The following is a 57671-nucleotide window of genomic DNA, read 5'->3' on the forward strand; positions in this document are numbered from 1 at the left end:
GTGGAACCCGATCGTGGTCATGGCGATCCTTCCTACCCGGCGCGCGGGCATCGCGCGCGGCGAGCGGGTAGGCGGCCGAGGGGTCGCGCGGCCCGCTCGCGTCGTCGTGGCGCAGGGCGCACGATGCTTGCCAGGCCGCCGCGCGGCGGCCCCGGGGAGGTGGGCGATGGCGACCGTCACGCGTCGGATGCGCTGCGAGCCGCACGACGTGCTCGAGTTGCTCGCCGACGGCTGGAGCTACGCCGCGTGGGTGGTCGGCACCGCCCGGATCCGCTCGGTCGACGACGAGTGGCCCGCGCCCGGTTCGCGCATCGCGCACTCCGTGGGCCTGTGGCCCGCCCTGCTCGACGACACGACGAGCGTCGTGTCCTGGGACCCGGCGGGACGCCTCGAGCTGCGCGCGCGGGCCTGGCCCGCGGGGGAGGCGCAGATCCTGCTCGAGGTGCGTCCGCACCCGGACGGCGGCACGTGGGTGCGCATGGTCGAGGACGCGGTCCGGGGGGTCGGCACGCTCGTGCCCCGACCGCTGCGCTCGGCGGCACTCGTCCCGCGCAACGTCGAGACCCTGCGGCGCCTCGCCTACATCGCGGAGGACCGCTCGACCCGCTGAGCCTCGCCCGCGCGCCCTCGTCGGGCCTCTTCTGCGACGAACGGCCCGTGCCGGCCTCGTCGGCTGCCTGTAGACCGACACGAACCGTCTCGCCCGTTGATACGCCCGCCCGGCTGCGACGCGCGTGACCAGGCGAGTTCCGGAACACTCGCACCATTCGGGTGTGGCGGCGGGAGGACCAGGCATGAGCGTGCTGCGGACCAAGACGATCGAGCAGTCCCTGGCCGACGCCGACGAGCCGGAGTACCAGCTCAAGAAGTCGCTGTCGGCGCTCGACCTCGTGGTCTTCGGGGTCGGCGTCGTGATCGGCGCGGGGATCTTCACGCTGACCGGGCGCGCGGCGCACGAGGTCGCCGGACCCGCGATCGTCCTGTCCTTCGTCGTCGCGGCGTTCTGCTGCGCGCTCGCGGCCATGTGCTACGCGGAGTTCGCCTCGACCGTGCCGGTCTCGGGGTCCGCGTACACGTTCAGCTACGCGAGCATGGGCGAGCTGATCGCGTGGATCGTCGGGTGGGACCTGCTGCTCGAGATGTTCCTCGGCGCGAGCGTCGTCGCCCAGGGGTGGAGCGCGTACCTCGGGACGTTCCTGGAGAACCTCGGCTGGGTCCTGCCGGAGTCGATCGCGTACGGCGGTGTCGTCGACCTGCCGGCCGTCCTGCTGATCGTGTTCCTCGGTGTGCTGATCTCGTTGGGCATCAAGGAGTCGATGCGCGTCAACCTGGTGCTCGTCGGGATCAAGCTGTTCATCGTCCTGTTCGTGATCGTCGCGGGCATCCAGTTCATCTCCGCCGCGAACTACGACCCCTTCATCCCGGCGCAGCAGGTCACGGAGGCGAAGTCGGGCATGACGCAGCCTTTGCTGCAGGCGCTCGCCGGGATCGAGCCGTCGGCGTTCGGGGTGACGGGCATCTTCGCCGGGGCGTCGCTGGTGTTCTTCGCCTACATCGGGTTCGACGTGGTCGCGACCACCGCCGAGGAGACCAAGAACCCGAAGCGCGACCTGCCGATCGGGATCATCGGCTCGCTCATCATCTGCACCGTCCTGTACTGCGCGGTCGCGCTCGTCGTGACCGGGATGGTCAGCTACGACGAGCTCGACCCGGCCGCCGCGCTGGCCAACGCGTTCGAGGTGCACGGCCAGGACTGGATGGCCACGGTGATCTCGGCCGGAGCGGTCGCCGGCCTCACGACCGTGGTGCTCACGCTCATGATCGGCGCGTCGCGCGTGATGTTCGCGATGAGCCGGGACCACCTCCTGCCGCCGCGGCTCGCCAAGGTGCACTCGCGCTACCGCACGCCGTGGGTCATCACGGCCGTCGTCACCGGCGTGTGCGCGCTCGTCGCCGGGTTCACGCCGGTGGGCGTGCTCGAGGAGATGGTCAACATCGGGACGCTCTCGGCGTTCGTGCTGGTCAGCGTCGGGGTGATCGTCCTGCGACGGACGCGTCCCGACCTGCCGCGATCCTTCCGGGTGCCGTGGGTGCCGTGGCTGCCCGCCGTGTCCGCGGCCGTGTGCCTGTACCTCATGCTCAACCTGCCCGTGGAGACGTGGCTGCGGTTCCTCGTGTGGCTCGTGATCGGCTTCGGGATCTACTTCGGGTACTCCCGCAAGCGGTCGCGCGTGGGCCTCGAGGCCGCGCTGCGCGACGCCGACCGCGTGTGACCTCGTCGTTTGATGGGATGAATCTTCCGGGTTACCGTGTTGGAGCCGGAGACCGCCGCACGACGGCGTCCCGCGTCCCCCTCCCGAGGAGCTGCCCCGCTGTGAGCACGATCCTGACCGAGCGCCGAGCTGTCGACCTGTCCCGGGTCTCCAGCGCGCTCTGTCGTGCCACCCCCCGGGGCTGTTGACCCCTTCTCGCAGCGCGCGCTGAGCCTCGGCCGCCGCTGACCCGCCGCGCCTGAGCGCGGCCTCCGGCCCTCGTCGGGCCCTCCCTGTCGCACCACCGCGCCGTTCGCCGTGCGTGCCGACGTCACCCTCCCGCGCCGCGGCGCCCTCGTCGCGCGCCCTTGAAAGGTCACCCGTGTCCGACACGTCCCCCCAGCGCAGCAGGCTGCGCTTCCCCTCGTTCAGCGTCCAGGTGATCCTGGGCCTCGCGCTCGGCCTCCTGCTCGGCTGGGTCGCGCTGCAGATGGGGCCCGTCGCCGACGGCTCCGCGAACTGGCTCACGACGACGCTCGACACCATCGGCTCGTCGTTCGTCACGCTCCTCAAGGCGATCGTCCCGCCGCTGGTGTTCCTCGCGATCGTCGCGTCGATCGCCAACCTGCGGCACGTCACCAACGCCGCACGGCTCGCCGGCCAGACCCTGCTGTGGTTCGCGATCACCGCCGCGATCGCCGTCGCCGTGGGCATCGGCCTCGGCCTGCTCTTCCAGCCGGGCGCGAGCTCGACGCTCGACCCCGCCGCCGGCTCCGAGCCCGGCAGGACCGGGAGCTGGATCGACTTCCTCAACGGGCTGATCCCCGGCAACTTCCTGGGCCTGGGCGCCTCGACCCAGCTCGCCGAGGACGGCACCGCGTCCACGTCGATCTCGTTCAACGTGCTGCAGATCGTCGTCGTCGCGCTCGTCGTCGGGATCGCCGCCCTGCGCTCCGGGAAGGCCGCTGAGCCGTTCCTCGCGTTCAACCGCTCGGCGCTCGCCGTCGTCCAGAAGGTGCTGTGGTGGGTCATCCGCCTCGCGCCGCTCGGCACGCTCGGGCTCATCGGCAAGGCCGTCGCGACCTACGGCTGGGACCTGCTCTCGCCGCTCGCCACGTTCGCCATCGCGATCTACGTGGGCCTGGCGATCGTGCTGTTCGTCGTCTACCCGGTGATCCTCAAGGCGCACGGGCTGCGTATCCGCTCGTTCTTCCGCGGTGCCTGGCCGGCGATCCAGCTCGCATTCGTGTCGCGCTCGTCCATCGGGACGCTGCCCGTCACGCAGCGGGTGACCGAGCGCAACCTCGGCGTCCCGTCGTCCTACGCGTCGTTCGCGGTGCCACTGGGCGCGACGACGAAGATGGACGGTTGCGCCTCGATCTACCCCGCGATCTCCGCGATCTTCGTCGCGCAGATCTTCGGCGTGGACCTGTCCCTGACCGACTACCTGCTCATCGCGTTCGTCTCCGTCGTCGGGTCTGCCGCGACCGCGGGGCTGACCGGCGCGGTCGTCATGCTCACGCTGACGCTGTCCACGCTGGGCCTGCCGCTCGCGGGCGTCGGGCTGCTGCTCGCGATCGACCCGATCCTGGACATGGGCCGTACCGCCGTGAACGTCGCGGGTCAGGCGCTGGTCCCGACCGTGGTCGCCAAGCGTGAGGGTCTGCTCGACGTCGCCCGGTACGAGTCGTCGTCCGCTGCGGACCTGTTCAGCGACGACGCGGCGGTTCCGTCCGACGGGGCTGCGGCGTCCGACGAGGGTGTGGCGGCCGACGAGCACGCGGCCGACGAGGCTGATGACCGTCAGCCTGTGTCCGTGGCCTGATCGGCCGAGACCGGCGCGCACGCGCCGGTGAGGGACCGCACTCCTGTCACGTGCAGGGCGAGGCCCCGACTGCGGACCCATGCAGTCGGGGCCTCGTCGTCGTGTGGGCCCCGGTGCTGGGCCGTCGCGTGGGCCCGCGGTGCTCGGCCGCCGTGCGCTGCGACGCCGGCTCGGGTGGCGTGCTTCGGGACGGCGGCGCGCCGATCGCCCGTTCTCGAGCGGCGGTCGACGTCTGTGCGCCGCGTGATCCGTCGATCCGTCGGTGCGTCGGCCCCTGGTGACGTCCCTGCGCGGTCGTGTGCGGGACGAGCGATGCCCGCGAGGAGGACCGCAGAGCGCCGACGGCAGGCTGCGGATGCAGCCGAACCGCGCCTGTGGATGGGGCGGGTGCGTGTCAGCGGCCTATGGAACACTTGTTCGAATCGAGGGGGCGTCCTGCTGGATCGCACGGGGGTGAGTGATGACGGCGCTGCAGGAACGCGCGCGGCGGGATGTCATCGCACTGCGCGAGCCTCCGAGCACCGACGCGAGCGCGGAACCCAGCGACGCGAGCCGACTGGTGGTCGATGCCCTCGCGCCCGGGCGTGAGGTCGGGTCGCCTGGGAGGGCTCACCTCTCCGGCGCCGATCGCGTGCCGCCCGCCGATCGGCCCGCCGTGGTGACTCCTGCGTGCCGGCCGGAGCCCACGGCATCGCGAGCCACCGGTCGCACAGGCGGGAGACCGTTGGCGCACTGGCCGGTGCACGCGGAGCAGTTCCCTGTGCCTGGCATCGGTGCTGCCGCGCTCGCCGGCCGGCTCGAGTCCGCGGTCGTCGCGGATGCGGACGACGTCGAGCTCCTGGGCCTGGTGGTCGGCTGGCAGCAGCTGATCGGGCTCGCGGTGGCGGCGCAGGCCTCTGTCGTGCGCGAGCTTCTCGCCCGTGGGCACGGGCTGTGGGGCGACCTGCCGCAGGAGGTGGCGGCGGCACTCGCCTGGACCCGGACCGCGGCGCAGATGATGGTCGCGCGCGCGGGGTCGCTGGGGGACCATCCCGCGCTCGACGAGGCGCTGCGCTCGGGTGCGATGGACGTCCGCAAGGTCGACCTGGTCCTCGACGAGGTCGCCGCACTCGTGGTGGGCACGGACGAGCTGCCGGACCGTGACTCGGTCGGGCGGGCGACCGAGCAGGTGGTCGCGATGGCGGCCGAGTCCGCGAGCGACCTCACGCCCACGCAGCTGCGCCGCACGGTGCGACGCGAGGTGCTCGCGGTCGACCCTGCCGCGACGCGCGCCCGCGCCGCGCAGGCCCGGGCTCGCCGGTGCGTGCGGGTCGACTGGGCGCCCGACGGCATGGCCTGGGTGTCCGCGTTCCTGACCGCGCCGGACGCGATGGTCGTGCGCACCGTGCTCGACGCCGCGACGGACGTGACCGACCTCGTCGACGACCGGACCCGTGACCAGCGCCGGGCGGACCTGTTCGTCGCGCTGTTCCGGGACATCGCCGACTCCGGGGTGCTGCCGTGCGGAGAGCGGCTCCCCACTCGCCAGCGCACGCGACCCCACATCCAGGTCACCGTCGCCGCCACGACGCTCCTCGGTCTCGACGACAACCCCGCCGAGCTCGCGGGTCACGGACCGATCCCCGCCGAGACTGCGCGACTCATCGCCTCCGACGGCACGTGGCGTCGGCTCCTGACGGATCCAGCCGACGGCACCCTGCTCGAGCGGAGCAGCCGCGCGTACCGCCCCGGCGCTGTCCTCGGCGCGCACGTGATCGCGCGCGACGTCACGTGCACGTTCCCCGGCTGCGTGCGCCCCGCCGGGACGTCCGAGCTCGACCACATCGCTCCGTACCGGGCCACGGCCACCGGCGGCGACGTCGGCCCGCCCCAGACGACGGCGAGCAACCTGCACGCGGTCTGCAAGCGCCACCACGACCTCAAGACGCAAGGGCTCTGGAAGGTGACTCGCGACCTGCCCGGCGGTGGAACGGCCTGGACCTCGCAGCTCGGGATCACGTACGTCACGCATCCCCAACCGGTCCTCGCCACACCCCGCGCCTGGCAGCACGCCCCCCGCACCCACCACCCACCCGACGACGCGCCACCACCCTTCTAGCCCTACCGACCCGCAGAGCGACTGACCCGGCCGATCGGTCAGACGCCGTGCACGTTCCGTGGTCGGAGGTGCGCGCGGCTCTGACGGCGCCGCGCGCGCCTCCGGCACACCTGAACGTCGTGGCGCTCGGTCGGCGACGTCCGCGGCGTGGACCGCCGCACTGACGAAGTGGTGCCTGACGCTGACGAGTGGTGCCTGACGCTGACGAAGTGGTGCCTGACGCTGACGAGTGGTGCCTGACGCTGACGAGTGGTGCCTGACGCTGCTCAGTGGGTGAAGGACTCCCACCGGTGCGCAAGGAGGTCGCGGTCGGGATGGTCGGCCGGTCTGCGCGGCAGGGTGAGGGTACGGCCGTGCATCTCCTGCAGGCCGTGGCGGAGCATCGGGCCGTCGATCTCGTCCATGAGCTCGCGGTCGATGTGGACGACGTAGTCGGGCGTGACGCCGAGCATCTGCTGGTCGAACGCGGCGTGGTGGATCTTGCACAGCGCGAGGCCGTTCGGCGTCGTGGGTACGCCGAGCTCAGACGCGTCGGGCGCGATGTGTGCGGCGTCGAGCAGCGATCCATGACGCAAGGTGCAGACGGCGCACCGCGTCTCGTAGGCGAGCAGCACGCGCGTGCGGAAGGCGGGCTGATGGAGCCGCTGCTTCGCGAGCCTCAGGGCGTAGGCCCGTTGGGGCTCGCTGAGGTGGCGGACGTCGGGCATGTACCGGAACGACTCGTCGAGGGCGATGAGGAAGCAGCTGTCCTCCGGCACGTCGTCGACGACGTACACGGGAGCGATCGGCGTGTAGAAGTTCGCGGTCTCCTTGCGGAAGAGGATCAGGGGCATCCCGGTCTCGATGGCGGCGCGCAGCTTACGGTTGTCGCCGCCGAAGGGGTCCCCGCTGCGGTAGGCGTAGTGCAGGAGGCCGTCGGTCGGGTCCTCGACGTCGTCGTAAGGGCCGTGCGCCGACTGCACGATTGCCAACGTCGACGCGAAGTCCGCGGGGTTCCGGATGCCGCGCGAGTAGTCGATCAGCGGCAGGTCCCGGCCGCCGGCTCGGAACGCGAGCAGCTCGTGCCGGTGGAGGTACCCGCCGTTCGCCTGCGCCCGGTGCTGGACCCACTCGATGATCTCGGCGCGCAACGCTGCTTCGACTGCGGTGTCCACGCTGGGAGCTCACCACGCCGACGTGCTGCTGGCAAGGATGAGCGGAAACCGGCGATTCGGGCGGAACCGGTGAGTAGCGTCGGGCGTTGTCCCGGTGGTGGATGAGCGCCGAGAGGCGCGCGGGGCCGGTGCCGCGTGGCGGGTGTGGGTGGCGCCGCGTACGGTCTCGTCGGTCGGTCGTGACGGAGCAACGGTGTACCAGCGAGGAGGCAAGGGTGGACGTTGCGGGGGAGATCCGGGTCGAGGTGGAACCGGGCAGCACGGTCGTACGCATGATCGGCGAGATCGACGTCGCGCTGCGGGAGCAGGCGAGCGAGTCGATGGTCGCGGCGATGACCAGTGACGGCGCGATCGTCGTCGACGCCTCCGCGGTGACGTTCATCGACTCCTCCGGCGTCGCGTTCGTCCTCCAGCTCTTGCACGCCGCTCGGGAGGCAGGGCTGGCCGTCTCACTGCACGATCCGGACCGGACGGTGCGCAGCGTGCTGGAGATCGTCGGCGCAGGTTCGCTCCTGCCGCCCGAGCCCGCGGTCGTGTCGGCGGGCAGTGGACCCGCGCTCCTCGGAGACGGAGCCGTCGCGACCTCGATCGGCTGACGCGCGACCAGGGCTCAGCAGGACGCCAGGCAGCGTCGGGCAATGGTGGGCCAAGCGCTACCCACGGGTCGGTCAGCGTTGTGCCACTGGTAGATCGCCGAGTGCGCCCGTGTGAGTGAACCGACTATTCGGTGTGCTTCGGGACCGGAAATACCTGCAGGTCAATGGCGATCGTAACGATACGATTCTGGCCGGCGCATCGAACCGAGACACCCCGGCCGGACGCCGCAGCACCCTGCCCGCCCGCCCGCGCACGACCTCTCGGAGCCGTTCACATGGCCAAGGTCCTCACGACCGGCCGCCCCTGGCGCGTCATCCTCGTCTTCGCCGTCCCGCTGCTCGTCGGCAGCATCGTCCAGCAGCTCTACCAGGTCGCCGACGCCTTCGTCGTCGGCCGCACCCTCGGCGTGACCTCGCTCGCCGCCGTCGGCGTCGTCGGGGCGCTGCTGTTCCTGCTGCTCGGTGCCGCGTGGGGTATGACGTCCGGGTTCGCCATCCCGACGGCTCAGGCCTTCGGTGCCGGCGACCTCCGCGGGGTGCGCCGGTCGGTGGCGACGGGCACGATCCTGGCGGCGATCGCGAGCGTGGTGCTGACGGTTGTCGCGATGGCGCTCGTGGACCCGGCGCTGGGCTGGCTGCACACGCCCGCCGAGCTGGTGCCCGAAGCCCGGACGTTCGCGCTCGTCAGCTTCGCAGGCTCGGCCGTCACGATGTTCTACAACTACCTCGCGGCGATCATCCGGGCGATCGGCGACTCCCGCACGCCGCTCGTCTTCCTCACCGTGAGCTGCCTGCTCAACGTCGTCCTCGTGATCGGCCTGGTCAGAGGGCTCGGGACGGGGGTCGGGGGAGCCGCGCTCGCGACGGTCGTGTCCCAGGCCGTCTCGGTGCTGCTCTGCCTCGCGTACGTGCGGCGCCGCGTCCCGGTCCTGCACGTGCGGCGCGAGGACTGGCGGATCGACCGCGGCGACGTGTGGCGGCACCTGCGACTCGGCCTGCCCATGGGCTTCCAGTCGTCGATCATCGCGATCGGCACGCTCGCGGTGCAGCTGCGGCTCAACGAGCTCGGCCCCGACGCAGTCGCGGCGTACACGACCGCCGCTCGCGTCGACGGTCTCGCCGTCGCGCTGCTCGCCTCGCTCGGCCTCGCGGTCTCGACGTTCGTCGCCCAGAACCACGGCGGCGGCCGCCCGGACCGGATCCGGCGCGGCGTGCTCCAGGCCATCGGCATGTCGCTGATCGGCGCGCTCCTGCTCGCCGCCGTCCTCATCACGAGCGGCGCGCACCTGGTCGAGCTGTTCGTGGGGCCGGGCGAGGAGCGCGTGGTCGAGATGGCGGCGCTGTTCCTCACCGTCAACGGTGCGATGTACGTGGTGCTGGGGGCGCTGTTCGTGCTGCGTGGTGCGCTGCAGGGGCTCGGGCAGTCGTTCGTCCCGACGATGACGGGCGTGCTCGAGCTCGCGATGCGCGTCGGTGCGGCGGTCGTGCTCGGCGCCGCGTTCGGCTACACCGGCGTGGTGTGGAGCAACCCGCTCGCGTGGATCGGCGCGATCGTGCTGCTCGTGCCCGCCTACGCCCGCGCGCACCGGATCCTGGGTGCACGACAGGACGCCGCCGCGGTCGCGGCGAGCCCGACCACGACGAGCCCGACCACGACGAGCCCGACCACCGGGACACCCGTGGAACCGGGAGACGTCGGGGCGCCCGAGGTCGTCGTGCCGCAGCCGCGCGACGGCGCTCACGACGACGCGCACGACGAGCCGCGCGTCGACGGTCGGATGGCGCTGCCGACCTCCTGAGGCACCGCGCCCGACGACGCCCCGCCCGCCCGCGTCGCACTGCGACGACGGCGGGCGCGGCGGCGAGCGGTGGCGGTCCCAGGCCCCGGCGCGGAGGCTCAGGGCCCGGCCGCTCGTCGTGCGCCTCGCGTGTCAGGGCGAGGGCTCCACCTCGCGCAGGTCGCCTGTGCGGTCCAGCTCGAGCATGCGGTCGAGGGCGAGGCGCGCCAGGAAGGCGTCGTCGTGGCTCACGACGAGGAGCGCGCCGCGGTAGGCCGCCAGCGCTGCGACGAGCTGGTCGACCGTGGTCAGGTCGAGGTCGTTCGTCGGCTCGTCGAGCACCAGGAGCTGCGGCGGAGGGTCGGCGAGCAGCAGCCGCGCGAGCGCCACGCGGAAGCGCTCGCCGCCCGAGAGCGTCCGCACCGGGCGGTGCACCGTGTCGCCGCGCAGCAGCAGGCGCGCCAGTCGGTTGCGCAGGTCCCGGGTCGGGACAGACGGGGCCGCGGCGCCGACGAGCTCGAGCGCGCTCGCGTCGTCGTCCAGGTGCCACGACCGCTGCGGGAGGTACCCGACGCGATCGGTCAGCAGGCGCACGCGCGACGCGTCGATCGGCAGCTCGCGAGCGTCGTCGCCGCCCGGCGTCCCGTGCACGAGCAGCTCGAGCAGCGTCGTCTTGCCCACACCGTTGGCCCCGACCAGCGCGACCCGCTCCGGACCCTGGAGAACGATCGTCGTGGCCGCGTCTCCCGACGAGCCCGGCAGCTCCGCGATCCGGCGGCCGCGCGGCACGTCGGGGTCGCCGAGCTCGAGGTGCACCGACTCGTCGTCGCGCACCCGCGCGGCCGCAGCCTGCGCGGCGGCGCGCGCGGAGGCGACCTTGTCGTCCATCGCGCGACGGTGCCGGCCCGCGGTCGCCTCGGCCTTCGACGCCCAGGCGTTCAGCACGATCGGCGCTGCCTTGGCGTTGAGCGCCATGGTGCGGCCCTGCCGGGCACGCCGTGCGAGCTTGGTCTCGGCCTCGATCCGCTGCCTGCGCTCGACCTTCACCTGCTGCTCGGCGGTGCGAGCGGCCTGCGCCGCCGCGTGCTGCTCGGTCTCGAGCTGCGCTCGCCACGACGTGTACGGCAGTCCGTGGACCGACAGGCGGCTCGCGTACAGCTCCGCGGTCTCGTCCATCTCGTCCAGGAGTGCCGTGTCGTGCGAGACGACGACGAGCGCGCCCGGCCAGGTGCGTACCAGCTCGCGCAGCGCGGCGCGCGCGGCTCGGTCGAGGTTGTTCGTCGGCTCGTCGAGCAGCGTGACGGCCGCGCGCCGCAGCCGGAGCCCGGCGACGGCGACGAGCATCGTCTCGCCCCCGGACAGCGTCGCGACCGGGCGGTCGAGGTCGTCGGCGCCCAGACCGAGGGGGTGCAGCGCGTCGGCGGCGCGGGCCTCGACGTCCCAGTCGTCGCCGACGACCTCGAAGTGCTGCTCGGCGACGTCGCCGGACTCGATGGCGCGCAACGCAGCGAGCGTCGCGCCGACGCCCAGCAGGTCGGCGACCGTCGCGACGGCGTCGAGCGTCACGTGCTGCGGCAGGTGGGCGACGTCGCCGGCGACGACGACCGAGCCGGACGTGGGCGTCAGCAGACCCGCAGCGAGCCGCAGCAGCGTCGACTTGCCCGAGCCGTTCGCACCGACCAGACCGGTACGGCTTGGCCCGAACGAGCCGGTGACGTCGGTCAGGGTGACGGTCCCGTCGTCACGGACGAGCGTGACGTCCGCGAAGGTGACCGAGGGGCGCGCCGACGTGCGCGCAGGGGAGGGCGAAGAGGGGGTGAACATACGGGCTCCGGGGGTTCGGCGGGTGCGCTGAACCTCGCCCGCGCCTCACGGGGCGGCGGGGGATGTGGTCAGCGCGGCTGGCGCGGCGCGAACCGGGTGCCCGTCATGATCACGACCTTCGTTCGACGACAAGGACGCCGTACGGTCACACGACCTCGCAGGCGCCGGCAACGGAATATGGGTGCCTCTCGGCCGGTGTGGAACGCGGCTGCGCCGCTGAGCGAGGACTGCCTGCGAGCCACGACGCGCGGTGAGCGTGCACGACGGCGGGGCTCGGATGCGCCTGTGCCGTTCGCTGACGGCTCCGGCGGCGCGGGTCTGTCGTCCTGGGTGCTGGCGGCACCCCGGCCCGGGTCAGATCGAGGTCTTGCGTGCGGTGCGAGGCCGCGCCGCGGCGGAGGGTCTCCCGGACGTGGGCGTGGCGGTGACGGACGTGGCAGGTGCGGGTGTCGTCGCCGGCGCCGTTCCCGGAGGGTCCGCGGGGGTCGTCGAGGTCTGTCCGGCGGGTGCCGTCGCGGGTGGCTGCGCCGCCGTCCCCTCGGTGTCCGCCGCGGTCGTCGGGGTCTGCGGTCCCTTGGCCGGGGGAAGCAGGACGGCCCCGCTCGGCGGGAGCCCTTCCTGCGCGCGCTGCTCCGCGCGTGCCGTCGTGACGGTGTTCGACCCGAAGTAGAAGGCCGCCACCGCGGTGACGAGCGTCGCGACCGTCGTCACGAGCTGCTTGGCGAGGTCGTCGGACGTGCGGGTGGCGGTGGGCGGCGGGTAGAGCACGACGTCGTAGACGGTGGTGCCGTCCTGCAGGCGTTGCGTCGAGGTCTGCACCTGCTCGATCGGGATCTGGGCGAGCTGCGCCGTGCTCAGCCCCTCGAGCGAGCGGAACGAGGCCGGGTCGCTCGACACGCGGTTGCGCGTCGCGTCGAACAGGAACATCGCGCTGATGAAGAACAACATGATCAGCAGCAGCGCGATGACGGCGCGCACGCTCCCGGTCGGCAGGCCCATCGCCTCGTGCCCGTTGTCCAGGCGCAGCCGCTTGAGGATCACGCTGAGCGCGCCGACGACGAGGATCAGCACGACGGCCGCCGCCACGAACACGAGTGACAGGGCGGCCGTCGGCTGATCGGTGTTGAGCCGCTGGAGCAGGAGGACGATCGCCGCGAGGACGCCGACCGACACGAACGCCGAGATCACGAGCGCCGTGACGGCCGACCACCGGTTGCTCTCCATCTCGCGCGCGGCCGGGCCAGGTGTGGACTCGGCGTCCTCACCCTGTGCGGAGCGGCGGATCTGGCGCCACATGCTGCGCACGCCCATGACGCCAGGGTGATCGTCCGGACAGACCGGGCACAGACCTGTTGTGGGTGATCTTCACCCGAGAGGGTGACAGGCCCTGGCGCGAGCGACGGTCACTGGGCCAGCGAGGGGTGGTCGCGCCAGGCCGGCATGGTCGCCATGTAGGCGCGGGTCTGCGCCTCCACCTCGGCGCGCGTCGCGCCCGGGCTGCGGCGCTCCTGCCACGAGACCATGCGCTCGAACCGCTCGTCGAACGACTGCAGCGCACCGGTCTCGTCAGTGCAGTACTGGCAGTACCGGCCCGACTCGATCGGCATGCCACAGCTCTCGCACGCGGCGGCGTGGACGTGGTCGTTCTGCGTGGTGGTGCTCATCGTGCTTCTCCTTCGTGGGGGTGGTGCAGGTCGGTGGCGGTGCTCGTAGCCGCGGGGGGTGACGCGCGAGGGCCAGCGTCGTGGGCGCCCAGGGCCGCGGTCTGAGCCGCGTCGTCGGCCGCGAGCAGGTCGCGCAGGTCGGCGAGCAGGCGGTCGCGCTGCTCGCGGGGCAGGAGCGCGGCGGCGCGGCCGACGAGTGCGGGGGACAGGACGCGGCGGTCGGCGGCGAGGCGGTCGAAACCCTCGCCGGTGAGCCACACGAGCGTGCGGCGACGATCGGCGGGGTCGCGCTCGCGGGTGAGCAGTCCGTCGCGCTCGAGGTGCGTGACGATCTCGCTCACGACGGACTGCGCGCGGCCGAGGTGGCGAGCGGCCTCGCCGACCGTCAACGGGCCGGACATCGCCAGGTGCTGGAGCACGGCGCGCGAGGCTCCCGCGAGCTCGGAGCGCGGCTCGTCGCGGCGGTGGAACCGCAGGTAGGCCCGCTGGAACAGGTCCTCGAAGCGGGTGCCGAAGTCGTCGGACGGGGTGGTGGTCGGGCTCATACGGCCACCGTCGTCCAGGACCGATCCATCGTCAATCCCGATGGATCACCCGCGTGCGCGTCACTCGCAGGCGATGCCGTCGTCGTCGCGGTCGAGGCCCGAGCGGTAGCCCGGATCGCCCCGGTGCAGCGGAGCGGCGCCCGCCGCACGCGCCTGCGCGCAGCTCGCGTAGTACACCTCGCCATCGCCTGTCGACAGCGGTGGTGGGGGCGTCGGCTCGGGCGCACCGGACGCGGCGGGCGTGCCCACCGTCGGCGCGCCCGCGGAGGGCAGCTGCTCGTCGGGGCACGTCGCGAGCACGCGGGCGATCGCGTCGCGCTCCGCCTGCGTCACCCAGAGCCCGTACGCGTGCTTCACCGCGACCTGCCGCGCGACGTACGCGCACCGGAAGGCACGGTGGGGTGGCAGCCACGTCGCGGCGTCTCCGGCGCCCTTGCTCTGGTTGAGCGGGCCGTCGACCGCGAGCAGGTTCAGCGGGTCGTTGCCGAACGACTCGCGCGTCGCCGCGTCCCAGCGCTGCGCGCCCTTCTGCCACGCGTCGGACAGCGCGACCACGTGGTCGATCTGCACGTCGCCGGACGTCGCCTGCCCGCGGACGAAGCCGATCGTGCGGCCCGAGTACGGGTCGACGAGCGTGCCGGACTCGACGACGCACCCGTCGCCGCGCACCGCCTGGTCCACCAGGTCGCGGCGCAGGATGTCGTTGCGCGTGTCGCACCCGTTGCGGTCGAGGTCGACCGCTCGGTAGGCGAACAGCTCACGGTCGTACCCGGTCTGCGGCGCCCGGCCCTTGACCTCGAGGAGCGCGAGCGTGGCGAGCGCGGTCGGGGTGGTGGACGCCGAAGGGGCGGTGCCGGGTGCGGAGTCGCCCGGCGCGGACGGGCCGGCCGCGGGGGAGTCGGGCGCGCTGCTGGCCGTCTCGTCGGACGACGGGGGAGCCGGTTGGCCCGTGTGGACGTCGGTGGGACCGGGCGTGCTCGTCGTGGCAGGACCTGCGGGCGCGCCGCTGGCGGCCCCGAGGGACCCGCACGCACCGAGGACGACGAGGCCGACGAGCACCACGAGGCCGACGAGCACGACGGCGACGGACGACGACTGTCGCGCGGACCGGTGTCGCCACCGGTGCGCGGACCCACCGTCGAACGGCTTGCCGCGCATCGCACCCATGCCCTGACATCGGCAGTGGAGCGCGTGCGCCCGAGCCGATGGCGGTGTGATCTGCGCGCTTGGCGAGCCGCCGTCCACGCCTTCTCAGGGCCAAGGCCAGCGCCGGCCCGGGCGGGGGTTGGGGGCAGGGCATGTGCCGCGGTAGCGCGGATACCCGTCGAGCGGATACCCGTCGAGCGGTGCCGGTGATCGTCTGGTTCGCGGTGCCGGGCTCTCTGGCGCGATGGGTCGCCCCCTCAGGTGTCCGGGGGTGGGTCCGGCAGCAGGGGTGCGGCGAAGCCGTCGCCGACGACGAGCAGGCTCGCGCGCGTCAGGGGGCGGGATCCGAAGCGCTGCGCGAGGTCGTCCGTGGTGCGGTCGAGGTCCTCGTGCGAGCGGTCGAGCGGGAGGGCGGGCTGCACGACGGCGTCGCTGCCCAGCCCGGTCAGGGCCACGCCGACGAGAGTGATCCCACGCTCCGCGACGAGCTCGCGCGCCGAGTCCAGCAGCGTCAGCGCGGCCGCGCGCAGCTCGTCGGACGAGGCGGTGCCGAACGCGAGCGAGCGCGACCTCGTCGCGCGCGAGAAGTCCGCGAACCGCAGGCGTAGGACCACCGTCCGCGCCGTGCGGCGCCCTGCTCGCAGGCGGCGGCACACGCGGTCGACCAGGCCCAGGAGCGCGGCTCGCACCGCGTCGGGGGAGTGCGGTCCGCGGCCGAGCGCGCGTTGCGCTCCGACGGAGCCGCGCGCGCGGTCGGTCACGACGCGCTCGGGCGTGCGGCCGTGCACCACCGCGTGCAGGTGCGACCCCGTGGCGGGTCCGAGGACGGCACGCAGCACGCCCTCGGGGAGGTCCGCGACATCGCCCGCGGTGCGCAGCCCGAACGCGCGCAGCTTCGTCGCGGTGGTCTCACCGACTCCCCACAGCGTCTCGACGGGCAGCGGGTGCAGGAACGCGGCCTCGTCGTCCGGCGGGACCAGGAGCAGCCCGTCCGGCTTCGCGACGCGGCTGGCGACCTTGGCGAGGAACGGCGTGCGTGCCACGCCGACCGTGATCGAGAGCCCGACCTCGTCGCGCACGCGGGCCCGCAGGCGTGCGCCGAGGTCGACGGGCGGGGTCGGGTCCACCCGGCGCAGGCCGCGCACGTCGAGGAACGCCTCGTCGATCGACACGCCCTGGACCTGCGGGGTGGTGTCGCGGAAGATCGCGAACACGGCTTCGCTCGCCTCGACGTATGCGTCGAACCGCGGCGGCACGACGATCAGGTCCGGGCACAGCCCGCGCGCCTGCCGACCGCCCATCGCGGTGCGGACGCCGCGGCGCTTCGCCTCGTACGACGCCGCGAGGATCACACCGCCGCCCACGGCGACGGGCCGCGCGCGCAGGCGGGGGTCGTCGCGCTGCTCGACCGATGCGTAGAACGCGTCGAGGTCGGCGTGCAGGATCGTCGCGCGCCCCGCCGGCCCGCTCTGAGGAGTGGTCACGAACACATGTTCGAACCTGCCACTGACAGAGTTTGACGTCCACCCTTGCTCCAGGGCCGTGCCCGGACGTGGCCGCGGCGACGACCCGCCCGGTGGGGCCGGTCGTCGCCGCGGTGGTGCCCGACGCGGGGTGGCGTCAGATGTGCATGGGCGTCAGTGCCTCGTAGTCCTCGACCGAGCCGTCCTTGAGGACGACCTCGATGATGGCCCGCCCCAGCGGGTCCAGGTCGTCGGTGAGGTACTGCTCGAGCTCGGACTTGAAGAACGCGTTGATGATCGCCGCGCCCTCGTCGTACGCCTCGAGACCGACCTGCGACTGCATCTCGGGCGCGAGCCACGTGGGCCGCACGAGCTGACCGTCGACCTTCATCTCACGCAGCGTGTAGCCGAACAGCGAGCAGCGCGCCGGCGTGAGCTGGTCGCGACGCATCCGGCCGCCACCGCGACGGGCGAGGTACTCGCGGGTCATCCACTCGGCCGCGAAGCCCACCTGGTAGGCGCCGATGTGCTGGTTCGGGGTGAGCACGTAGCGCGTGCGGGACGCGTCCACGAGCTGACGGAGCAGCAGGTTCGCCGCTGCGACCTTGGTGCCGGTCGAGAACGGCCAGTACGAGCCGACGCCCTCGGACACCATGCCGCCGTGCTTGATGACCTTGTTCTCGGACTTCGTCTCGCCGATCGACGGGTTCTTGTCGCCGCGCGGCGCGATCAGCCGCCACACCCAGGCGAGCGCCGGGGGCACGAAGTGCGTGACGCCCATGATCCCGTAGGACGGCTTGTCCCGCGTGCACGCCGGCATGCGCACGCCGAACGTGCGGACGTCGACGTGCTCCGGCTCGGACAGCACCCCGCGGATCATCGAGCGGTCGATCACGACGCGCGGGTTCGGGCACGGCTTGCCCGTCGAGTCGAGCGTGTGCTCCCACGGCAGGGCCGTGGCGTCGGGCACGCCCTGGATGTTGAAGAACACGAGCGGCTTGTCCGGGTGGATGCACGCGCGCTCGAAGTTCGTGTCCTCGCCGTACGACCGCAGGTTGTCGACGCGCACGAACCAGCCGGCCTCGGCGTCCGCGATCACGAGACGACCGTCGGTGTCCTGCAGCGACGCGTGGCACAGCGTCATGTCGTCGGTCACGGGCGCCAGGGCGCTCGACTCGGCGAGCGTGATGACGTACGGCTCCTTCGTCACGACGTTGGTGCCGAGCAGGATGCGGCCGTCCTCCTGACGACGGAACTCCTGGCACATCTCCGACTTGCCGCCGCCCGACGCACCCTCGTGCATGATCACGGTCTCGTTGTCGTACGGCGTGGTCACGCGCACGGCCGAGGCGTGCGCCGTGATCCAGCCCTCCGACTCGCCGATGTCGAGCAGGACCGAGAACACGCCCTTCTTGGCGCTCGGGCCCGGGTACAGGTTGTACGCGAACACCTCGTGCAGGTCGGGCGTGCGGTCGTGCACGACGACCTGGCGGCCGCCGAACGCGGTGTGCCGGAACGGGGGAGCGACGTACAGGATCGAGCGCGGCGTGAACTCGCCCAGCTCGTCGAACGTCACCCAGCCCTGCAGGTCGACGAGCGCGACCGCGAAGAACGCGGCGTTGACAGGCACGAGGGCCACCGACGGGTAGCCGAACGTCGGACCGCCGGCCTTGAACGGCACGACGACGAGGTCCTGCTCGCCGAGCCAGTCGAGCGTCGCGGTCTTCGTCGGGGCGAACTCCTCGCCGAAGACGTCGCGGTAGCGCGGCTTGTCCGTCGGGAGGTCGTCCGCGATCCGCATGCAGTCCGGGTCGCGCCGGCGCATGTAGTCCTCGGGGTAGTTCACCGCCATGCCGTTGCGGCACCGGGTGACTGTCGCCTCGACGATGCGGCGCATGCCCTCGTCGGTCGACACGTCGTAGGCGACCTCGTGGATCGGGCCGCCGACCGGGCCGAGCGCGAGCTGGTAGAGCTCGTCGCGCGTCTGCGGGACCAGGACCCGAGGGCTGGACTCGACCGCGGCGCGCACCGCGGGCGGCAGGTGGACAGCGGACAGGGCTGAGACGGCGTCCACGGGCGCTCCCTTCGTCGGGGACCCGACCCGTGGACGAGCAGAACACCAGGGCGAGGTCCGCACTTGACCTGGAGATTACGTCCGGCGGATCCGGACAACCCGGGACCTGGGTCACATGCACCCGCCGCGCCGCAGGTCGGGGCGCGGCTGCAGATCGGGGAGCAGCACGACGTCGTCGGGATGCTCGAGCCGGCCCGGGACCTAGGGCGGGCGAGACGGACACGGTCGGGGTCTACGTTCGCGACCATGGCCGATCCCCGCGGGTTCCTGCGCGTCCGGGGCCGTGAGCTGCCCGCCGACCGTGCCGTACCGGTGCGCATCCTCGACTGGGCCGAGGTGCACGAGCACCCGACCGGCGACCCCGAGGCGCTCGCGCTGCTGCACCGGCAGGCGGGGCGGTGCATGGACTGCGGCGTGCCGTTCTGCCACCACGCGTGCCCGCTCGGCAACCTCATGCCCGAGTGGAACGACCTCGCGTGGCGCGGGCAGTGGCTCGACGCCGCCGACCGCCTGCACCTCACGAACAACTTCCCCGAGGTCACCGGACGGCTGTGCCCCGCGCCGTGCGAGTCCGGGTGCGTGCTCGGGCTCAACCAGGAGCCGGTGACGATCCGCCACGTCGAGCTCAGCATCGCCGAGGAGGCGTTCGCCCGCGGCTTCGTCGTTCCCGTGGTGCCCCAGCGGATGAGCGGTCACACCGTCGCGGTCGTCGGCTCCGGGCCCGCCGGCCTGGCGGCAGCGCAGCAGCTCACGCGCGCGGGCCACACCGTGAGCGTCTACGAGCGCGCGACCGCGCCCGGTGGGCTGCTGCGGTTCGGCATCCCCGAGTACAAGCTGCCCGCGGACGTCGTCGAGCGGCGGATCGACCTCATGCGCGCCGAGGGCACCGTGTTCCGCTGCGGCGTCGAGGTCGGCGTGGACGTCACCGGTGCCGAGCTGCTCGCGCGGCACGACGCGGTCGTCGTGACCGTCGGCTCGACCGTCCCGCGCGACCTCCCGGTGCCCGGCAGGTCGCTGCGCGGCGTCCTGCCCGCGATGGACTACCTGGTGCCCGCGAACCACGCGGCCGTCGGCGAGCCCGTCCCCGGGGCGCCCGTCGCGACCGGGCTCGACGTCGTCGTCGTCGGCGGCGGGGACACCGGGGCGGACTGCGTCGGGACCGCCGTGCGCCAGGGCGCCCGGTCGATCACGCAGCTCGAGATCCTGCCCGAGCCGCCGCACGAGCGGCCCGCCGAGCAGCCATGGCCCACGTACCCGACCGTCTTCAAGGTCTCCACCTCGCACGAGGAGGGCGGCACGCGCGTCTTCGCCGTCAGCACGCAGGAGGTCGTCGGCGACGACGAGGGTCGGGTGGCCGGTCTGCGTCTCGTCGAGGTCGAGCGCGTCGACGGGCGCTTCGAGCCCGTGGCGGGCACCGAGCGCGTCCTCCCGGCGCAGCTCGTCGTCCTCGCGCTCGGCTTCGTCGGGCCGGAGCGCGGCGCGCTCGCGGACGCTCTCGGGCTCGACGTCGACGCGCGCGGCGCGTTCGTGCGCGACGACGAGTTCGCGACCTCGACACCCGGTGTCTTCGTGGCCGGCGACTGCGGCCGCGGGCAGTCGCTCGTCGTGTGGGCGATCGCGGAGGGTCGCGCCGCGGCCTCGTCGGTCGACCGCTACCTGACCGGCGCCACGGCGCTCCCGTCGCCGGTCACCGCCTCCACCATCTCGCTGCGCCCGTAGCTCGCCGCCCGTCCCGCTCCGGGCGCTCCTGAGCGTGGCCCACGCGGCGCGAGGCAGCGAATGCGCAGGCTGTGGCGGCGGCATCCGCGAGCAGGTGCTGGGTCGGTGCGGTGGGGCGTGTCGGTGGGGGCGGGCACCATGGGGGTGTGGAAGTCGAGTTCGAGGCCGCGCTGCGCCTCTGGGACGCACGCAAGCACGACTCGTGGACGTTCGCGGACCTGCCGACGGACGTGGCCGACGAGATCGCCGACGCCGCCGAGGGGGTCTCCCGAGGGTTCGGGTCGGTCCGCGTCGAGGTGACGATCGGGACGACGACCTGGCGCACGTCGATCTTCCCGGGCGCGGAGACCTACGTGCTGCCGCTCAAGGCCGCGGTCCGCCGCAAGGAGTCGATCGAGGCGGGCGACGTCGCACGCATCCGGCTCCGCCTCGTCGACCTGCCGTGACCGAGAGATGCGTGACCGAGAGATGCGTGACCGAGAGCTGCCGTGAGCGAACGCTGCCGTGAGGGAACGCTGCTCAGGTGAGGGTGCTGCCAAGCAGTGACGGGCGTCTGGATCGGCCGCTAGCCTCGAGCGGGTGACCCGTCGCCGCACGCGCCTCACCGCCCTGCCTGTCCGCTCTGCTCTGCCCGTGGCCGCCCTCGTCGTCGGGCTCGTCGGGCTGGTGCCACCCGCGCACGCGGCGGAGCCCGCGCAGGGCCCCGGACTGACGGACGGCTCGGTGGTGTCCGACGGCGTGGTGGTGTCCGACGGCGTGGTGTTGTCGGACGGCGTGGTGTTGTCGGACGGCATGGCGTCGTCGGACGGTTCGTCGGGCGCGGCGGCCGTCGCGGCCTCGCCGCGGCTGACGCAGAAGCTCTACCTCGACCCCGACACGCAGGCCGCCGCCGCGGTCGACGCCGCGCGCGCCGCGGGCCGGACGTCGGTGGCGAAGCGGCTCTCGCTCATCTCGACGGTCCCGCAGGCCCGGTGGTTCGGCGACTGGACGACGGTCGGCGCGACCCGTTCGGAGGTCGCCGGCTACGTACGAGCGGCGCGCGCGAAGTCGCAGACGCCGGTGCTGGTGCTGTACGCGATCCCTGGTCGGGACTGCGGCCTGTACTCGGCGGGCGGCTTCACCGAGAAGACCTACCCGCGCTGGATCACGCAGGTCGCCAAGGGGCTGACCGACGGTGCGGTCCGCGGGTCGTCGCGCGCGCTCGTCGTGCTCGAGCCCGACGCGCTCATGCTCGACTGCGACGACGACGCGGCCGACGCCCGCCGCGACCGGCTCATCCGCAACGCGACCAAGGAGCTCGCGGCGACCGGCGCGTGGGTGTACCTGGAGGCGGGAAACGCGCGCTGGCGCACCCCGGCGGACACCGCGAAGCGGCTGCGCGCCGGCGGGATCGCCTACGCGCGTGGCTTCGCCACGAACATCTCGAACTTCGGCTTCACGACGAGCGAGAAGGCGTACGCCGCCAAGGTCGCCGCCCGGCTCGCGGCCGCCGGCGTGTCGGCGTCGCACCGGCACTACGTGATCGACACGTCGCGCAACGGCCGCGGCCCCATGGCGGACGGCGAGTGGTGCAACCCGCCGAAGCGCGGTCTGGGCGCGCACCCGCGGACCTTCACGAGCGGCGGCGCGCTCGACGCGCTGCTGTGGATCAAGCTCCCCGGCGAGTCCGACGGGCCGTGCCACGGCGCACCCGGAGCGGGGCAGTGGTGGGAGGCCGGCGCGCTCGAGCTCGTGAAGTACCGCCGCACCTAGTCGGGGGCGCGCGGGGCGCGGACACGGCCGGGCCGGGCGTGGCAGGCTGGGCGCGACGACGACCAGGAGGCCGCGATGGCGCTTGTGACCTGCCACTTCTTCTCCGACGTGCTGCAGGTCAGCACCGCGATGACCGTGCTGCTGCCGCAGGCGACCAGGTCACAGATCGGCCTGAGCGGCGTGGCCGACGACGCGCCGCCACCCGTGCTCTACCTGCTGCACGGCTTGTCCGACGACGAGACGATCTGGACCCGTCGCACCTCGATCGAGCGGTACGCCGCCGAGAAGGGACTCGCGGTCGTCATGCCGCGCGGCGGGCGGTCGTTCTACGCCGACGAGGTCCACGGCGGCGCGTACTGGACGCACCTGACGCAGGAGCTGCCCGAGCTGGTCTCGTCGTTCTTCCGCGTGTCGACCCGACGCGAGGACACGTTCGTCGCCGGTCTGTCGATGGGCGGCTACGGGGCGCTCAAGTGGGCGCTGCGCGAGCCCGGTCGGTTCGCGGCGGCCGCGTCGCTGTCCGGTGCGCTCGACATCGTCAGCGACCAGGGTCTGCGCTCCGTCGTGCCGCAGGTGTGGGGCGGCGGCCCGCCCGGCACAGGCGACGACCTGCTCGGCCTGGTCGCGGCAGCGGACCCGGCCGCGCTGCCCGCGTTGTCCGTCGCGTGCGGCACCGAGGACTTCCTGCACGCGGCCAACCTGCGCTGGCTCGACGCGGCCCGCGCGCGCGGCATCGACGTCCGCACCGACGTCGACCGTGCCGGCGACCACGACTGGGGGTACTGGGACGCGACGATCCAGGACGTGCTCGACTGGCTCCCGATCCGGGGCCGCTGAGGGTCCCTCGGGAGCGCGTCTCAGGAGGACGGCAGCGGTCGGCCCAGCCCGCTCGCACGCTGGACCCGTCGCAGCACGGCCGCACGCACGGCCGACTCGGTGCCGATCACGCGGATCCGCTCGCGTGCGCGCGTCACCGCGGTGTACAGCAGCTCGCGCGTGAGCAGGGGAGACGTGGCCGCCGGGAGCACCACGCTGACGCGCGTGAACTGACTGCCCTGTCCGCGGTGCACCGTCATCGCGTGCACGCTCTGCGCGGGCGGCAGCCGGTGCGTCGCGACGAGCCGGTGCGCGCCGGGGGCGCCGAACGCCACCGCCACGCCGTCGGCGGTCGCGACGACGACGCCCGTGTCGCCGTTGTAGAGCCCCGTCGACCGGTCGTTGCTCGTCACCAGCAGGGGCCGGCCGGGCGGGAACGGCGCGGCCGACCGGCCACCCGTCTCGTGCGCCACCCAGTCCTCCGCGACCGCCGACCAGTGCGCGACCCCGGCCGGACCGCGGCGGTGCGCGAGCAGCAGGCGGTGCGCGCCGAGCGCGAGCAGCGCCGCGTCCGCGTCACCCGCGCGCGCCGCCGTCACGAGCGCGCGACCCACTGTGCGCACCTCGTGCTCGAGCGTGGCGACCTCGCGCGCCGTCGGGACGTCCCCCGCGGTCTCGACCCACTCGATCGCGTCCCCGCCCGCGCGCAGCAGGGCGACCGCGCGGTCGGCGTCGCCGTCACGGATCGCGCGGGCGAGCGCGGCCAGCTCGGAGCCGAACCGGTGCTCACGCGTGAGCTCGACGACACCGCGCGGCAACGACGCGACCAGGTCGCCGAGCACGGCGCCCGCCTCGACGCTCGCGAGCTGGTGCGGGTCGCCGACCAGCACCACGCGCGACGTGGGGCGCACGGCCTCGAGCAGGCGGGCCATGAGCGGCAGCGACATCATCGAGCACTCGTCGACCACCACCACGTCGTGCGGCAGTCGCTGGCGTGCGTCGTGCCGGAACCGCGTGCTGCTGCCCGGCCGGGTGCCCAGGAGCCGGTGCACGGTGCTCGAGCGCAGCTCACCGGTGCGCTCGCGGTCCTCGTCGTGCGCGAGCGCGCGCAGCTCGTCGTTCACCGACTCCTGCAACCGGGCAGCGGCCTTGCCCGTCGGCGCCGCCAGGGCCACCCGCAGCCCCGGCCCGGCGACGTCCTGCAGCGCCGCGACGAGCCGCGCGATCGTCGTCGTCTTGCCCGTGCCCGGGCCCCCGGTCAGGACCGTCAGGCGCGAGGTCGCGGCCGCCCGGACGGCCGCGCGCTGGCGTTCGTCCTGCTCCTGCGGGAACAGCCGACGCACGGCCGCCTCGAGGCGTGCCTCGTCGACCGGGAGCGGCGCGAGCCGGTCGGTGACCTGCGCGCGGACCTCGACCTCGTCGCGCCAGTAGCGGTCGAGGTACAGGCGCCCGCCGGCCCAGCGCAGCGGTCGGTCGGCGGGCCCGTCCGCACCGTCCGCGACCGCGGCGCTCGCGCGCACGGCGGCCGGCCACCCGGTCGGCTCGGGCCACGGCAGCTCGTCGACGAGGCGTCCTTCGCTCGCCGCGGCCGACGGTTCGTCGGCCGGCTCGTCGTCCGCCGGCTCGACGACCGTCCCGGGTGCCGCCGCGAGGTCGACGCACACGGAGCCCGCGCGCAGCGCCCGGACGGTCAGCGCCGCCGCGAGGTGCACGCGCTCGTCGTCCTCGCCGCACAGGCCCGCGACGCGACGTGCGACGTGCACGTCCGCCGAGGTCAGCACGCGTGCGGCGACGAAGGGCGCGAGAAGGCCGTGAACCCGCCAGGGCACGTCGGGCGATGCGTCGAGGGAGTTCGTCGTGCCGGTCAGCGACGCGCCGGCGAGCGACGTCGCGCTCAGCGCGCTCGGATCGGTCATCGGGCACCCGCCAGCAGGTCGGAGAGGTCGAGCACGAGAGCGGTCGGTGGACGCCACGCCAGGACACCGGTGGGCGTCGGACCGCCGGGTCCGTCGACGACGGGCGTCTCCGGGCCGAGCATGCCCCGCACGAACAGGTAGAGGCCGCCGCCGAGGTGCACGTGCGGGTCGTAGTCGCGCACGCGCCAGCGCAGGAACCGGTGCAGGGCGGCCGAGTACAGCAGGAGCTGCAGGGGGTAGTGGTGCTCGACCATCGCGTCGACCAGGCTTGCGGGACGGTAGTCCCACGCGCTGAGCGGCTGCTCCCACGACCCGAGCCGGTTCGTCTTGTAGTCGACGACGAGGTGCGTGTGCTGCCCCGGGACGTCCGGGGCGGGCACGCGCAGCACCGCGTCGATGCTGCCGGTGAGGTAGCCGCGCAGGCTGCTCGTCGACAGCGCCGGGTCGTCGAGACGGTCGGCGTAGTCGACGAACGGGTCGGTCGGGGTCAGGTGCGTGCGCAGGAGCGCGCCGATGCCGCGCAGCGTCCCGGCTCGGCGGGCCACACCGTCGCCGCCCGCGAGCGGGAGCTCGAAGTCCAGCTCGGGCAGGCGGTCGGACGGGGCGATCTCGGCGAGCGAGCGCCCGCCTGCGAGCGGGCCGAGCGGCGTGCGCAGCGAGGGCAGCAGTGCCGCGGCGAGCGCGTCCGGGCCGCCGGGCAGCGCACCGCCCGGGTCGGCCTCGGCGCAGCGGACGGCGACCTCGGCGGCGAGGTCCGGTGCACGCGTGTCGACGTTCTCGAGCACGTGGTGCACGAGCGTGCCGAACGTGGTGCCCGCGGGCAGGTCCGCCATCGGCGAGGCGAACGCGCGCAGCGCGAGCTCGTCAGGCGGGACCTCGGCCTCGTCGGTCGACTCGGCCCGCTCGCGGCCCGTGCCCGTCGCGTCGGGCTCGTCCTGCAGACCCGTCACCTCCGGCTCGGACGACGGTGCGTGGTGGCGCGCGTCGTACGGCGCGGAGGTCAGACCGGTGTACGACGTGCGGCGCCAGCCCGTGTCGAGCGTGCGCCCCAGCCGGGCGAGCTCGAGCGTGGGCGGATCGACCGGCTCGGGCACCCAGCGCGCAGCCGCCCGCGGCGCGGTCATGACCTCGTGCACGAGCGCCCCGCCCGTGGGCGCGGCCAGCGCGGTGAGCGCCTCGGCGACCGCGTCGTCGCTCGGGACCGGCACGACCGCGGGTGCGGGCGTCCCGTCGGCGGTGCGCGGCGCCAGCAGCAGGCGGGACAACGGGCTGCGTTCGGCGTTGCGGCTCGGTGCCCACCACACGACCACCTGGCTGTGCGCGCGTGTGAGCGCGACGTACGTCAGGCGCAGCTGCTCGCCCGCTTCGTCCTGCTGGTGTGCGATCACCCCGTCGTCGTACCCCGGGCTGCCCTTGCCGCCCACGTGGAGCGTGCGGGTGTCGTCGCGGTGGAAGCGCAGGACCTGCGGGTCCGACCGCACCCAGGTGTCCCATGCGAACGGCACGAGCGTCACCGGGAACTGCAGCCCCTTGCTCGCGTGCACGGTGATGACCTGCACGGCCGCCGCGTCGGTCTGCAGCCGCCTGCTGCGTTCCTCGGCGTAGTCGCGTGCGGCCTCGTCGATGCGCGCACGTAGCCACTCGAGCAGCGCGGTCGCGCCGAGCCCGTCGCGCACGGCCTGCGCGTGCAGCGCCTCGCCGACGTGGCGCAGGTCGGTCAGCTCGCGCTCGCCGTCCTGCGTGCGGATGACCCGCTCGCGCATGCCCGTGGCCGCGGCTGCCTCGAGCAGCGCAGCCACGCCGTGCGACGCGAGCGTGCCCGACCACGTGCGGACGCGCTCCGCGAGCAGGTCGCGCGCGTCGTCGTCGGCCAGCGCGAGCTCGGCCGCCGTCCAGCCGAGGAACGGCGTGAGCGCCGCGCCGCCCGCGAGCCGCGGGTCGTCGGGCCGGGCGAGTGCCGACAGGAACGTGAGCCAGTGCTGGGCCGCGCGCGTGTCGAACACGCTCGCCAGGCCCGAGATCACGGCGGGCACCCCCGCGGCCCCGAGCGAGCGCTGCACCGCGCGCGCGTCCTTGTTCCTGCGCACGAGCACCGCGATGTCGGCGGGTCGCACGGGGCGCGCGTCGCTCCCGTCCGGCGCCGTGATCCGGTGCGTCGTCAGGGTCTGCACCACCTGCGCCGCGACGTCGGCGTAGAGGAGCTCGCGCAGCGGGCCGATCGCCGGGAGCTTCGTCACGCCCAGCGCCTCGCGGGTCACCTGGCGGAGCAGCACGGGTGGGCCACCGGCGAGGCGCCGTCCCGTGCGCTGGGCCTCGACCGGCCGCACGACGATGCGCGGGTCGCCCAGCGCGGCGCCCTGCAGCAGCGGGCGCAGTCCGGCGAGCACCGCCGGGTCGGCACGGTGGTTGCGCGCGAGCGTCGCCTGGCGCGCGCTGCTCGCCGCGACGAGGTAGGTCACGACGTCCGCACCGCGGAACGCGTAGATCGCCTGCTTCGGGTCGCCGATGAGGATGAGCGTGCGGTGCGCGTGGAACGCCGCGCGCAGGATCTCCCACTGCGTCGGGTCGGTGTCCTGGAACTCGTCGACCATGACGACCCGGAACGCCGTGCGCACGCGCTCGCGCGCGTCGCGACCCGTGTGCTCGTCGGTCAGTGCCCGGCGCAGGAGCGTCAGCAGGTCGTCGTAGTCGACGACGCCACCGGCGCGCTTGCGCCGCTCCATCTCCTGCACCGCGACCTGCGCGAACCGGTACCGGTCGTACGCGGGCGTGCCCGGCTCGGCGTCCGACGGCTCGAGGTCCGCGACCGGGTCCGAGATCGCGGCGTGCGCGAGCTCGCGCGCGTCGGCGATCGAGACGAGCGGCGACGCCTCCGGCGCGTACTTGCGCAGGTACAGGTCGTCGACGACCTCCGCCTCGAGGTCGGCGACGTCGGGCAGCAGGGTCGCGTCGTGGTCGACGTCCGCGGTCGTGCCGAGCATCGCGAGCATCTGCTGGCAGAAGCCGTGCGTCGTGGTGATGGTCGCGGCGTCGAACTCGGCGAGCGCACGCGCGAGCCGCGCGCGTCGGACCTCGACCTCGTCGGGACCTGCGTCCGCGAGCAGGGCGACGACGTCGTCCGACGAGGAGCGCGCGTCGTCGGACCGCAGCGCACGCTCGACCTCCACGAGCCGCGAGCGCACGCGGTCGCGCAGCTCGGTGGTCGCGGCGCGGCCGAACGTCACGAGCAGCAGCTCCGGCAGTCGGACGTCGAGCTCGGCGACGTACCGCACCGCCAGCGACGCGATCGTCCACGTCTTGCCGGTCCCGGCGCTCGCCTCGAGCACCACGGTCTCGACCCCGGGCAGCGGACCGCGCACGTCGAACACCGGGACCTCGGGCCGAGGGGCGTCGGGCACAGGGCCGGCAGGCACGGGACCGTCGGGCGCCGTGCGCTCGCGGTCGGTCGTCACGGCGCCTCCTCGAAGGTGTCGGCGACGAACACCTCGCGCCACACGCGAGACGCGAGCGCGCCGAACCGCGTGGCTTCCTCGGGCCGGGCAGCGCGGTCGGCGGGCGTGGGCTCGCCCAGCGCGTCGGTGAGCTCGAACCCCTCGCCCCAGGCGAGGAGGTGGTACGGGTCGACGCTCTCGAACCCGCCCCGCCCGTTCTCGGCGGCCTCGGGCGTGCCCAGCTCCGCCCGGGCGGCGGACAGCGCGACGCTCGTCGAGTCGCGCTCCCAGCGCTTGCGGGCATACACGTGGCTCGTCTTCGTGAGCAACGGGATCGGCTCGCGCAGCGCCTCGTCGCGGACCGCCAGCAGCTCGGCGAGCACCGCGACCGCGTGCTCGGGTGCGGGCGCGCGCAGGGTCGTCGTGGTCGCACCGGCGCGCCCGCGGCCGACCGTCACGGCCGAGCGCACCGCGGGCCGCGAGCCCGCGTCGTCGCTCGCGACGAGCGCGAGGAGCTGCACCCAGGAGCGCAGCACGTGCTTCGCCGAGAGCTGCGAGAAGACGGCCCGCACCAGACGACCGCCGTGCACGCCACGGACCGTGCCGGTGAGCTCACGGCCCGCGACGGTCACGCGGACGTCGTACGTGGCCGGGTCGGCGGTCAGGAACGGGTCGACGGCCTCACGGATCGGCACCGCGTCGTCGAGGATCCGGGTGAGCGTCGCGCCGCCCAGCTCGCGCGGCGGCAGGTGACCCCGGCGTCGCTCGGCGTCCGCGGCGGTGGCCAGGTCGGCGCCCTCGAGCGTGGCCGTCAGCAGACGGTCCCCGATGCTCCAGCGCGCGAGCGGGGCGAGCTCGAGCGGCATGCGGTCGTCGAGCTGCGGGGTGTCGCTCGGGAGCTGCACGCCGAGGCGTTGCGTGAAGAACGCACGGGGCGCGTGCTCGAGCACGCGGACGAGGTCCTCCAGGTCGTACGCGGTGCCCGCGTCGGCAGGGTCCGGCAGGGGCGTGGGCACGAGCGGGCCGGCCGGGACCCGCGGACGGATGAGGGCGCGCGCAGCGGCGAGGTCGAGCTCGTCGAAGCCGAACGGGCCGGGCCGGCCCAGTGCGCCGGGCTCGAAGACGCGCGGGTCGACCGGCTGCAGCGGGTGCTCGACCACGAGCGACCGCCGCGGGCCGTCGGACGCGGGCATCTCCTGGGCCGTCGCCGTGGCGCCGAGCGCGTCGAGGAGCTCGCCGACGGGCACGCAGGGTGGCCGGTGCGCACCCGTGCGCTCGTCGGCGCCCGTGTAGAGGACCACGAGGTGGTCGGTCGCGCTGGTCACCGCGTCGAGGAAGAGCTGGCGGTCCTCCTGCCTGCGGTCCCGCTCCCCGACGAGCGGGTCCCGGGCCAGCACGTCGTCGCCGTCGCGGCGACCGCCGCGCGGGAAGGCCCCGTCGTCCATGCCGAGCAGCACGACGACGCGGTGCGGCACCGCGCGCATCGGCGCGAGCGAGCACACCGTGAGCGCCCCGGTGCGGAAGCCGGCGCGCGTGGGCCGGCCCGCGAGGCGCGGACCGAGCAGCGCGACGACGTCGGGCAGCCGCAGCGCGCCGTCGTGCCCGGCGGCGTCGGCCCGGGCCTCGGCGAGCACGCGGACGGCCTCGTGCTGCTGCCACCGGTCGGCCGGGGTGACCGCGGTCAGGAGCACGAGCGCGCGGTCGAGGGCGTCGAACCAGTGCGTCGCGGGGTGCGCACCCGCCAGGTCGGCGAGCACCGCGGTGAGCCGGTCCAGCAGCTCCGCGACGCGGCCGACGAGCACCACGTCGGACGAGCCGACGTCGTCGACCGGCAGGACCGCGCCGACGAACCGCTGACCCTCCTCGGCCATCGCGACGCCGAGCAGGAGCCGGTCGAGCGCCGCGGACCACGTGCCCTGCGGCACGGCGCCCAGGTGGAACCGAGCCCGCCGCTCGACGTCCTCACCCCAGTGCACGCCCGACTCGAGCGCCCACGCCCGCAGCCGGTCGAGCGCCTCGTCGTCGAGCGCGAACCGGCGCCGCACGGGCTCCTGGCCGGCGAGGTCGACGACCGCGGACGCGGTGACGCGCGAGTCCGCGAGCTCGAGCAGCGCCGCGACGACGGCGAGCACGGGGTTGGCGCGCACGGGCGAACGGTCGGCGATGCGGACGCGCAGCGTCCGTCCGGGGTGCTCGGGCGCGGCCGACGCCGCGGGCCCACCGGGCCCCGGGACCTCGGGCGTCGGGCCGAACACCGCGTGGACGAGCGGGGCGAACGCCTCGACGTCCGGGCACAGGACGATGACGTCGCGCGGTTCGAGGGTGGGGTCGTCGGCGAGCAGCCCGACGACGACGTCCCGCAGCACCTCGACCTGCCGGGACCGCCCGTGGCACGCGTGCACCTGGACGGAGCGGTCGTCGGACCCGGCCGGCCGGGGCGGGACCGAGCCGTCGGTCGCGTCCGCGTGCAGCCGCGTCTGGAGCTCCCCGAGCAGGGTCGGCGCAGGAGGCGGCGCCGCGACTTCGGTGACCAGTGGCTGGTACGCCTTGACGCGCGCCGCGAGCTCGACCGCGTCGTTCGCCATCGACCGGAGCATCGGGTGCCGGGCGACCGGCGGGCGCTCGCGCCTGCGCTGCGTCGCGCCGAGAGGGCCGATCGCACGCCACAGGGTCAGGGACGGCGCCGGGAGCCACAGGTGCACGTCGCGCTGCTGGGCGAGCGCGGCGAGGACCGTCAGGTGCCCGGCGGGCAGCGCGGTCGGGCCGAACACGTGCAGCCGGTCCGGCAGGTCCACGAGCCCGGGCTGCTGGACGAGCCGCGCCGCCGCCGCGTCGAGCCGCACAGCGGGCGGCGGGCCGAGGCGCTCGACCAGTGCCCGCCACAGCACCGGCTGCCACGCGAGGTCGGCGGGCAGCGGCGCGCCCGCTCCGTCGTCGTCCACACCCGCGGTCCACGACCGGGCCAGCGCCGGACGTCGCACGTCGTACGCGACGAGGAGCCGTGCGAGCCGCTGCGCGAGATGCATCCGACGGCCCGCGCGCAGCTCGTCGCCGCTCGGCACGGGTGAGGCCGGCGACGACGGCGCGCCGCCACGAGCGCCCAGGTGCCGGGCGACGGTCCGCAGCCACGGCGACGCGGCGTGCTCGTCGATCACGGCGAGCACGTGCCACGCGAGGTTCTCCGGCCGCCACGGGTCGGCGTCCCACGCGACGCCGCCGGTCGCGGCGAGGACGTCGGCCACGACGCGCGCGGGGGAGTCGAACCGGACGTTCGCGCACACGCCGTCCTCCGCGCCGCCGGCCCCCAGCCGGTGTGCGAGCCGTTGGCTCACCCACCGCTCGACGCCCCGCGTCGGCACGGCGACGAGGTCGGCCGTGAACGGGTCCGCGACGGGCGCCGCGAGCTCGTCGGCCAGCGCGGCCACCAGTGCGTCCGCCCGCTCGGCGACGTGCACGCGCAGCCCACCCGGCCGACTCGTGGCGGCCTCGCCGTCGCGGTTGCCGCCCTCGTCGTCCACGTCTGGCACCCTAGCCACCCGGTCCCACAGACGTCGCGAGCGCGCCCGTACCCTGTGGACGTGCAGTGCTCCTACTTCGACGCCGGCGTGTGCCGGTCCTGCACCTGGATGGGCCGCGAGTACGACGAGCAGGTCGGCCTCAAGGAGCAGCACGCGCGCGACCTGCTCGCGGAGGCGTGCGACCCGGCCACGACGGTGTGGCTGCCGCCGGTCACGAGCCCCGAGTCGGCGTTCCGCAACAAGGCGAAGATGGTCGTCGCGGGCACGGTCGAGCACCCCACCCTCGGCATCCTGGACGCGGCCGGACGGGGCGTGGACCTGCAGGGCTGCGGCCTGTACCCGCAGGACCTGCGCGCCGCGTTCCCCGCGGTCGAGCGGTTCGTCACGCGCGCGGCGGTCGAGCCGTACGACGTGCCCGCGCGGCGCGGCGAGCTCAAGCACGTGCTCGTCACGCGGGCCGCGGACGGGGCGCTCATGCTGCGGTTCGTGCTGCGCTCGCAGGAGGCCGTGACGCGCATCCGCAAGCACCTGCCGAGCCTGCTGGCCGAGCTCCCACGGCTCGCCGTGGTCTCCGCGAACGTCCTGCCCGAGCACAAGGCGGTCCTCGAGGGTGCCCTCGAGATCCCGCTCACCGAGCAGCAGACGCTCACCATGGACGTCGACGGCGTCGCGCTGCACCTGCGACCGCGCAGCTTCTTCCAGACGAACACGACCGTCACGGCCGCGTTGTACCGGCAGGCCGCGCAGTGGGTCGCGGCGAGCGGGCCGACGAGCGTGTGGGACCTGTACTGCGGCGTGGGCGGCTTCGCGCTGCACCTGGCCGCGCCGCGGGTCGTCGGGGTCGAGACGAGCGAGGAGGCCGTGGCCAGTGCGCGCACGAGCGCTGCCGAGCTCGGCAGGGACGCGACGTTCGTGGCCGCCGACGCGACGGCGTGGGCCCTCGCTCAGCGGGAGGCGCCCGATCTCGTCGTCGTGAACCCGCCACGGCGCGGCATCGGCGCCGACCTCGCGGGGTGGCTCGAGACGTCGGGCGTGCCGCGCGTCGTGTACTCGTCGTGCAACGCCGTCTCGCTCGCGCGCGACCTCGCCGCGATGCCCTCGTTCGCCGTGCGCGAGGTGCGCCTGTTCGACATGTTCCCCCAGACCACGCACTACGAGGTCGCGGTGCTGCTCGAGCGGCGGCCCGCGCCGGCGCCGGGCGGGTAGGGCCGCACCGGCCCGGCCGAGGGGAGCGGGACGAACCGGACGCCGCGAGCCCGGCGGTGCCGATACAGTCCCGGTTGGCGCGCCGTGCGAACGGCATGGTCGCAGGCGTGCAGGAGACGAAGGAGCGCGACGATGAGCAACCCGGACGAGCAGCTCGGCACGCCCGACGAGAGTGCCGTGCCCCCGGTGCCGGCCGACCCCCAGGGCGTCTCCGCTCCGCAGCCGGTGGCCCCGCCGCCGTCGACGTACCCGGAGGGCTACCCGTTCGTGCAGGGCGGCTACCCGCCGCCGCCCGGCGCCTACGCGCAGGGCTACCCGCCCGGGTACCCCTACGCGCCCTACCCGCACCCGGCACAGGGCCACCCGGCGCAGGGACACCAGGCACAGGGCCACCCGGCGCAGGGCTACCCGGTACCGAGCTATCCGGCGCAGGGCTACCCGGGGTATCCGCCGGTCCCGGGCCTCGCGCCGACCGGCTACCCGGCCCCGGCCTACGCAGCCCCAGGCCATGCAGACCCGGGTCATGCGGTCCCAGGCCACGCAGTCCCGGGCTACGCGGCGGCCGGTCCCGCGCAGGGGTATGCGGGGCACGCGCCCTTCGCCGGGCCGACGACGCACGCACCGGGCGCGGGCGCGCCGCGGACGCGGGCGAGCGCGTTCCAGGGCGTGCCGGTGCGGGACTACGTGACCGACGGCGTCGCCCTGGTCCTGCTGCTCGTGACGCTCGGGCTCGGGTGGGACTTCCGGTACGCCGCGAGCGAGCGCATCGAGGTCGTCCTCGTGACCGTCGTCTCGATCCTGTCGCTGTCGCTGTTCTACCTCGCGCGCTCGGGGGCGCTTCCGCGCGGGTGGACGAACCGCACCGTGCTGACCGCTCGCGCGCTCGCGAACGTGCCGTTCGTGCTCCTCGTGCTCGTCTACGTGCTGCTCGACGTCGCCACCGCGTTCGGCGACGGTCAGCCGCAGGGGACCGTGCCCGGCGGGCTCGGCCCGGCGATGGCGATCGGTCTGGCGGGCGCGCTGCTGGCTGCGAGCCCGCGAGTCGCCGAGCTCGGCAGCCCGCGTACGGTCGACCTGGTCGTCGCCTGGGCTCGACGTGTGCTGGTGGCGCTGCTGGCCACGGCGCTGGTCCTGGCGCTCGTCAGCGTGCTGACGTTCGCGGTGCAGGCGCCCGAGCTGCTGCGCCTCGGCAGCACGCTGGTGGCGGGTGTGGTCGTCCTGCTGCTGCACGTCGCGCTCGCCGCGGCGATCGCGGCGGTCCCGCTGGCCGGCGTGGTGCGACGGTCGACGGCCTGGCGGCGGGTGCTGGTCGCGGTGGCGGCCACGGCGACGTTCGCCCTGCTCTTCTACGGGCCTCTGCACCACGAGCAGCCCGGGTCGGGGCACGCGGCCACGTCCGTGGCGCTCTGGGGGGCGGCCTACCTGGTGCTCCCCGCGGCGGGCGTCGTCGTCCTGAGCCCGGTCTGGCGCCGCCTCGTCGACCCGGCTCCGTCGCCCGAGCAGGGCTGGTTCGCCGCGGCCGTGCACGCGTGGTCCGGGATCGCGGTGGTCGCGGGTGTGCTGAGCGCGGCCCAGCTGATCGCGCTGATCGCACAGGTCGGCACCTTCGGCTTCCAGTCCGCGCAGGTCGTCCTGATCCTCGTCCTCGCGGGCGCCGCCGTCGCGGCGCTGGTCGCCCGGGCGTCGTTCGCCGCCGACCCCGCGGCCGGGCGCGCCACGGCACTCGCCGCGACTCTGGTGGTCGTCGTCCTTGGCATCGTCGCGGTCACGTTGCAGGCGCAGCGCCACGCGTGGAGCTTCCAGACCGTCGACCTCGAGCTGCTGCTGGTCGCGTTCGGGCTGCCCGCGCTCGTCGGGATCGCGCTGCTGGGGCCTGCGCCGGTGCGGGCGTGGTTCGCCGCGCACGGTGGCGGCCCGCGTCCCGCGTGGGACGACGCCGAGCCGGAGCCCGCCGCTCGGCCGACCGGCGCCTACGCCGCGCCTGCCGCACCGGCACCCGTGGCGCCCGAGGCCGTCGCGGCAGGGGGCGAGCCGGTTCCCGACGAGTCGCACGACGAGGGGCTCGACGAGGGCGTCGACGAGCTGACGCACCCCCGCGGTGCCCCGACGAGCCTGGGCGTGCCCGTGGTCGCCGAGCCGGTGGCGGATCCGGCTGGTGGGTCAGCGGCCGGCGGGTCACCGGTGTCGACCGAGCAGTCGTCGGACGAGCAGGCACGTGACGCGCGAGCCTCCGACGAGCGGGCCTCCGACGAGCAGGCCTCCGACGAGCAGGCCTCCGACGAGTACGAGGGCGGCTCGTGGTTCGACGAGTACCCGGGCGTGGACAGCGAACCGGTGCGCGCGCTCGACCCCGGGCTCGACCAGACCGTCGCGTTCCCGCAGGTGACCGCGCCCGACGACGCGGACGGCGGCGTCGCGCACGCCGCCCCGCACGGCGCGGACCGCCTCGTCGGCACGCACCCGTTCACGGTCGAGCAGGCACTCGACCCCGGGACCGAGCTCGAGGTCCTCGCGGCGATCGCCGCGCAGGCACCCGAGCTGCGCGTGCACCTCGCGTCGAACCCGTCGACCTACCCGGACCTGCTCGAGTGGCTCGGCCGCCTCGGCGACCCGCAGATCGACGCGGCGCTCGCCCGGCGCCCGGGCTGACCCGGGCAGGGCCGACGAGGCTGTGGGACTCACCCGGCGACGAGCCGGCCGATGCCGGGGTCCGGACCTGGGTCCAGGGCCCCGGCGCCGGCGCGCGCGTCAGGCGAGCGTGCCGGCCACGTCCCAGGTCACCGAGACCGCCTTGCCGGCCTTGCCGGACGCGGTCTGGGGGATCACGGAGTAGGTGACGCGGCCGTAGGCGAGCGCGAGCGACTCGAGCCCCGCGTCGTCGGCCACGCCGAGCGTGTGCTCGACGACGCGCGCGTTCGTCAGCTCCCACCGCTCGGCGACGACCTCCCGCTCGCCGCCGCGCGTGCGCTCGACCCGGGCGGTCGGCAGCCTGGTCCCCTGGACGAGCGCCAGCAGCACGCCGGGGGAGTGCCGGCCCGGCACGGTCGTGAGCCGGAGCGGCTCGGGAGCGACCCGGCCGATCGACCGGCCCGAGCCAGTCACCGAGGGGACGGCGAGCGCCCAGCTGACGGACTGCACCTCGATCCACTTCTCGTGGCCCCGGGTGGTCCCATCGCCGTCGATCGACTCCAGCCGCAGGTACGTCGTCATCGCACAGCCCCCGCTCGTGCACACGCTCGCCACCCCCGACGCGCGCCGTCGAGGTCTCGACCAGCGTGGCACCGAGTCGGCAGCCGCGACCACGGGCGTCGCGGGTGAGATCGTCGCGGGTGAGAACCCGGCAGTCAGGCCTCCGCGCCGGGCAGGCGGCGCAGCGTCTCGCGCACGACGACGGCGGACCGGTCGGCGGCGTCGTCGACGTGCGTCGCGAACTCACCGGCCTCGACGGGGCTGCACAGGTCGCTGATGCCGCGCACGGACAGGAACGCCACCCCGAACCGGTGCGCGACCTGCGCGAGCGCGGCGGACTCCATGTCGGTCGCGAGCGCGTCGGGGAAGGCCGCGCGCACCCCCGCGACGCGCTCGGCGTCGACGAACACGTCGCCGGAGACGACGTCGCCGCGCAGCACCCGCACGTCGGCCGGCTCGGTCGACCAGCCGGGCAGCATGGCGGCCGCGGCGTGCGCGTGCTCGCGCAGCACCTCGTCGGCCGGGTAGGACGCGGGCATGCCCGGGACCTGACCGAGCACGTACCCGAACGCCCGCGCGTCGGCCCCCGTGTGGACGTGCGTGGAGCCGACGACGACGTCGCCGACGCGGACGCCGACCCCGAGACCACCCGCGCTGCCGCCGCTGACCAGCACGCGCGCGGGCCGGGCGGCGAGCGCGACGGCGGCCGCGGTGGCGGCGTTGACGAGCCCGATCCCGGCGCGGACGAGCAGCACCTGCCGTCCGCCGAGCGTGAGCAGGCGGTGCTCGGCGCCACCGGGCGCGTGCGTCGGGGCACCGGCCACGTCGGCCACCGCGACGAACGCGTCGGCCTCGACGGGCATGGCGACGACGACGACCGCGTCGAGCACGGTGGTCACGCCGTGACCGTCGACCACTGCGCGCGCTCGGCGAGGAACGCGCGTGCCGCGTCCTGCGCCCCGGCCAGCGAGTGGTGGGCGCCCCAACCGCACTGCACCTCGTTCGCCGCCGGCACCTCGTCGGCCCCGAGGACGTCCTGCAGGGTGGCCTCGACGAGCGCCAGCACGTCCTCGTAGACCCACTGCCCGGCGAGCGTGAGGTAGAAGCCCGTCTGGCAGCCCATCGGCGAGAAGTCGATGACGCGGTCGGTGTGGTTGCGCGAGTGCTCCGCGAACAGGTGCTCGAGCGAGTGCACGGTCGGCATCTCGAGGTGCGCGACGTTCGGCTGCGTGAACCGCACGTCGTACTTCTCGATCACGTCCCCGGCCGGCAGGGCCTTCGTGTCCGCGAGGCGCACGTACGGCGCGACCACGGTGCGGTGGTCCAGGTTGAAGGACTCGACGTTCATGCGGTCGGTCATCAGGGCTCCCAAGCGTTCGGTGACGGCGGCCATTGTCGCTCACGCGCCTGCGGGGGCGCGCACCGCCGTCGTGCGGCGCGCAGGGTCGTCGGCTACCGTGCGCCGGTGCCCACGCCCCACGACCTCGCGCTCCCGGACGCCGCCCCGCGTCCGGCCGGTGTCGCGTCCGCCCGCGCGGGCTCCTCCGCGGTCGTCCAGGGCTTCCGGCGCGACGTCCAGGGGCTGCGGGCCGTGGCGGTCGTGCTCGTGCTGGCGTTCCACGCCGGGCTCCCGGTGCCGGGCGGGTTCGTCGGCGTCGACGTGTTCTTCGTCGTGTCCGGCTTCCTCATCACGGGGCTCGTGGCCGACGAGGTCCTGCGGACGGGCCGCCTGCGCCTCGGCCGGTTCTACGCTCGTCGGGCTCGTCGGCTCCTGCCGGCCGCCGCGCTCACGCTGGTCGCGGTCGTCGTCATGACGAGCGTCTGGCTGCCGGTCACGCGCTGGAGGGACATCGCGGGCGACGTGGTCGCGACCTCGCTGTACGTCGTCAACTGGCGCCTGGCCGACCGGTCGGTGGACTACCTCGCGCAGGACGCGGCGCCGAGCCCCGTGCAGCACTTCTGGTCGCTCGCGGTCGAGGAGCAGTTCTACGTCGTCTGGCCGCTGCTCGTCGTCGCGCTCGTCGCGCTCGCGCGCCTGCGTGGTCGCCGGGTGACGCGTCGCGGTCTCGCGGTCGGCGTCGCGGTCATCGGCGGGGCGTCGCTGGTGTGGTCGGTCGCGCTGACCGCGGCGGACCCGTCGCGCGCGTACTTCGTCACGACGACGCGCGCGTGGGAGCTCGCCGCGGGCGCGTTGCTCGCGCTGCTCGCGCACCGCGTGGCACGGCTGCCGCAGCGCGCGCTCGTCGTGGCGGGGTGGCTGGGGCTCGCCCTGATCGGGTACGCGGCGTTCGCGCTGTCGGGCGCGACGCCGTTCCCCGGTGTCGCGGCGGCGCTGCCCGTGGGCGGGACGGTGCTGGTGCTGGCCGCGGGGATCGCCGGGCCGGGCGTGCGACCGCTGGGCGCGCGCGTGCTGCAGCCCGTGGGCGCCACGTCGTACTCGCTGTACCTGTGGCACTGGCCCGCGGTCGTCCTCGCGACCGGTCTGGCGGGCGGGCCCCCGCCGACGAGCGCGCTCGTCCTGGCCGTGGCGCTCTCGGTGCTGCCCGCCGTCGCGTCGTACGTGCTCGTCGAGAAGCCGCTGCACACGTCCGCACGGCTGCGCGCGAGCGTCGGACGCTCGGCCGTCGTCGGGGTCGTGTGCACCCTCGTCGGGGTCGTGGCGGCGGGGCTGCTGCTGCGCGCGGTGCCGGGCACGCCGGACGACGTGGCCGCGCCCGGCGCGCAGGTGCTGCGGGACGGCACGTGGCAGGGGCCGGACCCGACGACGGACCTGCACCGGCTGGTCCCCGCGCTCGCGGACGCCACGCTCGACGTCGCCGAGCTGTACGAGGGCGACTGCCACCAGAACGCGCTCGGCACCGACCCCGCGGCGTGCACCTTCGGCGATGCGGCGTCGAGCACGGTCGTCGCGCTCGTCGGCGACTCGCACGCCGGGCAGTGGCAGCCGCCGCTCGCGGCGATCGCGCAGGACGAGGGCTGGCGCCTGGACACCTACACCAAGGGCAGCTGCGCGCTGACGTCCGCGCGCACGTGGCTCGGCACGGTCGACGGGCCGTACACGCAGTGCGGGCAGTGGAACGACGCCGTCGTGGAGCACCTGCTGGCGGACCCGCCGGACGTCGTGGTGACCAGCAACAACCAGATCGAGGTGGTGGGCGACGACGGTGCCCGGCTCACGGGCCCCGCCGGCGACGCCGCCGCGGTCGCGGGCCTGCAGGACGCCTGGGCACGGCTCACCGACGCGGGGATCCCGGTGGTCGTCGTGGGGGACACCCCGTGGGTGGGCTTCGACGTGCCCGAGTGCGTGGCGCTGCACGAGGACACGTGGGCGGTGGACTGCACCGTGCCCGCGGACGTGCCCGAGCGGCGGTCCGGGCTCGCGCAGCAGCGTGCGGCCGCGACCGCCGCCGACGTCCCGCTGCTCGACCTCACCGAGCTGCTGTGCCCGGACGGGTCGTGCCCCGCGATCGTCGGCGGCGTCCTGGTGTGGCGCGACGTGAGCCACGTGACGGCGAGCTACGTGCGCACCCTCGAGCCCGAGCTGCGCGACTGGCTCGTACCGCTGGTCGCCCCGCGCTGACGCGCGCGCGTCAGCCGAACCACCGGTGCACGTGCTCGACGATCGCGTGGTCGAACGCGTCGTCGTCGTGCCGCGAGCGCAACCAGTCCTGGAAGTCGCCGCCCGCGGCCTCGTCGAGCTCGCGCCGGCACGCCGCGGTGTCGGTGACCGCGCGCGTCAGCAGCTCCTCGGCCTCGTCGGGCGTGCGGTACAGGAACGGGTAGTCCGGGGGCAGGATCGCGCGCACCCACGGCCGGTCGGGGAACACCCCGACCGCGCCCGCGACCAGCGCCTCGATGTACTCCAGGCCGTAGGACTCCTCGGTCGCCGTCGCGAGGAACGCGGTCGTGCGTGACAGCGCCTCCCAGTAGTCGTCCCGGCTCGCGGTGAGCGGCCCGACCCATGCCCACTCGTTCTGGGAGAGGCCCATGGCCTTCTCGGACACGAGGTGCGACTCGACCAGGCGCGCCTCGACCCGCAGCGGCACGCGCTTGTGCACGCGCTCGACCACGTCGAGGAACAGCTGCGGCTGCTTGCGCTCCGACAGGTAGATCGCGGGGTAGAGCACCACCGGGAGCTGCGGCTCGTGGCGCGCGTGGACGTGCTCGAGCCGGATGCCCAGGTTGACCCACCCGACGCGCGCCTGCTCCGCGAGCTGCTGCACGGTCCAGTGCCCGACGATCTCGCGGACCTCGGTCGCGGTGCGCTGCGAGTTGGCGAAGGTCGGGAACAGCGCGCACGACAGGCCGAGCGACGCGCGGTCGACGGTGTGGGTGTACTGCGAGGTGGTCCACCACACGAAGTTCATGACCCGCGGCTCCATGCCCGCCGGGCACGAGGCGCGCAGGGTGCGCCACACCGAGGTCGAGTCGACCACGTCCATGTTGATCACCACCGTCGAGGTGGGGTCGACGAACTCGAGCGGCAGGACGTCGAACCCCTCGCAGCGGCGCGGGCCCTCACCGATGACGATCGACCCGGGGAAGACGCGCAGCAGGCGGCGCACCAGCGTCGCGCCCGCGTCGTGGCCCGCGACGCGCCCGTCGGGGTCGATCAGCACGTCGCGGTACCGCACGGCGATCTTCATCGTGTGCTCGCCTCCTCGGCGACCTTGCTCGGGGCCTTCGCCGTCGAGGCCTTCCTCGGCGACGCCTTGCCGGACGCCTTCGCGGGCGCCTTCGTGGAGGCCTTCGTCGAGGCCTTCGTCGAGGTCGAGACCTTCTCGGCGACCCTCTCGGAGTCCTGCTCGGCGGCCGGCAGGTCGTCGGCAGCCAGGCTCGGGCTGGGCACCTCGGTCGCCGGCACGTCGTCGGTGGGCACGTCGGTCGTGGGCTGGTCCGGTGCGGGCTCGTCGAGGAGCGCGGGCTCGTCGTCGCCCTCGAGCGACGTCTGGATCCGCATCCCGTAGAACGACCGGTGCACGAAGTAGGCCGAGATCACGAAGAACACGGCGGCGAGCGACACGACGAGCGTGCCCCGGCCCTGGTCGGTCAGCGAGACCGCGAGGTCGACGGCCAGCAGGCCGAACAGCGTCGTGAACTTGATGACCGGGTTCAGCGCGACCGAGGACGTGTCCTTGTAGGGGTCGCCGACGGTGTCGCCGACGATCGTCGCGTCGTGCAGCGCCGTGCCCTTGGCGTGCAGGTCGGTCTCGACGATCTTCTTCGCGTTGTCCCACGCGCCGCCGGCGTTCGCCATGAAGATCGCCTGGTAGAGCCCGAACGTCGCGATCGAGATCAGGTAGCCGATGAAGAAGTACGGCTCGACGAACGCGAACGCGAGCGTCGCGAAGAACACGCCCAGGAACATCGTGAGCATGCCCTGCTGCGCGTACTGCGTGCAGATCTCCACGACCTTGCGGGAGTCGGCCTCGCTTGCCTTGGTGACGCCGTCGAGCTTGATGGTGGTGCGGATGAACTCGACCGCGCGGTGCGCGCCCGTGGTGACGGCCTGGATCGAGGCGCCGGTGAACCAGAAGATGATCGCGCCACCCGTGATGAGGCCGAGCAGGAACGGCGGGTGCAGGAGCGACAGGTTCTGGATGCCGTCGGTCAGGCCGCCGGTCAGGCCCATGATGATCGAGAAGATCATGGTCGTGGCGCCCACGACCGCCGTGCCGATGAGCACCGGCTTGGCGGTCGCCTTGAACGTGTTCCCGGCGCCGTCGTTCTCCTCGAGCATGAGCTTGCCGCGCTCCCACTGCGGGGCGAACCCGTACTCGCGCTCGAGCTCGTCGTCGATGTGCTCGATGTCCTCGATCACGGACAGCTCGTAGACGCTCTGCGCGTTGTCGGTCACGGGGCCGTAGGAGTCGACCGCGATCGTGACCGGACCCATGCCGAGGAAGCCGAACGCGACGAGCCCGAACGAGAACACCGCGGGCGCGATCATGAGGTCGCCCAGGCCCTGCTCGCTGATCAGGTAGGAGCCGCCCATCAGGCTGACGATCGCGATGCCGAGCCAGTAGGCGGAGAAGTTGCCCGCGACGAGGCCCGAGAGGATGTTGAGCGACGGACCACCCTGCCGCGAGGACTTCACGACCTCACGCACGTGCTTGCTCGACGTCGACGTGAACGCCTTGACGAGCTCGGGGATGAGTGCGCCGGCGAGCGTGCCGAACGACACGATCAGCGCGAGGCGCCACCACTGGTCGGCGGCCGCCGTGTCCGCGAGCACGAACCAGGTGGTCAGGAACGTCGCGACGATGCAGGCCGCCGAGGTCAGCCACACGAGGTTCGACAGCGGGCGCTCGAAGTCCATGTGGTCGGCGTCGCGGTACCGGCGCGCGGTCCACAGGTCGTTGAGCTGGTAGGACGCGGCCGACGCGACGATCATCACGGCGCGGACCACGAAGATCCACACGAGCAGGCTGGCCTGCACCGCCGGGTCGTGCACGCCCAGCAGCACGAACGTCACGAGCGCGACGCCCGTCACGCCGTACGTCTCGAAGCCGTCGGCCGACGGACCGACCGAGTCACCCGCGTTGTCGCCCGTGCAGTCCGCGATCACACCGGGGTTGCGGGCGTCGTCCTCCTTGATCTTGAACACGATCTTCATGAGGTCGGAGCCGATGTCTGCGATCTTGGTGAAGATGCCACCGGCGATGCGCAGCGCGCTCGCGCCGAGCGACTCACCGATCGCGAAGCCGATGAAGCACGCGCCGGCGATCTCCCGCGGCAGGAACATCAGGATGATGAGCATCATCAGCAGCTCGAGGCTGATGAGCACCATGCCGATCGACATGCCGGCCTTGAGCGGCATGCGGTGCAGGGGGAGCGGCTTGCCGCGCAGGCTCGCGAACGCGACGCGGCTGTTGGCCAGCGTGTTGACGCGGATCCCGAACCACGCGACCGAGTACGAGCCCGCCATGCCGATGAGGCTGAAGGCGATGACCACGGCGACGCGTCCCCAGCCGAAGCCGACGAGCACCTTGTAGTACACGACGATCACCGCGGCGATGAACGCCCACAGCACCACGAGGAACTTGCCCTGCTGCGACAGGTACGCCTTGCAGGTCGAGTAGATGAGCTCGGAGACCTCGCGCATCGAGGTGTGCACCTCGAGCTTGCGCATCTGCAAGTAGGTCGCGACGCCCATCGCCAGGCCCATGACGCACACGATCAGGCCCAGCCCGAGCAGCGTGCGGCCGGACATCCCGCCGAGCACCGTGACCTGGCTGAGGTCCGGCAGCGCGAGGCTCGCCTCGCCGCCGTGCACGGTCGACTCGCCCGTCGACGTCGACTGCGCGCAGCCGCTCAGGAGCGCGAGCAGCGCGGCGACCGGGGCGAGCACCCGCAGCGGGCGCCGTCGTCGGCGACCACCCGGCTCTCCCGCGTCGGCGCGTGTCGTGACGGGTGCGGTGCTGGTGCGGGCGGCGGTGTCCACGATCTCCCCAGAGACGGAGTGAGTGCTCTCCCCTCGAACGTAGGAGCGCAGGTCGCGACCGCACTGAGTCGAAGGTCACATGTTCCGCTCGCACGCGCGTGAGAGCGGACGACGAGAGCCGCGGCCCCCGTGGTGGGCCGCGGCTCTCGTGGTGGTGCGGGAGGGTTCGTCCGGGTCGTGGAGCGCGTCAGCGGTCCTCGAGCGCGGGGACGATCGTCGTGGGGATCGCGAACGCGAGGCTGATCGCGGCGATCCCGCCGAAGAACACCCAGGGCTTGGCCGCGTCGACGACCTGGAACGCGATCGCGAACAACGCGAGACCGGCGAAGAACAGCACGAAGGCGAAGAAGACGGTGACCGCGCGCTCCGGGGAGCCGGAGCGGTCGTCGTCGCGACGCTGCAGGACGGGTTCGCTCATGCCGTCAGCCTACCCGGGACGTTGGTCCCGGCGGAGGCGTCGGGCGCTCGCATCACTCGAGCAGCGTGGTCCCGTCCTCGAACGGCCACGCCTCACGCACGACGAGCCGGCCGAACCGCGCCATCGGGTGCCGCGAGGCGACCTCGACCGCCTGGTCGAACGAGTCGCACTCGAGCACGTCGAAGCCGGCGATCTGCTCCCCGACCTCGGCGTACGGCCCGTCGGTGACGGACAGCTCCCCGCCGCGCACGCGCACCGTCCGTGCCTCGGCGATCGGCCGCAGCCGCTCGCCGACCACGCGCACGTCGTGAGTCGTCGCGACCCAGGTCTCGATGTCGTCGTCCTCGCGCCGGTAGGGCTCCGCGGTGGGGTCCTCGCAGACGAGCATCAGGTACTTCATGGTGTCCTCCTGGACTGGTCGCGTGCGGGCCGTGGTGCCTCGCACCCGGGTGACGCGCGGTGCGACGGCAGATCGACACGGGCAGACACATCGTCCGCCACCGTGCCTCACCCGTCGCGTGGGGCACGGGCGGTCCACGGCCTGCCGAGCGCCGGCGGGCACGGCAGGCTGGGCGGCATGACGGTGCGCGTCGGGATCTCGGGCTGGAGGTACGCGCCGTGGCGCGGCGTGTTCTACCCGCCCGGGCTGCCGCAGCGGCTCGAGCTGCCGTACGCGGCGCAGCGCCTGACGAGCATCGAGGTCAACGGCTCGTTCTACGCGCTGCAGCGGCCCGCGAGCTATCAGGCGTGGGCGGAGCAGGTGCCCGACGAGTTCGTCCTGTCGGTCAAGGGTCCGCGGTTCGTGACCCACATGAAGAAGCTCGCCGACGTGCGCACGCCGGTGGCGAACTTCCTGGCCTCGGGCGTCCTCGCGCTCGGTCCGCGTCTCGGACCGCTGCTGTGGCAGCTCCCGCCGACGCTCGGGTTCGACGCCGACCGGCTCGCCGGGTTCTTCGCGCTGCTGCCACGCACGACCGGGGCCGCGGCGGCGCTCGCGGCCGAGCACGACGAACGCCTGGACGGCCGCGCGTGGACGACGACCGACGCCGACCGGCCGCTGCGCCACGTGCTCGAGGTCCGGCACCGGTCGTTCGCCGACCCCGCGTTCGTCGCGCTCGCGCGCGAGCACGGCATCGGGGTCGTCGTCGCGGACACCGCGGGCCGCTGGCCCGTGCTCGAGGACGTCACGTCGGACGTCGTGTACGTCCGCCTGCACGGCGACCGCGAGCTGTACACCAGCGGGTACGACGAGCCGGCGATCGTGCGCTGGGCGGACCGCGTGCGTGCCTGGTCCGCCGGCGGGGAGCCGGCGGACGCGCGTCGGCTCGGCCCGCCCGCCGCGCCCGCACCCGCGGGGCGCGACGTGTTCGTCTACTTCGACAACGACACCAAGGTCCGGGCACCGTTCGACGCCCAGGCGCTGATCAGCCGCCTGCGCGCGCTGGACGGCAGCGCCGAGGCGCCCTGACGGATCCGAGCGCGTGGGCCGACCGCGCGCGGGGGACCTCGTCAGTCGCGGCCGCGGAGCCGGTCGAGCTGGCGGCGGTCGCGCTTGGTGGGGCGGCCCGTGCCGCGGTCGCGTGCGCCGGCGAGCGCGACCTGCGACTTCGGGACCGGGGCGGGGGAGCGGTCGAGGTAGCACTCGACCGCGACGACCGCGCCGACACGCTTGACGACGGTCCGACGCACCTCGACGATCCGCTCGCGCTCACCACCGCGCACGTGCACCTCGTCGCCCGGCACGACGATCGTTGCGGGCTTCGCGCGCTCACCGTTCACGCGGACGTGGCCCGCGCGGCAGGCGGCGCCGGCGGCCGACCGCGTCGGGAACAGGCGCACGGCCCAGCACCACGCGTCCACGCGCGCCCGCACCGCTTCTGCCACGCCACCAGGTTGGCACACGACGACGCGCGCACCGGCACGGGCGCCGCCGGCCGCCGGCTCCGGAGCAGGACCGTTGCCCTGGCCGCGCGCGGGGTGGCGTCGGCGTCCGGCGTGCGAGAGGGTGCGAAGCGTCGACGAGGAGGGGTCATGGAGATCGAGCAGGTCGAGCTGACGACGACCACGGCAGCGGTCGTGCGCGAGCGCGTGCGGATGGACGAGCTCGCCGCGTTCTACGACCGCGCGTACGGACAGGTCGCGGCCGCGCTGGGCGCTGCCGGCGTGGAGCCGCAGGGTCCGGCGATCGGGTGGTACGCGCAGATGCCCGCGGCCGACGTCGATGTCGCCGCGGGGTTCGCGGTCCCGTCGGACGCGGCGGTCGACGGAGTCGAGCTCCTGACGATGAGCGGCGGTCCCGCGGCGATCGGCACGTACCAGGGTCCGTACGACGGGCTGGGCGACGCGTGGAGCATCCTCGTCGCGTGGTGCGCCGAGCGCGGCCTGCAGGGTCGAGGCGACTTCTGGGAGGAGTACGTGACCGACCCGGACCCGGACGGCGACCCGTCGCAGAACGTGACCCGGCTGGTGCTCCCGCTGCTCTGACGGCCGGCGCTGCCGCACCGGCCGCGCATGCTGCTGCGCTGACGCCTCGGGAGGGCACGCGACCCCTCCGGCCGTCGACGCGGTAGGCCGGAGGGGTCGCGTGGTGCGGGGGCGTCGCTCAGGCGCGGCGCGTGATGCGGACGGTCCAGGCGTCCGGTCCGTCGACGAGGACCTCGGTGTCGATCGGCGCGCGCTCGGCGAGCTGCGCGAGCAGCGGCCGCGGCAGGTGCGGCGCGACGATCACGAGGGCCTGGCCCGGGGCGATCGCCTCGAACGCGCCGAACACGGTCGCGTGCCGGATCGCGTGGGGGATCGCCCGGACGTCGAGGACAGGGTCGGCCTCGTCGTGGCCGCCGCAGCCGCAGCTGTGCCCCGTGGCCTCGGGCTCCTGCGGGGCGCTGCCCAGGATGTCGACGTGCTGCGTGGTCATGCTGGCCTCCGTGGCGTGGCTGAGCGGCGGGTGGGTCGTTCGGGTCGAGCGTGCGCCGCGTGGCGTGAACGTCGGCACGAGGCGAGCATGCGCTCGATGGTGCGACATTTCCACGGGATCCGCCGTGGAAATGGGACCTAGGGCCTTGCCTCGCTCAGATCGACGTCCACGAGGCCCGGTCGGTCGCGGCGCAGCTCGAGCACGCAGTGCTCACGCCCGACGAACGGGCGCAGGCGGTCCGCCGCGAGCGGGCCGCCCGCGGCCTCGAGCACGCCGGACGCGAGTCCCAGGTGCACGCTGCACACGACGTCGGGCCGTTCGCGCGCGAGCTCGAGGAAGGGGCAGCGCCACAGGTCGACGCGCAGCGTGTCGTCGTCCCGCTCGGGGTCGAAGCCGAGCCGGTCGAGGTGTCCCTCGAGCGCGTCGAGCTGGCGTTGCTCGGCCGCCGGCGAGCGGTCGTCGTCCGCCGGCCGGTCGCCGTCCAGCGGCGGCTCGAGTGCGCCGCCCGGGGCCGTGAGCGCGCGTCCGGCGGACCGGGCCGCCTCGCGGGTCGGTCCCAGGTCTCGGCCGAACCCGCTGATGAGCACCTTCGTGAGCGCGACGTGCGCGATCGACTCCTCGAGCCGTCCCATCGCGATGGGGTCGTGGCGCGCGTCGTCGGCCGACGCGGCGCGGTAGAGCATGCGCGGCCGGCCGCGCACGGTGCGCTCCTCGGGGGCGCGCACCGCGTAGCCGTCGTGGACGAGTCGGGCGAGGTGCTCGCGCGTGGTGTTCTCGTGCAGGCCCGTCGCGCGGGCCAGGGCGCCGACCGTGTGCGAACCCCCTCGCTGCAGGATGTGCAGCAGGTCGACGCGGCTCGCGGCGGCGAGCGTGCGCTCCGCGGGGCTGCGACGGGTGGCGGGCATGGGGTCAGTATCGGGCCAGGTGACCGGGGCGGAAGGAGGGACCTCGGTCCCGCGCGGCGTCGAGGACGGGTTAAATACGGTGACGACGTGGAAAAGACGTCACGACGCGTCGGCCCGGGAGCGCGTCTCGCGCTCCTGCTGCCGGCCGGGGTCGCACTGCTCGCGGGCCTCGACGCCGCGCTGACGCTGCTCGGCCTGCCCGCACCCGTCGAGCTCGACCGTCTCCCGGACGTGCACGGGCCGCTCATGGTCCTCGGCTTCGTCGGGACGCTCGTCGCCCTCGAACGCGCCGTGGCGCTCGCGCCCGCGACGAGCGCCGAGCGCGCGCGCCCGTGGGCCTGGGCGGCGCCGTTGCTGCTCGGCGTCGGCGGGCTGCTGCTGATCTCGCCCGCGCCGCTCGCCGCGGGTCGCGCGTGTCTCGTGGCTGGCTCCGCGGTGCTCGTCGCGCTGTACGGCGCGGCCTGGGGTCGTCGCGCCGATCCGGCGATCGCGATCCAGGGCCTGGGCGCGCTCGGCGCGCTCGGCGGCGCGACGCTGTGGGCCGCGGGAGTGCCGGTGCCGGCGCTCGCGCCGTGGCTGGTCGCGTTCCTCGTCCTGACGATCGTGGGGGAGCGGCTCGAGCTCATGCGCATCGTCCCGCTGCCCGCACTGGCCGAGCGCGGTCTGCTCGTCGCGTCGCTCGCGGTCGTCGGTGGCGCCGCGCTCGCGCTGCTGTGGCCGGGGGTGGGCACGGCGGTGCTCGGTGCGGCGCTCGTCGGGACCGTCGCGCTCCTCGTGCGGTTCGACGTCGCGCGACGCACCGTGCGCGGGCACGGGCTGCCGCGCTTCATGGCGGTCGCGATGCTCGGCGCGTTCGCGTGGCTCGCAGTGGCGGGCGCGATCTGGCTGGTCGGTGGGCCGGTGTCCAGCGGCGTGCGGTACGACGCCGTGCTGCACGCGGTCTTCCTCGGGTTCGTGATGTCGATGGTCATGGCGCACGCGCCGGTCATCCTGCCCGCGGTGCTGCGCCGGCCGCTGCCCTACCGCCCGGTGATGTACGGCCCGCTGGCGCTGCTGCACGCGACGCTCGTGCTGCGCCTGCTCGTGGGCGACGCACGCGACGTGCCGTGGGCGGTGCAGGCCGGCGGCGTCGGCAACGTCGTCGCCGTCCTCGCGTTCGTGGTCGTCGCCGCGACGAGCGTCCTGCGGGGCGCGCCCGCGCGGCCCGCCCGCCCGCAGGCTGCTCCGGTCGGGGACGGCGTGACGCGGACCGGGGACGTGGCCGACACCGTCGACGTGGCCGGGGCGCAGCTGGAGGTCGTGGCATGACCCGCGCGACCTGGCACCTGCGCGCCAACGCGCTCGTCCTGGCGTGGCTCGCCGCGGCCGCGCTCCTCACCGTCGCGCACCGGTGGGTGCCCGCGGCGCAGTGGCTCATGGTGCACCTGCTGCTGCTCGGCGCCGTCACCACCGCGATCCTGCTGTGGAGCCAGCACTTCGCCGACACCCTGCTGCGCACGCCGGTCCCCGGTGGGCGTCGCGGGCTCACGGCGCGCCTCGCGGCGCACACGGTCGGCGCGCTGCTCGTCGTCGCGGGGCTCGCGCTGCCGAGCTTCGCGCTCGTCGTGCCCGGCTCGGTACTGGTCGCCGGTGCCGGGCTCGCGCAGGCGGTCGTCCTGGCGCGGCAGATGCGCGGCGCGCTGCCGACGCGGTTCCGCCCACTCGTGCGCTGGTACGTCTGCGCGGGCGCCGCCCTGCCGTTCGGCGTCGCGTGCGGCGTCGTGCTCGCGCGCGGCACCCTGTCCGACGCCGCGCACGGGCGCCTGTACGTCGCGCACGTCGTCCTGACGCTCGTCGGGTGGGTCGCGACGACCGTGCTCGGCACGCTCATGGTGCTGTGGCCCACGGTCCAGCACGCGCGGATCGAACCCGCCGACGAGCGGGACGGCCGCCGGGCGCTGCCCGTGGTCCTGGCCGGGCTCGGGGTGCTCGTCGTGGCGGCTGCCACCGGCGTGCGCTGGCTCGTGCCCGTGGGATGCGTGGTCGTGAGCGCCGGTGCCGGGCTGGTCGCCGCCGTCATGTGGCGCCAGCGCCGCGCCGCGGCGCCCGTGGTCGCCGCGAACGCCGCGCGCGACCTGCCCGCGCGCACCGCACCCGTGCACGTCCCGCCCACCTTCGCGCCGGGCTCGCTCGCCGCGTCGGTCGCCTGGTTCGTCGGCTCGGTGCTGGCCTTCGGGGTCGTCGTCGCGGCCGCACCGGGTTGGGACGTCGCCGTCGACCGGGTGCGCGGGCTCGTCGCCCCGTTCGTCGTCGGCTTCGCGGCGCAGGTGCTGATCGGCGCGCTGTCGCACCTGCTGCCCGTCGTGCTCGGGGGCGGGCCTGCGGTCGCGCGCCGCACCGCGGCCGAGCTCGACCGCGGTGGTCTGGTGCGGCTCGTGCTGGTCAACGGTGGCCTGCTGCTGTTCTGCGCGCCCGTGCCGAGCGCCGTCCGGGTGGTCGTGTCGTTCGTCGTGCTGGGCGCTCTCGTGTCGTTCGTCGTGCTCGCGCTGCGCGCGGTGCTCATCGCCCGGCGCCCGGTGCCGGCCGCGCCCTCGGCCGGCGCACGCCCGACGCACCGGTCGGGGGCGCTCGCGGTGGGCGTGGGTGCGCTCGCGCTCGCGGTCGTGGTGGGCGTCGCGATGGACCCGCCCGCCGCCGGCATCGCCACGGCGAGCGCCTCGGGTGACGGCTCGGGCGAGGTCGTCGCGACCGGGCGCACCACGACCGTCCAGGTCGAGGCCGGCCGCATGCGCTTCTCGCCGTCCCGGATCGAGGTCCCCGCAGGCGACCGGCTCGTGCTGGAGGTGACGAACGTCGACGACGACGTCCACGACCTGGTCGTCGCCAACGGGGCGACCAGCGGTCGGCTCGCGCCCGGCGAGAGCGCGCGGGTGGACGTGGGGGTCGTGGGCGCGGGGCTCGACGCATGGTGCTCCGTGGCCGGTCACCGGCTCATGGGGATGACGCTGGCGATCGTCGTCACGGGCGACGCCGAGGTCGCGTCGCCGGTCGACCCGGGCTCCGGCGAGCGTCCCGACGAGGGTGTCACGGGCGGCCAGGACCACGCGATGCCGCACCACGGTGGCGACCCGGGCGAGGGCACGGCCTCCGGCTCCGGGTCGGCCGCCGACCTGCTCGACCTCATGGCCGAGCCGGACCCGGACTTCGTCGCCCGCGACGCGACGCTCGCTCCGCTCGGCCCCGACGAGGGTCCGGTGACGCGGCACGTGCGGCTCGTCGTGCAGGAGGTCGTGCGCGAGGTCGCCCCGGGGGTGACGCAACGGCTGTGGACGTTCGGGGGCACGGCGCCGGGTCCCGTGCTGCACGGACGCGTCGGCGACCGCTTCGTCGTGACGCTCGTCAACGACGGCTCGATCGGCCACTCGATCGACTTCCACGCGGGCGCGCTCGCCCCCGACGACGTCATGCGGACCATCGCGCCGGGCGAGGAGCTGACGTACGCGTTCACCGCCACGCGGTCCGGGATCTGGATGTACCACTGCTCGACCATGCCGATGTCGACGCACATCGCGAACGGCATGTCGGGCGCGGTCGTCATCGAGCCCGACGGGCTCGCGCCGGTCGACCGGCAGTACGTCGTCGTGCAGTCCGAGCTCTACCTCGGCGCGCAGGGCGGCGAGGTGGACGCGGCGAAGGTCGCCACGCAGATGCCCGACCTCGTGGTGCTCAACGGCTACGCGAACCAGTACCGCGACCGGCCGCTGGCCGCGACCGTCGGGCAGCCCGTCCGGTTCTGGGTGCTCGACTCGGGGCCGAACCGGCCGAGCGCGTTCCACGTCGTCGGCGGGCAGTTCCACACCGTGTACCGCGAGGGCGAGTACACGCTGCGCGACGGCGGGTCGACCGGCACGGGCGGGTCGCAGGTGCTCGCGCTGCAGCCCGCCGAGGGCGGGTTCGTCGAGCTGACGTTCCCGCAGGCCGGCACGTATCCGTTCGTCTCGCACGTGATGTCGGACGCCGAGAAGGGCGCCGCGGGTCGCGTGGTGGTCACCCCCTGACACCACGACGACGAAGGGGTGGGGAGGCGCGCTCGGAGCCCGCGCCTCCCCACCCGTTCCTGGGTCTCGTCGGTCAGTCGCGCAACGCGAGGTACGTCGAGATCAGGGACTTCGTCGACGGGTCCTGGGCGTCGAGCGCCGCGGCGTCGCCCTCGACCGCGGGCGCGATCTCGAGCGCGAGCTTCTTGCCGAGCTCGACACCCCACTGGTCGAACGAGTCGATGCCCCAGACGACGCCCTGCACGAACGTGATGTGCTCGTACAGCGCGATGAGCTGGCCGAGCACGGAGGGCGTCAGCGCGGAGGCGAGGATCGACGTCGTCGGACGGTTGCCGGAGAACACGCGCGCGGGGACGATCGCCTCGTCCGTGCCCTCGGCGCGCACCTCGTCGGCCGTCTTGCCGAACGCGAGGGCCTTGGTCTGCGCGAAGAAGTTCGCCAGGAACAGGCCGTGCACGTCGGCGTCGCCGTCCTGCAGCGGGTGCGCGGGGTTGGCCACGGCGATGAAGTCCGCCGGGATCAGGCGCGTGCCCTGGTGGATGAGCTGGTAGAACGCGTGCTGGCCGTTGGTGCCGGGCTCGCCCCAGAACACCTCGCCGGTGGCCGTCGTGACGGGCGTGCCGTCCCAGCGGACCGACTTGCCGTTCGACTCCATCGTGAGCTGCTGCAGGTACGCCGGGAACCGGTGCAGGTACTGCGCGTAGGGGAGCACGGCGTGCGTGTGGGCGCCGAGGAAGTTGACGTACCAGACGTTCAGCAGACCCATGAGGACGGGGACGTTGCTCGCGAGCGGCGTGGTCGCGACGTGCTCGTCGACCGCGTGGAAGCCGGCGAGCAGCTCGCCGAACGCCTCGGGGCCGATCGCGATCGCGACCGACGTCCCGATCGCCGAGTCGACCGAGTAGCGGCCGCCGACCCAGTCCCAGAAGCCGAACGCGTTGGCCGGGTCGATGCCGAACGCCGCGACCTTGTCGAGCGCGGTCGAGACCGCGACGAAGTGCTGCGCGACGGCAGCGGTCCGCGCCTCGTCGGTGTCCGCGGGGTGACCCGCGGCGGCGAGCTGGTCCCAGAGCCACTGACGCGCGAGTCGCGCGTTGGTGAGCGTCTCGAGCGTGCCGAACGTCTTGGACGCGACGATGAACAGGGTGGTCGTCGGGTCGAGGCCCTTGACCTTCTCGGCGAGGTCGGACGGGTCGATGTTCGAGACGAAGCGGACCTCGAGGCCCTCCTGCACGTACGGCTTGAGCGCCTCGTAGACCATGACGGGGCCGAGGTCGGATCCGCCGATGCCGATGTTGACGACGGTCTTCACGGGTGCGCCCGTGACACCCGTCCACTGGCCGGAGCGCACCTTGTCCGCGAACGCGTAGACCTTCGCGAGCTCGGCCTGCACGTCCGCGTCCACGTCCTGGCCGTCGACGACGAGGGGCGGGGTGGCGCCCGCCGGGCGGCGCAGCGCGGTGTGCAGCACCGCGCGGTCCTCGGTGACGTTGATGTGCTCGCCGCGCAGCATCGCCTGCAGGCGGTCGGCGACGCCCGTCTCCTCGGCGAGGCGCACCAGGAGCGCGAGCGTCTCGTCCGTGACGAGGTTCTTCGACAGGTCGACGTGCAGGTCCGCGAGGCGGAACGTGAGCCGCTGCGCCCGCTGCGGGTCCGCGGCGAACCAGCCGCGCAGGTCCGCGGTGAGCGTGGACTCGTGCGCGGACAGGTCCTGCCACGCGCTCGTCGTCGTGGCGTCGATGGGGCTGGTCACGATGGGGTTCCCTCCGGGTGGCTCTGGGAGCGGGGTGTCACGGAGCGCGGCGACGACGAACCGGTGCGGCTCGGTGCGCGCGGACGTCTCCAACCTAGTGCGCGCGCGTGCGGCGCCGCACGGGACCGGGGCGGGACCTGCTCAGGACCAGCACGGGGACCGGGGCGAGGACCGGGCCGCGGACGGGGGCGAGGACCGACGCGCGGGCGGACGAGCAGCTCGTCCGACCTACAGTGACGCGGTGACCCGACGCGTACCCACCGCCCTGATCGCCGCCGTCAGCCTCGTCGCCGGGTTCGCCGTCGCTCAGGCGACCGGGGTGCGTGCGCTCGGGGGAGCGGTGCTGGTGCTCGGCGCGGCGTGGTGCGTGCAGCGGTCGTGGCGTACCGCCGGCCCGTGGCGGGTCGCGGTCGTCGTCGTGCTCGGTGCACTCGGGTTCGTGGCCTCGCACGTGCTGGCTCGGACCGCGCTCGGCGCCTGGCCCTCGGTGCTGCTGGTCTCCGCCGCGCTCGGCGCGGCCACGTGGCTCGTCGTCGACACGCGCGGACGCCCCTCGCGCTGACCTGGCGCCCCGCCGACGGCGCGCGCGGTTCGCGCCGTCGGCGCGCCCCACGAAACAGGCGTGTGAACAGACGATCACGATGTGATCACAGTCACCGTCGAGCCTTGACGGCGATTAATAAGGAAGGTCTACTAACAAACATGCAAGCGACCACGAGCCCCGGTGCACGCGCCGGACGAGCCCTGCGGCCCACCGCCAAGGTGCTCCCTGGGCACGCCCGGGTCCACAACCGGTCGCTCGTGCTGGCTCACCTGTTCCACACCGGCCCGTCGTCCCGCGCGGACATCGCGCGCAGCAGCGGCCTGACCCGCGTGACGGTCTCGACGCTCGTCGGTGATCTCATCGACGAGGGCCTGGTCGAGGAGCTCGGCGTGCGGGCCGAGGGCAAGGTCGGCAAGCCCGCGACACTCGTCGGGATGCGCACGCAGGCGTTCCAGGTGGTCGCTGTCGACCTCACCGACGACGCCACGATCCACGGCGCGGTGCTCACGCTCACCGGCGAGGTGATCACCCGGCACGCAGCCCCGCTCGACGGGCGTGCGGGCGACGCCGCGGTCGACGCGCTCGAGACGGTGTGCCGCGCGCTGCTCGCCGCGGCCGACCGGCCCGTGATCGGCATCGGCATCGCGTCGCCGGGCGTCATCACGACCGACGGCCACGTCGTCCAGGCGCCGAACCGTGGCTGGTACGACCTGCCGCTCGCCACGCTGCTGCGCGACCGTCTCGACGTCCCCGTGCACGTCGCGAACGACGCCAACTCGCGCGCGCTCGGCGAGTTCACGTTCGGCAAGGCGTCAGGCCGGGGCTCGATGGTCCTGACCGTGGGGGAGGGCGTCGGCGCGGGACTCGTCGTCGACGGCGCGCTCGTCCTGGGCCGCAACAACGCCGCGGGCGAGATCGGCCACGTGACGGTCGTCGACGCCAGCACCCCCGGCGAGATCCCGCTCGCGTGCGCGTGCGGCCGAGCCGGCTGCCTGGAGACCGTGCTGAGCGTGCCGGCCCTGCGCCGCCGCATCGCGGGTCTCGACCCCGAGGACTCCGACGCCGCCCTGGCGTCGGCGGGACGGATGCTGGGGATCGCCCTGGCACCCGTCGTCAGCGCGCTCGACCTCGCAGAGGTCCTGCTCTCCGGCCCCACGGAGCTGCTGGACGGTCCCCTGCGCGAGGCGGCGCTCACCGCCATCCGGACCCGGACCATGCCCGTGATCGGGCGTGGGCTGACCGTGCGGATGGGATCGCTCGACGAGGACGGAGCGCTGGCCGGTGCGGCAGTGCTCGTCCTGTCGGGGCAGCTCGGGGTCACGTGACGACCCCGAGCCGCCCCCTTGCAGGTCAAGGCACCACCCCGGCGACCGCCGCCCCGGCGCTCGCCTCGCACACGGGAGGAACCCCAACGTGAAGATGCTACGGTTCGCGGCCCTCGGCGTGGCGGCGACGCTCGCGCTGACCGCCTGCAGCTCTGCCGACACGCCGTCGGACGACGCGACGACCGCCGGCGGAGACAAGACGCCTGAGGCCGCCGAGATCACGCTCTGGCTGGCCGGTGGCGACACCAACAAGGACCTGCGCCAGTACCTCAAGGACACGTTCGCCGCGGAGAACCCCGGGTCGACGCTGAACATCGAGGAGATCGCCTGGCCCGACCTGGTCACCAAGCTGACGACCTCGCTGCCCGACGAGGCGAACACGCCGGACGTCGTCGAGATCGGCAACACGCAGTCGCCGACCTTCACGACCGTGGGTGCGTTCCGTGACCTGACGCCGCTGTACGACGAGCTGGGCGGCGACAAGCTGCTGCAGTCGTTCGTCGACGTCGGCGCGGTCGACGGCAAGAACTACGCGCTGCCGTACTACTTCGGCTCGCGCTACATGTTCTACCGCAAGGACATCTGGACGGCCGCCGGCCTCGAGGTGCCCAAGACGCTCTCGGAGTTCTCGGAGTCGGTCGCCAAGCTCAAGACCGACACGCAGTCGGGCTTCGCGATGGGTGGCCAGGACTGGCGCAACGGCATCTCGTGGGTGTTCGCCAACGGCGGCGAGCTCGCGACGGTGGACGGCACCACCTGGACCTCGACGCTCTCGGACCCGAACACCATCAAGGGTCTCGAGCAGTGGCAGAAGGTCTACCAGGACGCGTCGAACCTGCCCTCGACCGAGCGGGACGTCGCGTACTGGGACTTCCTGAACGACGGCACCGACGGCACGCCGCCCTCGGCGGCGACGATCATGGCGCCGGGCTGGGCGCGCTGGTCGATCGGTGACATCACGAAGAACGACGCGGGCGAGGAGGTGCGCGACGGCATGGCGGACGACACGAAGTTCGACATCTTCGCCCTGCCGGGCACCGACGGCGGCATCGCGCCGGTCTTCGCCGGTGGCTCGAACATCGCCGTGTCGGCGAAGTCGAAGCACCCGGAGCTCGCGGAGAACCTGCTGCGGATCGTCTTCTCGAAGGAGTACCAGACGATGCTCGGCGGTGCGGGCCTCGGCCCGGGCAACTCCGACTACGTGTCCTCGCTGGGCGACGACAAGTTCGCGCAGACGATGATCGAGACGGCGGCCGCCTCCAAGCTCACCCCGGCCGCGCCGGGCTGGGCCGCGATCGAGGGCGCGTTCGTCTACGAGGAGCTGTTCCAGAAGATCGCCGACGGCGGCGACGTCGCCGCGCTGGCGAAGGAGTACGACGCCAAGCTGACGCCCATGCTCAACGGTGGCGCCGCGGGCTGACGCCCGATCGCGGGTGACCGGGCCGCGCAGGCCCGGTCACCCGCGGACCGACCAGCCGTCCGCGAGGGTGCACACCCCCCGCGCACCCTCGCGGACGGCAGCCCCGAGGCCACGCCTCGGCACACAGGAGATCACTCATGTCCCACGACGCTGCCCTCGGCGTGCCCGCGCACAGCGGCCACGCCGCCCCCGGTGGCCCGCCCGACGAGCCGCCCGCCCCGCGCCGGCGCCGCACCCCGGCCGCCCCCTACCTGCTCCTGGTCCCCGCGCTCGTCGCGCTGGTCGCCGGCCTCGCCTACCCGGTGGGCAAGCAGATCGTCATGTCGGTGCAGAAGTTCGGCCTCGAGCAGCAGTTCGGTCAGGCGCCGACGTTCGTCGGCCTGGACAACTTCGTGCGGGTCTTCACCGACGACGCCCTGTGGGCGGTCGTCGCCCGCTCGATCGCCTTCTGCCTCGTCAACGCGTTCCTCACGGTCGTGATCGGGTTCGCGTTCGCGCTCCTGATGCGCGCGGTCGCCACGCCCGTCCGCCTCATGCTGCAGGTGTGCCTGCTGCTCGCGTGGGCCATGCCGATGGTCGCGGGCGTGACGGTCTTCAAGTGGCTGTTCGACTACCGCACGGGCGTCGTGAACTGGCTGCTCGTGCAGCTCGGCTTCGACAGCTTCGCCGGGTACTCCTGGCTCTCGCAGCCGTTCACGTTCTTCCTGGTCGCGACGATCATCATCGTCTGGATGTCCGTGCCGTTCGTCGCGCTGTCGATGTACGCAGGGCTGACCGCCGTGCCCGAGGAGGTCCTCGAGGCCTCGCGCATCGACGGCGCCAACGGTCGCCAGCAGTTCTGGCACATCCTGATGCCGATGGTCCGCCCCGTGCTGTCGATCGTGCTGCTCCTGCAGATCATCTGGGACCTGCGCGTGTTCGCCCAGATCCGCCTCCTGCAGGACG

General features: G+C 74.0%; 44 protein-coding genes (2 of these 44 only partly in view). 21 read left to right on the forward strand and 23 right to left on the reverse strand.

Annotated elements, in window-relative coordinates; all coding sequences use genetic code 11:
- On the reverse strand, positions 1-21 hold the 5' end (the start) of the coding sequence (locus CGE01nite_RS01975) for a TIGR03885 family FMN-dependent LLM class oxidoreductase (protein ID WP_141368662.1). 1011 nt of this gene lie to the left of the window's left edge; 21 of the gene's 1032 nt are visible here — the first part of the coding sequence; the start codon lies at positions 19-21; its stop codon lies off the left edge, out of view.
- Positions 22-166: 145 nt separating this feature from the next.
- Between CGE01nite_RS01975 and CGE01nite_RS01980 the strand changes: the two genes are divergently transcribed.
- The 4 genes from CGE01nite_RS01980 (at position 167) to CGE01nite_RS01995 (ending at position 6175) form a co-directional block, all read left to right on the forward strand.
- Positions 167-610, forward strand: coding sequence for an SRPBCC family protein (locus CGE01nite_RS01980; RefSeq protein ID WP_141368664.1), 444 nt, complete (start codon positions 167-169; stop codon positions 608-610).
- A 184-nt stretch (positions 611-794) separates the two neighbouring features.
- Complete coding sequence (locus CGE01nite_RS01985; protein WP_141368666.1) at positions 795-2273, forward strand: amino acid permease; 1479 nt, start codon at positions 795-797, stop codon at positions 2271-2273.
- Between the two features lie 361 nt (positions 2274-2634).
- Positions 2635-4077, forward strand: coding sequence for a dicarboxylate/amino acid:cation symporter (locus tag CGE01nite_RS01990; protein ID WP_048343909.1), 1443 nt, complete (start codon positions 2635-2637; stop codon positions 4075-4077).
- A gap of 760 nt (positions 4078-4837) precedes the next feature.
- The gene (locus tag CGE01nite_RS01995; RefSeq protein WP_170210863.1) at positions 4838-6175 is read left to right on the forward strand and encodes an HNH endonuclease signature motif containing protein; all 1338 of its coding nucleotides are present in this window, start codon (positions 4838-4840) and stop codon (positions 6173-6175) included.
- 266 nt (positions 6176-6441) lie between these two features.
- Here CGE01nite_RS01995 and CGE01nite_RS02000 read toward each other — a convergent pair whose 3' ends face one another.
- Positions 6442-7329: an HNH endonuclease gene (locus CGE01nite_RS02000; RefSeq protein WP_141368670.1), complete on the reverse strand. Its 888-nt coding sequence runs from the start codon at positions 7327-7329 to the stop codon at positions 6442-6444.
- Between the two features lie 215 nt (positions 7330-7544).
- On the opposite strand from CGE01nite_RS02000, the gene CGE01nite_RS02005 reads away from it, so the two are divergent.
- The gene (locus CGE01nite_RS02005; protein ID WP_048343911.1) at positions 7545-7925 is read left to right on the forward strand and encodes an STAS domain-containing protein; all 381 of its coding nucleotides are present in this window, start codon (positions 7545-7547) and stop codon (positions 7923-7925) included.
- A 275-nt stretch (positions 7926-8200) separates the two neighbouring features.
- Entirely contained in the window at positions 8201-9724 is a 1524-nt protein-coding gene (locus CGE01nite_RS02010) for an MATE family efflux transporter (protein WP_141368672.1), read from the forward strand.
- A 132-nt stretch (positions 9725-9856) separates the two neighbouring features.
- On the opposite strand, the gene CGE01nite_RS02015 is transcribed toward CGE01nite_RS02010, so the two are convergent.
- The 7 genes from CGE01nite_RS02015 to CGE01nite_RS02045 all read right to left on the reverse strand — a co-directional run bounded on the left by CGE01nite_RS02015 (position 9857) and on the right by CGE01nite_RS02045 (position 18419).
- On the reverse strand, positions 9857-11527 hold the full coding sequence (locus tag CGE01nite_RS02015) for an ABC-F family ATP-binding cassette domain-containing protein (protein ID WP_141368674.1): 1671 nt from the start codon (positions 11525-11527) through the stop codon (positions 9857-9859).
- 354 nt (positions 11528-11881) lie between these two features.
- A complete protein-coding gene (locus tag CGE01nite_RS02020) occupies positions 11882-12838 on the reverse strand; it encodes a DUF1345 domain-containing protein (RefSeq protein ID WP_141368676.1) in 957 nt (318 codons plus the stop codon).
- A 92-nt stretch (positions 12839-12930) separates the two neighbouring features.
- On the reverse strand, positions 12931-13191 hold the full coding sequence (locus CGE01nite_RS02025) for a zinc ribbon domain-containing protein (RefSeq protein ID WP_141368678.1): 261 nt from the start codon (positions 13189-13191) through the stop codon (positions 12931-12933).
- Positions 13188-13736: a MarR family winged helix-turn-helix transcriptional regulator gene (locus tag CGE01nite_RS02030; RefSeq protein ID WP_141368680.1), complete on the reverse strand. Its 549-nt coding sequence runs from the start codon at positions 13734-13736 to the stop codon at positions 13188-13190. The genes CGE01nite_RS02025 and CGE01nite_RS02030 overlap by 4 nt, the downstream gene beginning before the upstream one ends.
- A gap of 60 nt (positions 13737-13796) precedes the next feature.
- Positions 13797-14903 (reverse strand): GmrSD restriction endonuclease domain-containing protein, encoded by a 1107-nt coding sequence (locus CGE01nite_RS02035; RefSeq protein WP_229747456.1) that lies wholly within the window; start codon positions 14901-14903, stop codon positions 13797-13799.
- A 236-nt stretch (positions 14904-15139) separates the two neighbouring features.
- On the reverse strand, positions 15140-16366 hold the full coding sequence (gene dinB, locus CGE01nite_RS02040) for a DNA polymerase IV (protein ID WP_218022588.1): 1227 nt from the start codon (positions 16364-16366) through the stop codon (positions 15140-15142).
- A 136-nt stretch (positions 16367-16502) separates the two neighbouring features.
- Positions 16503-18419, reverse strand: a complete 1917-nt coding sequence (locus tag CGE01nite_RS02045) for a DUF4914 family protein (RefSeq protein ID WP_082156478.1) — start codon at positions 18417-18419, stop codon at positions 16503-16505.
- A gap of 246 nt (positions 18420-18665) precedes the next feature.
- Between CGE01nite_RS02045 and CGE01nite_RS02050 the strand changes: the two genes are divergently transcribed.
- The 4 genes from CGE01nite_RS02050 to CGE01nite_RS02065 all read left to right on the forward strand — a co-directional run bounded on the left by CGE01nite_RS02050 (position 18666) and on the right by CGE01nite_RS02065 (position 22727).
- A complete protein-coding gene (locus CGE01nite_RS02050; RefSeq protein WP_048343917.1) occupies positions 18666-20138 on the forward strand; it encodes a glutamate synthase subunit beta in 1473 nt (490 codons plus the stop codon).
- Between the two features lie 146 nt (positions 20139-20284).
- On the forward strand, positions 20285-20584 hold the full coding sequence (locus CGE01nite_RS02055) for a DUF1905 domain-containing protein (RefSeq protein WP_048343918.1): 300 nt from the start codon (positions 20285-20287) through the stop codon (positions 20582-20584).
- Positions 20585-20717: 133 nt separating this feature from the next.
- Positions 20718-21890, forward strand: coding sequence for a glycoside hydrolase family 6 protein (locus CGE01nite_RS02060; RefSeq protein WP_141368684.1), 1173 nt, complete (start codon positions 20718-20720; stop codon positions 21888-21890).
- A 75-nt stretch (positions 21891-21965) separates the two neighbouring features.
- The gene (locus CGE01nite_RS02065) at positions 21966-22727 is read left to right on the forward strand and encodes an alpha/beta hydrolase (protein ID WP_048343919.1); all 762 of its coding nucleotides are present in this window, start codon (positions 21966-21968) and stop codon (positions 22725-22727) included.
- A 20-nt stretch (positions 22728-22747) separates the two neighbouring features.
- On the opposite strand, the gene recD is transcribed toward CGE01nite_RS02065, so the two are convergent.
- The 3 genes from recD to recC are packed head-to-tail and all read right to left on the reverse strand — an operon-like array spanning position 22748 to position 31571.
- Complete coding sequence (recD, locus tag CGE01nite_RS02070; RefSeq protein WP_141368686.1) at positions 22748-24622, reverse strand: exodeoxyribonuclease V subunit alpha; 1875 nt, start codon at positions 24620-24622, stop codon at positions 22748-22750.
- Entirely contained in the window at positions 24619-28074 is a 3456-nt protein-coding gene (locus CGE01nite_RS02075; RefSeq protein WP_307722625.1) for a UvrD-helicase domain-containing protein, read from the reverse strand. The genes recD and CGE01nite_RS02075 overlap by 4 nt, the downstream gene beginning before the upstream one ends.
- Positions 28071-31571 carry an exodeoxyribonuclease V subunit gamma gene (recC, locus tag CGE01nite_RS02080; protein WP_229747455.1) on the reverse strand — a complete coding sequence of 1167 codons (3501 nt, stop codon included), beginning with the start codon at positions 31569-31571 and terminating at the stop codon, positions 28071-28073. The genes CGE01nite_RS02075 and recC overlap by 4 nt, the downstream gene beginning before the upstream one ends.
- A gap of 60 nt (positions 31572-31631) precedes the next feature.
- Between recC and rlmC the strand changes: the two genes are divergently transcribed.
- Positions 31632-32777: a 23S rRNA (uracil(747)-C(5))-methyltransferase RlmC gene (gene rlmC, locus CGE01nite_RS02085; RefSeq protein WP_141368688.1), complete on the forward strand. Its 1146-nt coding sequence runs from the start codon at positions 31632-31634 to the stop codon at positions 32775-32777.
- A gap of 132 nt (positions 32778-32909) precedes the next feature.
- On the forward strand, positions 32910-35426 hold the full coding sequence (locus CGE01nite_RS02090; protein ID WP_141368690.1) for a DUF7937 domain-containing protein: 2517 nt from the start codon (positions 32910-32912) through the stop codon (positions 35424-35426).
- Positions 35427-35525: 99 nt separating this feature from the next.
- Here the strand turns inward: CGE01nite_RS02090 and CGE01nite_RS02095 are convergent, their stop codons facing one another.
- From CGE01nite_RS02095 to CGE01nite_RS02105, 3 genes are all read right to left on the reverse strand, one after another.
- On the reverse strand, positions 35526-35987 hold the full coding sequence (locus tag CGE01nite_RS02095) for an Hcp family type VI secretion system effector (protein ID WP_141368692.1): 462 nt from the start codon (positions 35985-35987) through the stop codon (positions 35526-35528).
- A 134-nt stretch (positions 35988-36121) separates the two neighbouring features.
- The gene (gene mtnN, locus CGE01nite_RS02100; RefSeq protein ID WP_229747454.1) at positions 36122-36865 is read right to left on the reverse strand and encodes a 5'-methylthioadenosine/S-adenosylhomocysteine nucleosidase; all 744 of its coding nucleotides are present in this window, start codon (positions 36863-36865) and stop codon (positions 36122-36124) included.
- Entirely contained in the window at positions 36862-37326 is a 465-nt protein-coding gene (locus tag CGE01nite_RS02105; RefSeq protein ID WP_048342787.1) for an S-ribosylhomocysteine lyase, read from the reverse strand. The genes mtnN and CGE01nite_RS02105 overlap by 4 nt, the downstream gene beginning before the upstream one ends.
- Positions 37327-37431: 105 nt before the next feature.
- Between CGE01nite_RS02105 and CGE01nite_RS02110 the strand changes: the two genes are divergently transcribed.
- Complete coding sequence (locus tag CGE01nite_RS02110; RefSeq protein WP_170210865.1) at positions 37432-39546, forward strand: acyltransferase family protein; 2115 nt, start codon at positions 37432-37434, stop codon at positions 39544-39546.
- 10 nt (positions 39547-39556) lie between these two features.
- On the opposite strand, the gene CGE01nite_RS02115 is transcribed toward CGE01nite_RS02110, so the two are convergent.
- The 4 genes from CGE01nite_RS02115 to CGE01nite_RS02130 form a co-directional block, all read right to left on the reverse strand.
- Complete coding sequence (locus CGE01nite_RS02115; protein ID WP_048341412.1) at positions 39557-40612, reverse strand: glycosyltransferase family protein; 1056 nt, start codon at positions 40610-40612, stop codon at positions 39557-39559.
- Complete coding sequence (locus tag CGE01nite_RS02120) at positions 40609-43410, reverse strand: sodium-translocating pyrophosphatase (protein ID WP_255318465.1); 2802 nt, start codon at positions 43408-43410, stop codon at positions 40609-40611. Before CGE01nite_RS02120 ends, CGE01nite_RS02115 begins: the two co-directional genes overlap by 4 nt.
- Before the next feature lie 187 nt (positions 43411-43597).
- Positions 43598-43828, reverse strand: coding sequence for a hypothetical protein (locus tag CGE01nite_RS02125; RefSeq protein WP_048341411.1), 231 nt, complete (start codon positions 43826-43828; stop codon positions 43598-43600).
- Between the two features lie 52 nt (positions 43829-43880).
- Entirely contained in the window at positions 43881-44228 is a 348-nt protein-coding gene (locus CGE01nite_RS02130; RefSeq protein WP_048341410.1) for a YciI family protein, read from the reverse strand.
- A gap of 177 nt (positions 44229-44405) precedes the next feature.
- On the opposite strand from CGE01nite_RS02130, the gene CGE01nite_RS02135 reads away from it, so the two are divergent.
- Positions 44406-45296, forward strand: a complete 891-nt coding sequence (locus CGE01nite_RS02135; protein ID WP_141368696.1) for a DUF72 domain-containing protein — start codon at positions 44406-44408, stop codon at positions 45294-45296.
- A gap of 41 nt (positions 45297-45337) precedes the next feature.
- Here the strand turns inward: CGE01nite_RS02135 and CGE01nite_RS02140 are convergent, their stop codons facing one another.
- Positions 45338-45712: an RNA-binding S4 domain-containing protein gene (locus CGE01nite_RS02140; protein ID WP_048341408.1), complete on the reverse strand. Its 375-nt coding sequence runs from the start codon at positions 45710-45712 to the stop codon at positions 45338-45340.
- A gap of 147 nt (positions 45713-45859) precedes the next feature.
- Here CGE01nite_RS02140 and CGE01nite_RS02145 point away from each other — a divergent pair, with 147 nt between their 5' ends.
- On the forward strand, positions 45860-46312 hold the full coding sequence (locus CGE01nite_RS02145; protein WP_048341407.1) for a GyrI-like domain-containing protein: 453 nt from the start codon (positions 45860-45862) through the stop codon (positions 46310-46312).
- A gap of 118 nt (positions 46313-46430) precedes the next feature.
- Here the strand turns inward: CGE01nite_RS02145 and CGE01nite_RS02150 are convergent, their stop codons facing one another.
- Positions 46431-46742 carry a DUF2249 domain-containing protein gene (locus CGE01nite_RS02150; protein WP_048341413.1) on the reverse strand — a complete coding sequence of 104 codons (312 nt, stop codon included), beginning with the start codon at positions 46740-46742 and terminating at the stop codon, positions 46431-46433.
- A gap of 137 nt (positions 46743-46879) precedes the next feature.
- A complete protein-coding gene (locus CGE01nite_RS02155; RefSeq protein WP_141368698.1) occupies positions 46880-47647 on the reverse strand; it encodes a helix-turn-helix transcriptional regulator in 768 nt (255 codons plus the stop codon).
- Positions 47648-47734: 87 nt separating this feature from the next.
- On the opposite strand from CGE01nite_RS02155, the gene CGE01nite_RS02160 reads away from it, so the two are divergent.
- Together CGE01nite_RS02160 and CGE01nite_RS02165 are read left to right on the forward strand one after the other, a co-directional pair.
- The gene (locus CGE01nite_RS02160) at positions 47735-48955 is read left to right on the forward strand and encodes a DUF8744 domain-containing protein (RefSeq protein WP_229747453.1); all 1221 of its coding nucleotides are present in this window, start codon (positions 47735-47737) and stop codon (positions 48953-48955) included.
- Positions 48952-51684, forward strand: a complete 2733-nt coding sequence (locus CGE01nite_RS02165; RefSeq protein ID WP_141368700.1) for a multicopper oxidase domain-containing protein — start codon at positions 48952-48954, stop codon at positions 51682-51684. Before CGE01nite_RS02160 ends, CGE01nite_RS02165 begins: the two co-directional genes overlap by 4 nt.
- A gap of 73 nt (positions 51685-51757) precedes the next feature.
- On the opposite strand, the gene pgi is transcribed toward CGE01nite_RS02165, so the two are convergent.
- Positions 51758-53440, reverse strand: coding sequence for a glucose-6-phosphate isomerase (pgi, locus tag CGE01nite_RS02170; RefSeq protein ID WP_141368827.1), 1683 nt, complete (start codon positions 53438-53440; stop codon positions 51758-51760).
- 238 nt (positions 53441-53678) lie between these two features.
- On the opposite strand from pgi, the gene CGE01nite_RS02175 reads away from it, so the two are divergent.
- The 4 genes from CGE01nite_RS02175 to CGE01nite_RS02190 all read left to right on the forward strand — a co-directional run.
- Positions 53679-53999: a hypothetical protein gene (locus CGE01nite_RS02175; RefSeq protein ID WP_141368702.1), complete on the forward strand. Its 321-nt coding sequence runs from the start codon at positions 53679-53681 to the stop codon at positions 53997-53999.
- A 140-nt stretch (positions 54000-54139) separates the two neighbouring features.
- Positions 54140-55306: an ROK family transcriptional regulator gene (locus CGE01nite_RS02180; RefSeq protein WP_048342588.1), complete on the forward strand. Its 1167-nt coding sequence runs from the start codon at positions 54140-54142 to the stop codon at positions 55304-55306.
- Positions 55307-55400: 94 nt separating this feature from the next.
- Positions 55401-56726 (forward strand): extracellular solute-binding protein, encoded by a 1326-nt coding sequence (locus CGE01nite_RS02185; RefSeq protein WP_048342609.1) that lies wholly within the window; start codon positions 55401-55403, stop codon positions 56724-56726.
- A gap of 137 nt (positions 56727-56863) precedes the next feature.
- Positions 56864-57671, forward strand: the 5' portion of a protein-coding gene (locus tag CGE01nite_RS02190) for a carbohydrate ABC transporter permease (RefSeq protein ID WP_141368704.1). 167 nt of this gene lie beyond the right edge of the window; only the first 808 of its 975 coding nucleotides appear in the window; its start codon is at positions 56864-56866; its stop codon lies beyond the right edge, outside the window.

This window comes from Cellulomonas gelida (assembly GCF_006538725.1).
Taxonomy (GTDB): domain Bacteria; phylum Actinomycetota; class Actinomycetes; order Actinomycetales; family Cellulomonadaceae; genus Cellulomonas; species Cellulomonas gelida.

Bases quoted from the DNA above. Each gene is read 5' to 3' on its own strand.
- CGE01nite_RS02150 (WP_048341413.1), bottom strand. From the start codon at position 46,742: ATGACCACGCAGCACGTCGACATCCTGGGCAGCGCCCCGCAGGAGCCC.
- CGE01nite_RS02180 (WP_048342588.1), top strand. From the start codon at position 54,140: ATGCAAGCGACCACGAGCCCCGGTGCACGCGCCGGACGAGCCCTGCGG.
- CGE01nite_RS02130 (WP_048341410.1), bottom strand. From the start codon at position 44,228: ATGAAGTACCTGATGCTCGTCTGCGAGGACCCCACCGCGGAGCCCTAC.
- CGE01nite_RS02025 (WP_141368678.1), bottom strand. From the start codon at position 13,191: ATGAGCACCACCACGCAGAACGACCACGTCCACGCCGCCGCGTGCGAG.
- CGE01nite_RS02010 (WP_141368672.1), top strand. From the start codon at position 8,201: ATGGCCAAGGTCCTCACGACCGGCCGCCCCTGGCGCGTCATCCTCGTC.
- CGE01nite_RS02185 (WP_048342609.1), top strand. From the start codon at position 55,401: ATGCTACGGTTCGCGGCCCTCGGCGTGGCGGCGACGCTCGCGCTGACC.
- CGE01nite_RS02050 (WP_048343917.1), top strand. From the start codon at position 18,666: ATGGCCGATCCCCGCGGGTTCCTGCGCGTCCGGGGCCGTGAGCTGCCC.
- CGE01nite_RS02065 (WP_048343919.1), top strand. From the start codon at position 21,966: ATGGCGCTTGTGACCTGCCACTTCTTCTCCGACGTGCTGCAGGTCAGC.
- CGE01nite_RS02105 (WP_048342787.1), bottom strand. From the start codon at position 37,326: ATGACCGACCGCATGAACGTCGAGTCCTTCAACCTGGACCACCGCACC.
- CGE01nite_RS02155 (WP_141368698.1), bottom strand. From the start codon at position 47,647: ATGCCCGCCACCCGTCGCAGCCCCGCGGAGCGCACGCTCGCCGCCGCG.
- CGE01nite_RS02095 (WP_141368692.1), bottom strand. From the start codon at position 35,987: ATGACGACGTACCTGCGGCTGGAGTCGATCGACGGCGATGGGACCACC.
- CGE01nite_RS02125 (WP_048341411.1), bottom strand. From the start codon at position 43,828: ATGAGCGAACCCGTCCTGCAGCGTCGCGACGACGACCGCTCCGGCTCC.
- CGE01nite_RS02135 (WP_141368696.1), top strand. From the start codon at position 44,406: ATGACGGTGCGCGTCGGGATCTCGGGCTGGAGGTACGCGCCGTGGCGC.
- CGE01nite_RS02115 (WP_048341412.1), bottom strand. From the start codon at position 40,612: ATGAAGATCGCCGTGCGGTACCGCGACGTGCTGATCGACCCCGACGGG.
- CGE01nite_RS02035 (WP_229747456.1), bottom strand. From the start codon at position 14,903: ATGGGTGCGATGCGCGGCAAGCCGTTCGACGGTGGGTCCGCGCACCGG.
- CGE01nite_RS01985 (WP_141368666.1), top strand. From the start codon at position 795: ATGAGCGTGCTGCGGACCAAGACGATCGAGCAGTCCCTGGCCGACGCC.
- CGE01nite_RS02030 (WP_141368680.1), bottom strand. From the start codon at position 13,736: ATGAGCCCGACCACCACCCCGTCCGACGACTTCGGCACCCGCTTCGAG.
- CGE01nite_RS02015 (WP_141368674.1), bottom strand. From the start codon at position 11,527: ATGTTCACCCCCTCTTCGCCCTCCCCTGCGCGCACGTCGGCGCGCCCC.
- CGE01nite_RS01980 (WP_141368664.1), top strand. From the start codon at position 167: ATGGCGACCGTCACGCGTCGGATGCGCTGCGAGCCGCACGACGTGCTC.
- CGE01nite_RS02145 (WP_048341407.1), top strand. From the start codon at position 45,860: ATGGAGATCGAGCAGGTCGAGCTGACGACGACCACGGCAGCGGTCGTG.
- recD (WP_141368686.1), bottom strand. From the start codon at position 24,622: ATGACCGATCCGAGCGCGCTGAGCGCGACGTCGCTCGCCGGCGCGTCG.
- CGE01nite_RS02090 (WP_141368690.1), top strand. From the start codon at position 32,910: ATGAGCAACCCGGACGAGCAGCTCGGCACGCCCGACGAGAGTGCCGTG.
- CGE01nite_RS02165 (WP_141368700.1), top strand. From the start codon at position 48,952: ATGACCCGCGCGACCTGGCACCTGCGCGCCAACGCGCTCGTCCTGGCG.
- CGE01nite_RS02020 (WP_141368676.1), bottom strand. From the start codon at position 12,838: ATGGGCGTGCGCAGCATGTGGCGCCAGATCCGCCGCTCCGCACAGGGT.